The organism is Micromonospora sp. NPDC050795 (assembly GCF_044456785.1).
In the GTDB taxonomy this organism is placed as follows: domain Bacteria; phylum Actinomycetota; class Actinomycetes; order Mycobacteriales; family Micromonosporaceae; genus Micromonospora.
The window spans coordinates 1-54,243 of sequence record NZ_JBITGE010000036.1; the positions used below are offsets into that span (position 1 = coordinate 1).

At 72.7% G+C, this 54,243-nt stretch carries 55 protein-coding genes (1 of these 55 only partly in view); 29 read left to right on the forward strand and 26 right to left on the reverse strand.

Going from position 1 to position 54,243, the window contains the following annotated elements; all coding sequences use genetic code 11:
* Positions 1-8: 8 nt before the first annotated feature.
* Positions 9-1,862, reverse strand: coding sequence for a SpoIIE family protein phosphatase (locus tag ACIBEF_RS26420; RefSeq protein WP_396795835.1), 1,854 nt, complete (start codon positions 1,860-1,862; stop codon positions 9-11).
* Between the two features lie 198 nt (positions 1,863-2,060).
* Here ACIBEF_RS26420 and ACIBEF_RS26425 point away from each other — a divergent pair, with 198 nt between their 5' ends.
* On the forward strand, positions 2,061-2,870 hold the full coding sequence (locus ACIBEF_RS26425) for a hypothetical protein (RefSeq protein ID WP_396795837.1): 810 nt from the start codon (positions 2,061-2,063) through the stop codon (positions 2,868-2,870).
* Between the two features lie 67 nt (positions 2,871-2,937).
* Here the strand turns inward: ACIBEF_RS26425 and ACIBEF_RS26430 are convergent, their stop codons facing one another.
* Positions 2,938-3,291, reverse strand: coding sequence for a DUF6401 family natural product biosynthesis protein (locus ACIBEF_RS26430; RefSeq protein ID WP_396795838.1), 354 nt, complete (start codon positions 3,289-3,291; stop codon positions 2,938-2,940).
* Between the two features lie 162 nt (positions 3,292-3,453).
* Between ACIBEF_RS26430 and ACIBEF_RS26435 the strand changes: the two genes are divergently transcribed.
* Positions 3,454-3,903, forward strand: a complete 450-nt coding sequence (locus tag ACIBEF_RS26435; protein ID WP_396795840.1) for a hypothetical protein — start codon at positions 3,454-3,456, stop codon at positions 3,901-3,903.
* Here the strand turns inward: ACIBEF_RS26435 and ACIBEF_RS26440 are convergent.
* Positions 3,900-4,109 (reverse strand): hypothetical protein, encoded by a 210-nt coding sequence (locus ACIBEF_RS26440; protein WP_210787345.1) that lies wholly within the window; start codon positions 4,107-4,109, stop codon positions 3,900-3,902. The genes ACIBEF_RS26435 and ACIBEF_RS26440 overlap by 4 nt on opposite strands.
* Before the next feature lie 158 nt (positions 4,110-4,267).
* Here ACIBEF_RS26440 and ACIBEF_RS26445 point away from each other — a divergent pair, with 158 nt between their 5' ends.
* Complete coding sequence (locus tag ACIBEF_RS26445) at positions 4,268-5,572, forward strand: MFS transporter (protein WP_396795842.1); 1,305 nt, start codon at positions 4,268-4,270, stop codon at positions 5,570-5,572.
* On the opposite strand, the gene ACIBEF_RS26450 is transcribed toward ACIBEF_RS26445, so the two are convergent.
* The 4 genes from ACIBEF_RS26450 to ACIBEF_RS26465 form a co-directional block, all read right to left on the reverse strand.
* Positions 5,530-5,790: a hypothetical protein gene (locus tag ACIBEF_RS26450; protein WP_196927399.1), complete on the reverse strand. Its 261-nt coding sequence runs from the start codon at positions 5,788-5,790 to the stop codon at positions 5,530-5,532. The genes ACIBEF_RS26445 and ACIBEF_RS26450 overlap by 43 nt on opposite strands.
* Before the next feature lie 116 nt (positions 5,791-5,906).
* Positions 5,907-6,368 carry an SRPBCC family protein gene (locus tag ACIBEF_RS26455; protein WP_091401658.1) on the reverse strand — a complete coding sequence of 154 codons (462 nt, stop codon included), beginning with the start codon at positions 6,366-6,368 and terminating at the stop codon, positions 5,907-5,909.
* 52 nt (positions 6,369-6,420) lie between these two features.
* The gene (locus tag ACIBEF_RS26460) at positions 6,421-6,837 is read right to left on the reverse strand and encodes a DUF2795 domain-containing protein (protein ID WP_088947320.1); all 417 of its coding nucleotides are present in this window, start codon (positions 6,835-6,837) and stop codon (positions 6,421-6,423) included.
* Positions 6,838-6,927: 90 nt separating this feature from the next.
* Entirely contained in the window at positions 6,928-7,914 is a 987-nt protein-coding gene (locus ACIBEF_RS26465) for a YihY/virulence factor BrkB family protein (RefSeq protein WP_396795843.1), read from the reverse strand.
* Positions 7,915-8,090: 176 nt separating this feature from the next.
* Between ACIBEF_RS26465 and ACIBEF_RS26470 the strand changes: the two genes are divergently transcribed.
* Positions 8,091-8,492 (forward strand): ChaB family protein, encoded by a 402-nt coding sequence (locus ACIBEF_RS26470; RefSeq protein WP_396795844.1) that lies wholly within the window; start codon positions 8,091-8,093, stop codon positions 8,490-8,492.
* A gap of 72 nt (positions 8,493-8,564) precedes the next feature.
* Here ACIBEF_RS26470 and ACIBEF_RS26475 read toward each other — a convergent pair whose 3' ends face one another.
* Complete coding sequence (locus tag ACIBEF_RS26475) at positions 8,565-9,998, reverse strand: aldehyde dehydrogenase family protein (protein WP_396795845.1); 1,434 nt, start codon at positions 9,996-9,998, stop codon at positions 8,565-8,567.
* A gap of 72 nt (positions 9,999-10,070) precedes the next feature.
* Between ACIBEF_RS26475 and ACIBEF_RS26480 the strand changes: the two genes are divergently transcribed.
* The gene (locus ACIBEF_RS26480; protein ID WP_396795846.1) at positions 10,071-11,681 is read left to right on the forward strand and encodes a phytoene desaturase family protein; all 1,611 of its coding nucleotides are present in this window, start codon (positions 10,071-10,073) and stop codon (positions 11,679-11,681) included.
* Between the two features lie 116 nt (positions 11,682-11,797).
* Here ACIBEF_RS26480 and ACIBEF_RS26485 read toward each other — a convergent pair whose 3' ends face one another.
* From ACIBEF_RS26485 to ACIBEF_RS26495, 3 genes are all read right to left on the reverse strand, one after another.
* Positions 11,798-12,565 carry a polyprenol monophosphomannose synthase gene (locus ACIBEF_RS26485; RefSeq protein WP_396795847.1) on the reverse strand — a complete coding sequence of 256 codons (768 nt, stop codon included), beginning with the start codon at positions 12,563-12,565 and terminating at the stop codon, positions 11,798-11,800.
* A gap of 149 nt (positions 12,566-12,714) precedes the next feature.
* Positions 12,715-13,716 carry an SDR family oxidoreductase gene (locus tag ACIBEF_RS26490; RefSeq protein WP_396795848.1) on the reverse strand — a complete coding sequence of 334 codons (1,002 nt, stop codon included), beginning with the start codon at positions 13,714-13,716 and terminating at the stop codon, positions 12,715-12,717.
* A gap of 2 nt (positions 13,717-13,718) precedes the next feature.
* On the reverse strand, positions 13,719-14,159 hold the full coding sequence (locus tag ACIBEF_RS26495; RefSeq protein WP_355007227.1) for an SRPBCC family protein: 441 nt from the start codon (positions 14,157-14,159) through the stop codon (positions 13,719-13,721).
* Between the two features lie 155 nt (positions 14,160-14,314).
* Between ACIBEF_RS26495 and ACIBEF_RS26500 the strand changes: the two genes are divergently transcribed.
* The 8 genes from ACIBEF_RS26500 to ACIBEF_RS26535 are packed head-to-tail and all read left to right on the forward strand — an operon-like array spanning position 14,315 to position 22,993.
* Complete coding sequence (locus ACIBEF_RS26500) at positions 14,315-15,991, forward strand: HAD-IIIA family hydrolase (protein WP_396795849.1); 1,677 nt, start codon at positions 14,315-14,317, stop codon at positions 15,989-15,991.
* Complete coding sequence (locus tag ACIBEF_RS26505; RefSeq protein WP_396795851.1) at positions 15,988-16,962, forward strand: glycosyltransferase; 975 nt, start codon at positions 15,988-15,990, stop codon at positions 16,960-16,962. The genes ACIBEF_RS26500 and ACIBEF_RS26505 overlap by 4 nt, the downstream gene beginning before the upstream one ends.
* A complete protein-coding gene (locus tag ACIBEF_RS26510) occupies positions 16,947-18,164 on the forward strand; it encodes a glycosyltransferase (protein WP_396795852.1) in 1,218 nt (405 codons plus the stop codon). The genes ACIBEF_RS26505 and ACIBEF_RS26510 overlap by 16 nt, the downstream gene beginning before the upstream one ends.
* Positions 18,164-18,877, forward strand: coding sequence for an SIS domain-containing protein (locus tag ACIBEF_RS26515; RefSeq protein WP_396795853.1), 714 nt, complete (start codon positions 18,164-18,166; stop codon positions 18,875-18,877). Before ACIBEF_RS26510 ends, ACIBEF_RS26515 begins: the two co-directional genes overlap by 1 nt.
* A 40-nt stretch (positions 18,878-18,917) precedes the next feature.
* Positions 18,918-20,378 (forward strand): PfkB family carbohydrate kinase, encoded by a 1,461-nt coding sequence (locus ACIBEF_RS26520; protein WP_396795855.1) that lies wholly within the window; start codon positions 18,918-18,920, stop codon positions 20,376-20,378.
* Positions 20,375-21,076 (forward strand): SDR family oxidoreductase, encoded by a 702-nt coding sequence (locus ACIBEF_RS26525; RefSeq protein ID WP_357204372.1) that lies wholly within the window; start codon positions 20,375-20,377, stop codon positions 21,074-21,076. Before ACIBEF_RS26520 ends, ACIBEF_RS26525 begins: the two co-directional genes overlap by 4 nt.
* Complete coding sequence (locus ACIBEF_RS26530) at positions 21,073-22,026, forward strand: glycosyltransferase family 9 protein (protein ID WP_396795909.1); 954 nt, start codon at positions 21,073-21,075, stop codon at positions 22,024-22,026. The genes ACIBEF_RS26525 and ACIBEF_RS26530 overlap by 4 nt, the downstream gene beginning before the upstream one ends.
* A complete protein-coding gene (locus ACIBEF_RS26535; protein WP_396795857.1) occupies positions 22,010-22,993 on the forward strand; it encodes a DNA topoisomerase IB in 984 nt (327 codons plus the stop codon). Before ACIBEF_RS26530 ends, ACIBEF_RS26535 begins: the two co-directional genes overlap by 17 nt.
* Before the next feature lie 155 nt (positions 22,994-23,148).
* Here the strand turns inward: ACIBEF_RS26535 and ACIBEF_RS26540 are convergent, their stop codons facing one another.
* The gene (locus ACIBEF_RS26540; protein WP_396795858.1) at positions 23,149-24,183 is read right to left on the reverse strand and encodes a helix-turn-helix domain-containing protein; all 1,035 of its coding nucleotides are present in this window, start codon (positions 24,181-24,183) and stop codon (positions 23,149-23,151) included.
* Positions 24,184-24,192: 9 nt separating this feature from the next.
* On the reverse strand, positions 24,193-24,954 hold the full coding sequence (locus tag ACIBEF_RS26545; protein WP_396795860.1) for a TetR/AcrR family transcriptional regulator: 762 nt from the start codon (positions 24,952-24,954) through the stop codon (positions 24,193-24,195).
* Between the two features lie 82 nt (positions 24,955-25,036).
* Between ACIBEF_RS26545 and ACIBEF_RS26550 the strand changes: the two genes are divergently transcribed.
* The gene (locus ACIBEF_RS26550) at positions 25,037-26,626 is read left to right on the forward strand and encodes an MFS transporter (protein ID WP_396795861.1); all 1,590 of its coding nucleotides are present in this window, start codon (positions 25,037-25,039) and stop codon (positions 26,624-26,626) included.
* Here ACIBEF_RS26550 and ACIBEF_RS26555 read toward each other — a convergent pair.
* The 4 genes from ACIBEF_RS26555 to ACIBEF_RS26570 form a co-directional block, all read right to left on the reverse strand.
* The gene (locus ACIBEF_RS26555) at positions 26,616-27,119 is read right to left on the reverse strand and encodes a hypothetical protein (RefSeq protein WP_396795862.1); all 504 of its coding nucleotides are present in this window, start codon (positions 27,117-27,119) and stop codon (positions 26,616-26,618) included. The two genes, ACIBEF_RS26550 and ACIBEF_RS26555, sit on opposite strands and share 11 nt — an antisense overlap.
* A gap of 88 nt (positions 27,120-27,207) precedes the next feature.
* Entirely contained in the window at positions 27,208-28,839 is a 1,632-nt protein-coding gene (locus tag ACIBEF_RS26560; protein ID WP_396795863.1) for a RecQ family ATP-dependent DNA helicase, read from the reverse strand.
* A 73-nt stretch (positions 28,840-28,912) separates the two neighbouring features.
* Positions 28,913-29,863, reverse strand: a complete 951-nt coding sequence (locus ACIBEF_RS26565; RefSeq protein WP_396795865.1) for a TIGR03557 family F420-dependent LLM class oxidoreductase — start codon at positions 29,861-29,863, stop codon at positions 28,913-28,915.
* Positions 29,864-29,949: 86 nt separating this feature from the next.
* Complete coding sequence (locus ACIBEF_RS26570) at positions 29,950-30,075, reverse strand: hypothetical protein (RefSeq protein WP_255750123.1); 126 nt, start codon at positions 30,073-30,075, stop codon at positions 29,950-29,952.
* 216 nt (positions 30,076-30,291) lie between these two features.
* Between ACIBEF_RS26570 and ACIBEF_RS26575 the strand changes: the two genes are divergently transcribed.
* Positions 30,292-31,782, forward strand: coding sequence for a glycoside hydrolase family 3 protein (locus ACIBEF_RS26575; protein ID WP_396795866.1), 1,491 nt, complete (start codon positions 30,292-30,294; stop codon positions 31,780-31,782).
* A 9-nt stretch (positions 31,783-31,791) separates the two neighbouring features.
* Here the strand turns inward: ACIBEF_RS26575 and ACIBEF_RS26580 are convergent, their stop codons facing one another.
* On the reverse strand, positions 31,792-32,079 hold the full coding sequence (locus ACIBEF_RS26580; protein WP_396795868.1) for a GNAT family N-acetyltransferase: 288 nt from the start codon (positions 32,077-32,079) through the stop codon (positions 31,792-31,794).
* Complete coding sequence (locus ACIBEF_RS26585; protein WP_396795869.1) at positions 32,076-33,302, reverse strand: cysteine desulfurase-like protein; 1,227 nt, start codon at positions 33,300-33,302, stop codon at positions 32,076-32,078. The genes ACIBEF_RS26580 and ACIBEF_RS26585 overlap by 4 nt, the downstream gene beginning before the upstream one ends.
* A gap of 96 nt (positions 33,303-33,398) precedes the next feature.
* On the opposite strand from ACIBEF_RS26585, the gene ACIBEF_RS26590 reads away from it, so the two are divergent.
* The 7 genes from ACIBEF_RS26590 (at position 33,399) to ACIBEF_RS26620 (ending at position 38,077) form a co-directional block, all read left to right on the forward strand.
* Positions 33,399-33,764 carry a hypothetical protein gene (locus ACIBEF_RS26590; protein ID WP_396795870.1) on the forward strand — a complete coding sequence of 122 codons (366 nt, stop codon included), beginning with the start codon at positions 33,399-33,401 and terminating at the stop codon, positions 33,762-33,764.
* Positions 33,765-33,823: 59 nt separating this feature from the next.
* Positions 33,824-34,645 carry a DUF1206 domain-containing protein gene (locus ACIBEF_RS26595; RefSeq protein ID WP_396795871.1) on the forward strand — a complete coding sequence of 274 codons (822 nt, stop codon included), beginning with the start codon at positions 33,824-33,826 and terminating at the stop codon, positions 34,643-34,645.
* 83 nt (positions 34,646-34,728) lie between these two features.
* Positions 34,729-35,916, forward strand: a complete 1,188-nt coding sequence (locus tag ACIBEF_RS26600) for a mechanosensitive ion channel family protein (protein WP_396795873.1) — start codon at positions 34,729-34,731, stop codon at positions 35,914-35,916.
* A 595-nt stretch (positions 35,917-36,511) separates the two neighbouring features.
* Positions 36,512-36,946: a phage holin family protein gene (locus ACIBEF_RS26605; RefSeq protein ID WP_030338239.1), complete on the forward strand. Its 435-nt coding sequence runs from the start codon at positions 36,512-36,514 to the stop codon at positions 36,944-36,946.
* Positions 36,943-37,317, forward strand: a complete 375-nt coding sequence (locus ACIBEF_RS26610) for a DUF3618 domain-containing protein (protein ID WP_396795875.1) — start codon at positions 36,943-36,945, stop codon at positions 37,315-37,317. The genes ACIBEF_RS26605 and ACIBEF_RS26610 overlap by 4 nt, the downstream gene beginning before the upstream one ends.
* The gene (locus ACIBEF_RS26615; RefSeq protein ID WP_357202603.1) at positions 37,314-37,586 is read left to right on the forward strand and encodes a DUF4235 domain-containing protein; all 273 of its coding nucleotides are present in this window, start codon (positions 37,314-37,316) and stop codon (positions 37,584-37,586) included. Before ACIBEF_RS26610 ends, ACIBEF_RS26615 begins: the two co-directional genes overlap by 4 nt.
* 287 nt (positions 37,587-37,873) lie before the next feature.
* Positions 37,874-38,077, forward strand: coding sequence for a cold-shock protein (locus ACIBEF_RS26620; RefSeq protein ID WP_030338233.1), 204 nt, complete (start codon positions 37,874-37,876; stop codon positions 38,075-38,077).
* A 120-nt stretch (positions 38,078-38,197) separates the two neighbouring features.
* Here the strand turns inward: ACIBEF_RS26620 and ACIBEF_RS26625 are convergent, their stop codons facing one another.
* Positions 38,198-38,389, reverse strand: coding sequence for a hypothetical protein (locus tag ACIBEF_RS26625; RefSeq protein ID WP_357235836.1), 192 nt, complete (start codon positions 38,387-38,389; stop codon positions 38,198-38,200).
* 88 nt (positions 38,390-38,477) lie between these two features.
* Positions 38,478-39,461 carry an aldo/keto reductase gene (locus ACIBEF_RS26630; RefSeq protein WP_357202597.1) on the reverse strand — a complete coding sequence of 328 codons (984 nt, stop codon included), beginning with the start codon at positions 39,459-39,461 and terminating at the stop codon, positions 38,478-38,480.
* 83 nt (positions 39,462-39,544) lie between these two features.
* On the opposite strand from ACIBEF_RS26630, the gene ACIBEF_RS26635 reads away from it, so the two are divergent.
* Both ACIBEF_RS26635 and ACIBEF_RS26640 read left to right on the forward strand, forming a co-directional pair.
* Positions 39,545-40,339 (forward strand): trans-aconitate 2-methyltransferase, encoded by a 795-nt coding sequence (locus ACIBEF_RS26635; protein WP_396795878.1) that lies wholly within the window; start codon positions 39,545-39,547, stop codon positions 40,337-40,339.
* Positions 40,336-41,358, forward strand: coding sequence for an adenosine deaminase (locus ACIBEF_RS26640; protein ID WP_396795880.1), 1,023 nt, complete (start codon positions 40,336-40,338; stop codon positions 41,356-41,358). The genes ACIBEF_RS26635 and ACIBEF_RS26640 overlap by 4 nt, the downstream gene beginning before the upstream one ends.
* Before the next feature lie 239 nt (positions 41,359-41,597).
* On the opposite strand, the gene ACIBEF_RS26645 is transcribed toward ACIBEF_RS26640, so the two are convergent.
* A complete protein-coding gene (locus tag ACIBEF_RS26645; RefSeq protein ID WP_396795881.1) occupies positions 41,598-43,001 on the reverse strand; it encodes an ATP-binding protein in 1,404 nt (467 codons plus the stop codon).
* A gap of 29 nt (positions 43,002-43,030) precedes the next feature.
* Entirely contained in the window at positions 43,031-43,720 is a 690-nt protein-coding gene (locus tag ACIBEF_RS26650; RefSeq protein WP_091401712.1) for a response regulator transcription factor, read from the reverse strand.
* 73 nt (positions 43,721-43,793) lie between these two features.
* On the opposite strand from ACIBEF_RS26650, the gene ACIBEF_RS26655 reads away from it, so the two are divergent.
* Positions 43,794-44,714 carry an ADP-ribosylglycohydrolase family protein gene (locus ACIBEF_RS26655; protein WP_396795883.1) on the forward strand — a complete coding sequence of 307 codons (921 nt, stop codon included), beginning with the start codon at positions 43,794-43,796 and terminating at the stop codon, positions 44,712-44,714.
* Positions 44,715-44,801: 87 nt separating this feature from the next.
* Here ACIBEF_RS26655 and ACIBEF_RS26660 read toward each other — a convergent pair whose 3' ends face one another.
* The gene (locus ACIBEF_RS26660) at positions 44,802-45,752 is read right to left on the reverse strand and encodes a DUF1775 domain-containing protein (RefSeq protein ID WP_396795886.1); all 951 of its coding nucleotides are present in this window, start codon (positions 45,750-45,752) and stop codon (positions 44,802-44,804) included.
* 188 nt (positions 45,753-45,940) lie between these two features.
* Here ACIBEF_RS26660 and thrS point away from each other — a divergent pair, with 188 nt between their 5' ends.
* Positions 45,941-47,950: a threonine--tRNA ligase gene (gene thrS / locus ACIBEF_RS26665; protein WP_396795887.1), complete on the forward strand. Its 2,010-nt coding sequence runs from the start codon at positions 45,941-45,943 to the stop codon at positions 47,948-47,950.
* Between the two features lie 266 nt (positions 47,951-48,216).
* Here thrS and ACIBEF_RS26670 read toward each other — a convergent pair whose 3' ends face one another.
* Entirely contained in the window at positions 48,217-48,945 is a 729-nt protein-coding gene (locus ACIBEF_RS26670) for a D-Ala-D-Ala carboxypeptidase family metallohydrolase (protein ID WP_396795889.1), read from the reverse strand.
* A 176-nt stretch (positions 48,946-49,121) separates the two neighbouring features.
* Here ACIBEF_RS26670 and ACIBEF_RS26675 point away from each other — a divergent pair, with 176 nt between their 5' ends.
* On the forward strand, positions 49,122-49,634 hold the full coding sequence (locus ACIBEF_RS26675) for an HIT domain-containing protein (protein WP_357260432.1): 513 nt from the start codon (positions 49,122-49,124) through the stop codon (positions 49,632-49,634).
* Positions 49,635-49,795: 161 nt separating this feature from the next.
* Positions 49,796-50,854, forward strand: coding sequence for an aldo/keto reductase (locus ACIBEF_RS26680; RefSeq protein ID WP_396795890.1), 1,059 nt, complete (start codon positions 49,796-49,798; stop codon positions 50,852-50,854).
* A gap of 381 nt (positions 50,855-51,235) precedes the next feature.
* Here the strand turns inward: ACIBEF_RS26680 and ACIBEF_RS26685 are convergent, their stop codons facing one another.
* Positions 51,236-53,392 (reverse strand): elongation factor G-like protein EF-G2, encoded by a 2,157-nt coding sequence (locus tag ACIBEF_RS26685; protein WP_396795892.1) that lies wholly within the window; start codon positions 53,390-53,392, stop codon positions 51,236-51,238.
* 250 nt (positions 53,393-53,642) lie between these two features.
* Here ACIBEF_RS26685 and pgsA point away from each other — a divergent pair, with 250 nt between their 5' ends.
* A protein-coding gene (pgsA, locus tag ACIBEF_RS26690) for a phosphatidylinositol phosphate synthase (protein WP_357204363.1) crosses the window boundary here: on the forward strand, positions 53,643-54,243 show its 5' portion. It continues 29 nt past the right edge of the window; the window shows 601 of its 630 coding nt (coding positions 1-601); it begins with the start codon at positions 53,643-53,645; its stop codon lies beyond the right edge, outside the window.

Consider the following 54,243-nt stretch of genomic DNA (forward strand, 5'->3'; position numbering starts at 1 on the left):
CCCTCTTACTACGGTGTCCCTGCCCTGGCGAGGTGGTTGCGGTCCCCTCCGAACCCCCGCACCCCGCGCCCGGCTGGCACCCCGCCGCCACCCACCCCCCCCCCCCCCCCACGACTCGGTCTGAGCGCGTGCTCGACCGCCAGCACGGCCACGTCGTCCTCCGTGCCGCCCGGGACCGCCGCGGTGGCCACCGCGCAGAGCGCGCGGGGGTCGCCGCTGCCGGCCTTGGCAATGGCGTCGCTGAGGGTGGCCAGCCCGGCGCTCAGGCTCTGCCGGCGACGCTCCACCACCCCGTCGCTGAACAGCAGCAGGGTGTCACCGGGGCGGAACGGGACGGTCGTGGTGCCCGGCCGGCCGCCCAACCCCAGCGGCGGCCCGGCCGGGACGTCGACGTACTCGGCGTGGAACCGACCATCCGGGTCACCGCGGCGGATCAACGGTGCGGGGTGACCGGCGCTGGCCAGGGTCAGTTCCCGCCGCTCCGCGTCGATCACCCCGAACGCGACGGTGACGAACAGCTCGTGGGTGCCGGCCTCCGCGCCGAGGCTGGTCACCAGCCGATCCAGGCCGGCCAGGACCGTGTCGGGCGTCGGGTCGGCCAGGGCCAGAGCGCGCAGCGCGGCCCGGACCTGCCCCATCCGCGCGGCGGCCTGCACGTCGTGCCCGGCGACGTCGCCCAGCACCACGCCGAGCGAGCCGTTGGGCAGCAGGAACGCGTCGTAGAAGTCGCCGCCGGCGGCGTTGCCGTCCACGCCCGGGTCGTAGCGGGCCGCGATCCGCAACCGGGGAAGATCCGGGAGGTGCTCCGGCAACATGCTGCGCTGCAACAGTTGGGCAGTGCCGTGCTGGGTCTCGAAACGGCGGGCCCGCTCGGCGGCCTGGCCGATCAGCTCGGCGGACGCGGCCAGCAGCGCCCGCTCGGCGGGGGACCAGGTGTGCGGAACCTGGTAGCCGACCGCCAGCCCGCCGCGGACCACCGAGGTGCCCAGCGGCAGGGCCGCCATCGCGCGGATCTTCTGGTCGTGGCGGTCCACGGCGGTGTCCCGCAGCGGCTGTCCGTCGCGGGTGAACGACGGGGCGCCGGAGCGGGCCGCCTGCACCACCGGGGCCGACCAGTCTGCCGGCGCGCGCCGCCAGAGCGGGGGGAGCCGCTCGTCGGCCTCGTCCAACAACTCGCCACGGACCCGACGCACCATGCGCCAGCCGCCGCCACCCTCGTCGACGGCGAACGAGGCCTGGTCGGGGTCGAACGTGGTGATCGCGTACCGCAGCGCCACCCGGGCCACGTCGTCGAGGGTGAGGGTGCCGGCGAGCGCTGCGGCCACCTCGCTGAGGCTCTGCAACTGCTCGGTGACGTGGGTGGTCTCGGCCGCGACAGTCAACACGCCGACGATCTGCCCGGCGCTGTCGCGCACCGGTGAGTAGCCCCGGGTGAAGACCGCCTGCTCCACCGTCGCGGAGTGCCCACGGACCAGCGGGAGGGTGGACTCCTTCTCCAGGAAGGGTTCGCCCTGCCGGTAGCAGCGCTCGATCACCGCGCCGACGCCGGGCAGCGCCCAGATCTCCGCGAACACCTCGGAGGCCGGACGACCGAGGGCGCTCGGGTGTTTGGTGCCCAGCAGTTCGGCGTAGCCGGCGTTGTAGAGCAGGACGAGGTCGTCGCCGTACGCCAGGGCCATCGGCATCGGCGAGGCGAGGACCAGCTCCACCACCGTCTGGAGGGCGACGTCCCAGTCGTCGGCCGGGCCCAGCGGCGTGTTGGCCCAGTCGTGGGCGAGCACGCCGACGGCCGGGCGGGACCCGGTGGGTGCGCCCGGGCCCGGAGTTGCTGGCGTGGGGACCCGCCCGACCGTTCCTGGCATGTTCGCAGCCTAGTCGGCCGACCGGAAAAGGCATCCGACCACGGCGGCGGGCCGTCGCCGAGTCCGTCGCAGTGGCCGTTTGGGCAGTTCAGAGCCCCGGTCCGGAGGTCTGTCGGGAAAAACGCCGCGCGCTGCGCGGAGTGCGGGACCGGTTGCCGGGTATGCGCCCGGCGCAGTCCATGCGACAGGAGGGACATCATGCTGAAAACCCTCGCGGTCCGGCAGGCCGACATCGGCGATGCCATCGCCGACACCTGGAGGTCGGTGCTGCTCTTCATCCCGAAGGCAGTGGCCTTCATCGTCATCCTCGTGGTCGGCTGGCTCATCGCCAGAGCCGTCCTCAAGATCGTGGATACGGTGCTGGAACGGGTGCACTTCGACCAGGCGGTCGAACGTGGCGGCATCAAACGGGCCCTGGAGAGAACGAAGTACGACGCCAGCGACATCCTGGCCAGACTGGCGTACTACGCCGTACTGCTGTTCACGCTGCAGTTCGCCTTCGGAGTCTGGGGGCCCAACGCGATCAGTGACCTGATCAGCGGCGTGGTGTCCTGGCTGCCGCGCGCGTTCATCGCGATCGTCATCGTGGTGGTGGCGGCCGCGATCGCCAACGCCGTGCGGGATCTGGTCACCGGGGCGTTGGGAGGGCTCTCGTACGGCAAGGTGCTGGCCGACCTGACGGCGATCTTCATCATCGCGCTGGGTGTGATCGCCGCCCTGAACCAGGTGGGTATCGCCACCACGGTGACCACTCCGGTGCTGATCGCGGTGCTCGCCACGGTGGCCGGCATCCTGATCGTCGGCGTCGGTGGTGGTCTCGTGAAGCCGATGCAGAGACGCTGGGACGGCTGGCTGGACCGGGCGGCCCAGGAGGCTCGGGCGGTGCAGCAGCAACGTCAGGCCGCGTCGGCCGGGCGTAGCGACGTGGAGCGGCAGATGGCCGACCGCGGGGGTGACCGTACCCAGGCGATGCCTCGGGTGGACGAAGCCCAGCAGTACCGCTCGTAGCGGGCGGAACGGCACGACGGGTGGGAGGGTGTTCCGCGTACGACGCGGGGTGCCCTCCCCTCGCGTGTCAGTGCTGGTCGAGTGCGCGAGCCAGCGCGCAGACCGCGACCAGCCGGGTGAGCAGCCACTCCGGCTCGCTCCAGTCCACCGCCCCGCTGGGCGGCGTCCACCCGTGCTCCAGCGCGGCGGCGCGCACCCCCTCGGCGTAGCCGGCGAGCGCCGCGGAGGTCAGCGGCGTGCGGTCGCCGTCGAGGCTGTCGCGGACGGCCGCCGCATGCTGGTCGACGAGGGCCAGCAGCCCCGGGCGCGCGGCAGCGGCGGTGAGCCCGACAGTGCCCACGGAGACGGTGAGGGCGGCCAGGGTGGACCGCGCCGAGTCGACGGCGGTACGGGAGGCGACCCGGTTGAACGGCACACGCATGGTGACCGAGGCTAACCGACCAGTGACCGCGTCGACCTCGTCCGCTCGGCGGATGTCGGCTGCGCCACTGGGGCGCTCGCCGCTGACCTGGGGGATTGATCCGGTACAGACGGGGCAGCAGGAGAACACTCAGCTTTGACCGCACCCGGCACGGAGGCACGGATGGGACAGCAGGCGGACGGACCCGACGAGCGGCACCGGCGGCCGGACGGTGTCAGCGACGCGACCATCGCCGCGCTCGGCAAGCTCAGCGAGGCGCTGGAGTGTGTGGAGCGGGCCCGGGGGCATCTCTACTCGATGCACCAGTTGATCGGTCATGCCGACCTGATGCTCGACGACGCTGTGGAACAGTTCCAGGCCGCCGGGCATCCGCGCCTCGCCGACCGGATCGCCACCGAGCTGCGCGGCCGCAACGTCATCGCCGGACGGTGGACGTTTCAGATCGTCGAGGACTTCGACGACGGCTACCACGCGCTGTTCCGGGAGTTGGACCAGCAGGCCCGCGACGAGTTGGTGGGTGGGCGGCGCCATCTCTACGAGGCGGAGATGAAGGAACACCGCCGGAGCCGGGGCCGGCCGGGCCACGAGGCCCGGCCGGACGGCGGAGGCTAGTCGCTTGTCGCGTCGGCCGGACGACGCCGTGCCGCGTCGTCTGCGATGATCACGGTGGCCACCATCAGCGCGACGCAGAGGCTGAACAGCCACGACTCGTCGGCGACGAGCCAGGCGGACACGGGTGCCTGAAGCGCGGCCAGCAGAAAGCCGAGCCAGGCGAGCTTGCGCTGACGCGTGGAGAGGATTCCGGAGCCCTGATGCATCCCGAAATTCTTACGCGAACCGGCCGGCTTGCCGTCCTCCGATCGGCCGATTCTGGATGAGCTGTCCGTTTTCTCGACCGTACGGACACGACTTCTTTGCGTGGCGAGCGATCGGGTGCCGACGGCGCTAGGGTGCCCCTGCGGCAGGATGGTTTCTCGTGTCCACCACGCCCGCGCGTCCCCGCGCCGCACTGCTCCTGCTGTCCTACCTCGCGTTCGTCAGTCTCGGCCTGCCCGACGGCCTGCTCGGCGTCGCCTGGCCCTCGATCCGAGGCGACTTCGACGTGCCGACCGAGGCCGTCGGCTGGGTGCTCACCGCCGGCACCCTCGGCTACCTCACCTCCAGCGTGCTGGCCGGCTTCACGCTGGCCCGGGTCGGCGTGGGCGCCCTGCTCGCCGGTAGCACCCTGCTGGCCAGCCTGGCGTTGACCGGCTACTCGGTGAGCCCCGTGCTGGCGGTGCTGGTGGGCTGTGCGCTGCTGCTGGGGCTCGGCTCCGGCGCTGTCGACTCCGGGCTCAACGCGTACGCCGCCGGGGCCTTCGGGGCCCGCCACATGAACTGGTTGCACGCCTTCTTCGGCCTCGGCGTGGCCATCGGTCCCCTGATCATGACCGCGGTGCTGAGCGCCGGGCTCGCCTGGCGCTGGGGCTACGGCATCGTGGCCGCCGCCCAACTCGTCCTCGCCGTCGCGTTCGCGCTCACCGTGCGGGCCTGGCGTCGTGACGCCCCGGCCGTCGCCGAGGCGGATGCCTCGGCCGCAGGGCCCGCCGCCGCGGCTTCCGGGCCGGCGTCCATCGTCCAGGTCCCGGTGAGGGACACGCTGCGGCTGCCGGCGGTCTGGTCAGGGCTGCTCGCCTTCGCTCTGTACGTGGCCATCGAGGTGTCCGCCGGCCTGTGGGCGTTCCTGCTGCTGACCGAGGGGCGCGGGCTCAGCGCGGCGGTGGCCGGCGGCTGCGTCTCCGCGTACTGGGGAAGTCTCTTCGTGGGCCGGGTCGTGCAGGGTCTGGTGGCCGAGCGCCTGGGGGCGGGGTTGGTGTTGCGGGCCAGCCTGGCCGGAATGGCCGTCGGCGCGGCGCTGATCGCCGTTCCCGGACCGGCCGTCCTTGCGGTGCTCGGCCTGGTCGTTGTCGGTTTCGCGGCCGCGCCGGTGTTTCCGCTGCTCACCCTGACCACCGCCGACCGGGTTGGCGCGGCGCACGCGGACCGCGCCATCGGGATGCAGATCGGTGCCTCGGGCGTCGGCGCGGCGCTCGTCCCGGCCGGGCTGGGCGTGCTGATCGGCAACACCTCGGTACAGGTGCTGGGATCGGCCCTGCTGGTGCTCGCGTTGGCGCTGATCGCGCTCTACGAGTGGGGCGCGCGTCGACCGGCTGCGGGACGTCCCGTGCCGGTGGTGCCCGCCCAGCCCGGAAGCGATCCTCAGACGTCCGGCCCGGTACGGCCGGTGGTGGACGGGCGGTAGGCGCGCTGCGGGTCGGTGTCCTCCCGGCTGTTGCCCCGGACCGCACCGTCGCGGTCCGACGCGGCCGGCCCGTGCCCGAACGTGGCCTCCTCGCCGGCGTCGTTGCCCGTCACGTCGTCGGCCTGCCCGTCGAGGCTGGAGCCCGACACGGCGCGCTCCAATTCCTCCAACGGAAGCCGCTCCTCGTCCCGCCACACCCTGATGTTGTCGTCGGTCATACCTTCAGCCGTACCCGGGCACGATGATCGCAAACGGTGCCCGCCGAGCAGGCTCGGACACGGCGATGGCCGCCGGTGTCCCGACGGCCATCGCAGGTCACTGCTGCTGCCCGGGGTCACGGCTGCGGACGGTCCACCTGCCCGCGCCACGCGCCGGTCTCCTGACCACGGCGCTCGATGTAGGTCTTGAACCGCTCCAGGTCGCCCTTGGCCCGTCGGTCGACGATGCCGAGCTTGTCGCCGGCCTGCTCGACCACGCCGTGCGGCTCGAACTCGAGCTGCAGGGTGACCCTGGTCTTGTCCTGGTCCAGTCGGTGGAAGGTCACCACGCCGGCCTGCTGCGTGCCGTCGGTCGAGCGCCAGGCGACCCGCTCGTCGGGGAGCTGTTCGGTGATCTCCGCGTCGAACTCGCGCTTCACCCCGGCGATGTCCACGGTCCAGTGGGTCATCGTGTCGGAGAGCTGCCGGACCTCCTGCACGCCCTCCATGAACTGGGGGAACTCCTCGAACTGCGTCCACTGGTCGTACGCGGTGCGTACGGGTACGGACACGTCCACATGTTCGGTAACGCCACTCATCGGGGAACCTCCTTCAGTCGCTGGTGGATTGCCGGATCGGGGGCGATCCTGGTCACCAGCGAGTTGTCTCGTTCTTGTTGCCCAGCGCCGCCCACACCTCGGAGACCGTCTGGTAGACGGTGCCCTCGGGCAGCCGTTCCAGCGCCGCCACGATGTCGTCCGGCGCCTCGTTCTCGCGGGCGCTGGCAATGAGCACCAGACGGTCGCCCGGCAGCGCGCTCATCGAGATGAACCGGCCGAGCCGGCTGCGTTGCTCGACGTCCGTAGAGCTCATGCCCTGCGGGGTGCCGGTGCGCAGGTCGCCGGCCGGGGCGGTGGTCGTCTCCGGCTGGTCCTCGCCAGCCGGTTCCGGCACCCGCGACTCGTCGACTCGAGAGCCACCGGTCCCCGGCCCCTGTACGAGGCCGCTGACCTCCTGACTCATCTGTTCGTCGATCCTCGGTCCGTGCTTGCTGTTGCCACGCTCCATGCCTTCTGCGCTACCCGGCACCCGGGCCGATAAACCGGCACCGGCCCTCGGTCCGGCCGTGGGCCGGACATCCGGGCGGGAAACGGAGGCTCAGTCGTTGGCGGGCTTGCGGGGCGGCAGCACCGGCTCGTCCGGGTCCGGGTCGCCGGCCTGCAACTGCCGCCCGCGCTGCACCTCGGAGTTGATCTGCACGCCCAGCATCAGTGCCGAGTTGGACAGGTAGAGCCAGACCAGGAACGCGATGGCCGCTCCGAGGCTGCCGTAGGTGGTGTTGTACGAGCCGAAGTTGGCCACGTAGAGGCCGAAGCCGAAGGAGGCCGCCGCCCAGGAGATCAGGGCCACCGCGCCGCCCGGGGTGAGCCAGCGGAACCGGGGCTGGCGCACGTTCGGCGCGATCCAGAACAGCAGGGACAGCAGCGCCATCATGATCATGGCGAGGACCGGCCACTTCGCCACGCTCCACGTCGTGCGGGCCAGGCCGCCGGCGTTGACCAGGTCGCCGACCGCATCGGTGACCGGCCCACTGACGATCAGGGCGAGGGCGACCACCGCGAGCAGCACCAGCGTGATCGCCGCCAGGCCGATCTGTAGCGGCCGGAGCTTCCAGACCGGGCGGCCCTCGGTCACCCCGTAGACGGCATTGGAGGCGCGGGTGAACGCGCCGATGAAGCCGGACGCGGACCAGAGCGCGCCGAGCAGACCGAAGCTGAGCAGAAGCTTCGGGTTGCTCTGCTCCAGCACCACGGAACGGATCACCTTCAGCACGCCGCCCTCGTCGTCGCTGAGCACCGCCCCGGCACCGACCTGGTTGGCCAGGTCGACCACGGTGTCCAGGGTCCGCTCCCCGTCGGAGACCAGGCCGACCAGCGCCACCACCACGATGGCGGACGGGAAGAGCGCCAGGACCCCGTAGTAGGTCAGCGCGGCGGCCCAGTCGGAGCAGTTGTCGTTGACGAAGTTCTGCACGCTGCGTACCAGCACTCCGCGCCAGGTCCGCCAGCTCAGCTGCCGCATCCGTCGGGGCACCTGGGGGTGCGGTGTGCCGTCGAGCGTCGTACCCGGCTCCGTGGTCGTCATGCCCGCTCCCTGCGCCCCGGCCGCCGGATGACCGGTCGTCCGGTCTGGCCTGGCCCGCCGGTACCCGGATGGTGAAATCGACAAACCCGCCCGGTGTCCGACCGCCGCCGCTATGGTTTGCCGCCCGGTCACCGGGGAACGGTCACAGTGACCCTGTCGACACGGAGGAGGACGAGATGCCCGGGCGCGAAGACCTGCCCAGCACGCTGCGACGCTCCCCGGAGAAGGCGCAGCGCACCTGGGAGAAGACGCACGACTCGGCGGTCGAGACCTACGGCGAGGGGGAGCGGTCGCACCGCACCGCCTTCGCCGCGGTGAAGCATCAGTTCGAGAAGGTGGGCGACCACTGGGAGCCGAAGGGCCGCAAGGGCCCCAGCGACCAGCAGGCCGCCGGTGGCGGTCCGGAACGACGGGCACCCACCGCCGGTGGCGTCGACGCCAACGCCTCCAAGGACCACCTGATGTCGGTGGCCCGCAAACTCGACGTGCCCGGGCGGTCCAGCATGACCAAACCGGAGCTGGTCACGGCCATCGAGAAGGCCAACGACCGCGCCACCCGCAGGGCCCGCGGCGACTGAGCGCCGCCGCACCGGAGCACCACCGACGCGGTACGGGCGGACGCTCCACCCCTGCGTCCGCCCGTGCTGTTCTCACCAGTGCCCGCCTCCCGGCGCCTCGATGTGCACCGCCTTCGTCGCGGTGAACTCGTCCAGCAGCTCCGGGCCGTACCCGAAGCCCTGCCCGCTGGCCCGGCGCGGATGCGCGGCACCCCCCGGCGCACCCCCGAACACCGCGTTGACCTTGACCGTGCCCACCGGCAACTCCCGCCACGCCTGCTGCGCGTGACTCATCGACGGGGTCAACACCGTGGCGGCCAGCCCGTACGGCGAGTCCGCGGCGCAGCGCAGCGCCTCGTCGAACGAGTCGACCACCACCACCGGTGCGACCGGCCCGAAGGTCTCCTCCCGGACCAGCGGCATGTCGTGGCGACAGTCGGTGACGACGGTGGCCGGGTAGAACGCCCCCGGGCCGTCCGGCACCTCGCCGCCCACCCGCACCCGTGCGCCGTCCGCCAGCGCGGCGGCCACCTGACCGTGCACGTGGTCCCGGTGCCGTCGGTCGACCAGCGGCCCCAGCTCGGTGCCCGGGTCCCGGCCCGGCCCGACCCGCAGCGCTGCGGCGCGTCGGACCAGCGCTGCCACGAAATCGTCGGCCACCTCCCGGTGCACGTAGAGCCGCTCCACCGCCACGCAGATCTGCCCGGCGTTGGCGAACGCGCCGAGCGCGGCCTGCTCCGCCGCCCACTCCGGGTCGACGCCCGCGTCCACGATCAACGGGTCACTGCCGCCGTTCTCCAGGAGCACCTTCGCCCCGGTACGGGCCGCCGCAGCGGCGATCGCCCGCCCGGTCGCTGTGGAACCCACGTGGGCCACCACGTCGACGTCCTGCGCCGCCAGCGCCGCACCCACCTCCGGGCCGCCGGTGAGCAGCGACAACACCCCCGCCGGCAGTGCCGCGTCCAGTGCTCGGGCCACCAACCAACCCGTTGCCGGTGTGCGTTCGCTCGGCTTGTAGAGCACCACGTTCCCGGTCACCAGGGCCGCTCCGAGCAGTCCACAGGAGACCGCCACCGGGTCGTTCCAGGGGGTGATCGCCGCGACCACCCCGCGTGGCTGCGGGGTCAGGAAGTCCAGCGCTTCGGCTTCGCCGTTGAGCGTGCGCCCGCCGCGAAGGGGTGCCAGTTCCGCGTACTGTCGCAGGGTGCCGATCCCCGCCTCGACGCCGCCGCGGGCGTCGGCGAGGGGCTTGCCCATCTCGGCGGTGACCGCCGCCGCCAACTCATCGGTGACCGCCTTCACCGCGTCGGCGGCCCGGTGCAGCGCCGCCGCCCGTCCCGCCGGGGCGGTCGCCGCCCACTGGGCCGCCGCGTTGCGGGCCGCCTGGGTCGCCTTGCCCACCTCGTCGGCGGTGGCCACCGGCACCGTGCTCACCGGCGTGTCGTCCGCCGGATCACGCACCACCAGCTCGCCGCCGTCGCCGCCCGCACCCCACACCCCGCCCACCAGCTGCGCAACCGTGTACATGCGGCGCTGGATGCCCCGGCCTCGACGAGGCAAACGCGTTTCGCCCGGTTGCGCGCCGGGTAGGCGGATCCGATGACAACCACCACCGCGCCGAGCGCGGACGCCGTCATCATCGGGGCCGGGCACAACGGCCTGGTGGCGGCCAACCTGCTGGCCGACGCCGGCTGGGACGTGGTGGTGCTGGAGGCGACCGCGGTGCCCGGCGGCGCGGTCCGCTCGGCCGAGGTCACCGCGCCCGGCTACCTCAGCGACCTCTACAGCTCGTTCTACCCCCTCGGGTACGCCTCGCCGGTGCTGGGCGGCCTGGACCTGGGCCGACACGGGCTGTCCTGGCGTCACTCGCCGGACGTGCTGGCGCACCTGCTGCCCGACGGTCGAGCTGCGGTGATCAATCGGGATCCGGATGTCACCGCCGCGTCGCTGGAGCAGTTCGCCCCCGGGGACGGTAAGCGCTGGCTCAACGCGTACACCGACTGGCTCGACGTGGCCGAGCCGATGCTGGAGGCGATCACCTCGCCGTTCCCGCCGGTACGCGGCGGGCTGGGCCTCCTGCGTCGGCTGCGCGTCGCCGGCGCGCTGCGACTCGCGCGCCGGCTCGTCGTACCGGTCCGCAAACTTGGCAGCGAACTCTTCGACGGTCCCGGCGGGCCGGCCCTGCTGGCCGGCTGTGCCCTGCACACCGACCTGTCCCCGGAGGAGGCCGGCTCCGGGGTGTACGGCTGGCTGCTGGCCATGCTCGGCCAGCAGATTGGCTGGCCGGTGCCCGACGGCGGCGCGCAGCAGATCACCAACGCACTGGTGGATCGGCTACAGGCGCGCGGCGGGGCGATCCTCTACGGCGCTCCGGTCGACCGGGTGCTCACCGCCCGAGGCCGGGCGGTGGGGGTCCGCACCGTCGGCGGCGCGCTGTGGCGGGCCCGGCGGGCCGTGCTCGCCGATGTGCCGGCACCGGCGTTCTACCTCGACCTGGTCGGCGCCGCGGCGCTGCCGTCGCGGCTGGTGGAGGACCTGGCGCACTTCCGGTGGGACGGCTCCACGCTGAAGGTGGACTGGGCGCTCTCCGCGCCGATGCCGTGGACGAACCGGCAGTTGGCCGGCGCCGGCACCGTTCACCTCGGCGCGGACCTGAACGGGCTCACCCACTACGCCAGCGAGTTGGCCCGTGGCGAGCTGCCCCGCGACCCGTTCCTGCTGGTCGGGCAGATGTCGGTGGCGGACCCGAGCCGCTCCCCGCCCGGCACCGAGTCGCTGTGGTCGTACACCCACCTGCCGTTCCGGCGGAACTGGCGGGCCGAGGAGGTCGCCGGGCACGTGCAGCGGATGGAGGACGTGCTGGAGGCGGCGGCCCCGGGTTTCCGCAGCCTGATCGTGGGCCGACACGTGGCCGGGCCGGCCGATCTGGAGAAGGGCAATCCGAGCCTGGTCGGTGGAACGCTCGGCGGCGGGACCGCTGCCGCGTACCAGCAGCTCTTCCTGCGCCCGATCCCTGGCCTGGGCCGGGCGGACACCCCGGTGGACCGGCTCTTCCTGGCCAGCGCGTCGGCGCACCCCGGTGGCGGTGTACACGGCGCGCCCGGCGCGAACGCCGCCCGGGCGGCCCTGGCCCGCGACCGAGCGCTCACCGGCCGCGCGTACGCCGCAGCCATCGCCACCGCCCACCGCGCCATCTACCCCACCCCCTGAACCACCCACCCACCGCTGTCCCGCGGTGATCAAGAAGTTGGCGTCAGCTCTGCCGCCGTCGGTGACGCCAACCCCTTGATCAACAAGGCGGTCGGGGTCCGGGTGGGGCTGGGGCTTTAGCTGGTGATGTTGCGGTGTTTGCTGCGGAGGCGGAAGGGCATCAGGGCGCTCTCCACCTTGGTCGCGGTGGTCATCTTGGAGACGCCGTCGCGCCGCTCCTCGAAGCGGATCGGCACCTCCAGGATGGTGTGCCCCAGCTTGGTGGCGAGGTAGTGCATCTCCACCTGGAAGCTGTAGCCGTTGGACCGCACCCGCTCCAGGTCGATGTCGCGCAGGGCCTCGGCCCGCCAGATCTTGAACCCGGCGGTGAGGTCCCGGATGCGTACCCGCAGCAGGGTGTGCACGTAGAGATTGGCCCAGCCGCTGAGCGCCCTGCGGTAGAGCGGCCAGTTCTCGTCCAGCTCGCCGCCGGGCACGTAGCGGGAACCGATCACCACGCTGGCCTGGGTGGAGAGCAGGGCGCCGAGCATCCCTGGCAGCGCCTCGGGCGGGTGCGAGAGGTCGGCGTCCATCTGCGCCACGTACTCGGCGCCGCCCTCGATCGCCCGGGTCATCCCGTCCACGTACGCCCGGCCGAGGCCCTCCTTGCCGGCGCGGTGCACGACCTCGATCCGGTCGGGGTTCTCGATGGCCAACTTGTCGGCCACCTCCCCGGTGCCGTCGGGGGAGTTGTCGTCGGCGACGAGGATGCGCAGCCCTGGCAGCGGCAGCGCGAGCAGTCGCTCGACCAGCGTCGGAAGGTTGCCCGCCTCGTTGTAGGTGGGCACGACGACGGTCAGGCGTGCGTCCCGCCACGGCGACGGCAACTGCACCGGCTTGATCATGTCGGTCATCCTCGGTTTGCGGACAAGGGTCATGGAAAGGGTATCTAGTTCCCGCATTCGGTCGGAGGGAGGCACCCCTTCCGGGTGTTGCGGGCCCCCGCCGCCCACCGTGCGTGGGCGTCGAACCCCTGGTCAGAGGCTTGTGGTGGTCAGCGCCGACGGCGAGCGGCAACGCTGAGTGCGAGCGCCGCGACGGCGAGCGCGACACCGGAGAGCGCCGGTTTGTGCGTGCCGACCCAGAGCGCCGCGGAGCGGTCTCGCGCCTGTTCGCGGAAGACGCCCGCCGTGCCCCGGTCCGTGTCCGCATCGCCTGGGTGATCCAGATTGTCCCGCCAGGTCGCCGGATCGATCTTCTCACCGGTCTGCTGGCTGTCGTAGCCGTCGCGGGCCAGCTTCCGGTCCAGCAGGCCGGGGAACAGGGCGTCGGCCACCCGCGCCTGCCAGGTCGGGCCACCCACGTTCAGCTCCCTGGTGCCGCGGTCGGCGGCCCAGACGATGGCTCGGGCGGCCAGCTCCGGAGTGAAGATCGGCGGCACCGGCTGCGGATGCCGGGGCAGCCGGGTGCGGACCCAGGAGAACTGCGGCGTGTTGACCGCGGGTAGCTGCACCATCGACACCTTCACCCCGGGGCAGTCGTGCAGCAGCTCGGCGCGCAGCGAGTCGTTGAACCCCTGGACGGCGTGCTTGCTGGCGCAGTACGCCGCCTGCAGCGGGATCCCCCGGTAGGCCAACGCCGATCCGACCTGGACGATCGTGCCCCGCCCATGCGCCCGCATGTGCCGCAGCGCGGCGAGGGTGCCGTGGACGGTGCCCAGGTAGGTGACCTCGGTGACCCGACGGAACTCGCGCGCCGGAATCTCCCAGGCCGGCGCGAACACCGACGCCATCGCGTTGTTGACCCACACGTCGATGCCGCCCCAGTGGTGCACCACGTCGTCGGCGGCCTGCTGCACCGCGCCCGCGTCGGCCACGTCGACCCGGTACACGCGCACGTCTGTCGCGCCGCGCAGTCGGCACTCCCGCTCGGCGGCCACCAGACCCGCCTCGCCCCGAGCCAGCAGCGCCAGCCGGGCGCCGCGTGCCGCGTACGCGTGGGCCACGGCCCGGCCGACGCCGGCGCTCGCGCCGGTCACCACCACGGTCCGTGTCACTGTCACCCCTTCTGTCGGGTGGCGATGTCGGAGAGTCGGGCCAGGGTCTCCCGGTTACGTCTGTGCAGGACGAGATCGTTGATCTTGTTGTGGACCCAGCGGAGCGGTCCGGCCGCGAAATCCTCCCCGAGACGCACCCGGGTGGCGCCGTCGCCGACCGGTTCCAGGGTGAAGGCCACTATCGCCTCGCCCGCCGGCCAGAGACCGGCCTTGAGCACGAGCCGGTGCGGCGGTTCGCAGACCAGCACCGTCGACGCGTCCTGCAACGAGACCGGCCATGGCCCGGCCCGGTGATGCAGTTGGCTGCCCACCCGGGGCCAGGCGTCGTCCACGTCCCGCATGTGTGCGGTGCCCACCACCCAGTCGCTGTACGTCCACCCGTCGGCGAGCACGTCGAACACCTGCTGCGGGGGAGCGTCGATCACTTTCTCCACAATCGCCACTGGGCTTTCATACCCACGCCACGTACGGGCTAACGACCGGCGGGGTTAGCTTCTCGGGGGCGGCGGGTAAGGCCTTCCCGGGGCATCGCCGGCGGCGCTGGCCCACCCCCTCGACGGCGACGTTTACTCCTCGGGGCGCAGGGAACCCGCCGGCTGTGCGACAGGACCAGGAGAATCCGTATCAGCGCAGGTCAGCACAGGTGTACCCCGCCGCTGACCGCGCCGGTTCCGGATCTGTCGCAAGCCCCCGAGCGGTGCTCTACGACGCGGTGCTGCTGGACCGCGACGGCACCCTGATCGAGGACGTGCCGTACAACGGCGACCCGGAGAAGGTACGGCCGGTGCCGGGCGCGCGGGCGGCGCTGGACCGGCTGCGGGCGTCCGGGCTGCGGTTGGCGGTCGTCACGAACCAGTCGGGCCTGGCCCGGGGCTACTTCACCGCCGAGCAGATGCGGGCGGTGCACGCCCGCGTCGAGGAGCTGCTGGGCCGGTTCGACGCGTGGCTGGTCTGCCCACATGACGACGCCGACGGCTGTGACTGCCGCAAGCCGGCGCCGGGCCTGGTGTACGCCGCCGCCCGCGAGCTGGGCACGACGCCGTCCCGCTGCGTACTCGTGGGCGACATCGGCCGCGACATCGGTGCCGCCATGGCCGCCGGGGCCGCGGGGGTGCTCGTGCCGACCCCGGTGACCCGGCCCGAGGAGGTCGCCGCCGCCGGGTGGGTGGCCAACGACCTGCCTGCTGCGGTGGCGGAGATCCTGCGCCGCCAACAGGCCGTGCAGCCCGCGACTCCGCCCACCGAACCGGTACGGACGGCGCTGGTGGTCCGTTCGGACTCGGCCGGTGACGTGCTGGTCACCGGCCCGGCGATCCGCGCCGTCGCGGCCGGAGCGCACCGGGTGGTGCTGCTGTGCGGTCCGCGCGGTCGGGCCGCCGCCAACCTTCTGCCCGGCGTCGACGAGATCATCGAACATCCGCTGCCGTGGATCGACCCCACGCCGGGGCACGTCGACCCGGAGGCCATGCGGAGCCTGACCGCGCGGTTGGGCGCGGTCGGCGCGGACCAGGCCGTGGTGTTCACCTCGTTCCACCAGTCCGCCCTGCCGCTGGCGCTGCTGTTGCGGATGGCGGGGATCAACCGGATCGCGGCGATCAGCGACGACTATCCGGGCTCGCTGCTGGACATCCGGCACCGGGTGCCGGTGGGCGTCCCCGAACCCGAACGTGCCCTGTCCCTGGCCGCCGCCGCCGGTCATCGGCTGCCCGACGGCGACGAGCCGGTCCTGCGGCTGCGCCGGGACGCCGTTCCACCACGCCCGGCCGACCTGGGCGATCCGGGGTACGTGGTGCTGCACCCCGGCTCGGACGCGTCGAGCCGGGCCTGCCCGCCCGACGTGGCCACCCGGATCGCCGGGGCGCTGGCCGACGCCGGGCACCGGGTGCTGGTCACCGGCGGCCCGGACGAGCGGGCGGTCACCGCCCAGGTCGCCGCGGCCGGCGGGACCGACCTGGGCGGCCGCACCGACCTGGCCGGGTTGGCCGCGATCGTCGCGGACGCCAGCGCGGTCGTGGTCGGAAACACCGGGCCCGCGCACCTGGCGGCAGCCGCCGGTGTGCCGGTGGTGAGTCTCTTCGCGCCGACCGTCCCGTTCGGTCAGTGGGGGCCCTACCGGGTGCCCACCGTCCGGCTCGGCGACGCCGCCGCGCCCTGCCGGGATACCCGGGCGGCCAGTTGCCCGGTCCCCGGGCACCCCTGCCTCAGCGGCGTCGACCCGGGCGATGTGGTCGACGCGCTCCGGACCCTCACCGCCAGCGGTGGTGGCGGCCGATGAACATCCTGCTCTGGCACGTGCACGGCTCCTGGACAACGTCGTTCGTGCACGGCAGCCACCGCTACCTGATTCCCACCACACCCGACCGCGGCCCGTACGGCCTCGGCCGGGCCCGCACCTACCCGTGGCCGGACAGCGCGGTCGAGGTCAGCCCGGAGGAGCTGCCGAGCGCGGACGTCGACCTGGTCATCCTGCAACGCCCCGAGGAGGTCGACCGGGCCGAGCAGTGGCTCCGTCGCCGCCCCGGCCGAGACCTTCCGGCGATCTACGTCGAGCACAACACCCCCAAGGGCGACGTGCCGAACACCCGTCACCCGATGGCCGACCGCGACGACCTGCTCATCGCCCACGTCACCGGGTTCAACCAGATCTTCTGGGACACCGGCGACACCCGCACCACAGTGGTCGACCACGGCATCGTCGCCCCCTCCGCGTCCTACACGGGGGAGCTGGACCGGCTCGCCGTGGTGATCAACGAGCCGGTGCGGCGAGGCCGGGTCACCGGCACCGACCTGCTGCCCCAGTTCGCCGAGATCGCGCCGCTGGACGTGTTCGGCATGGGCGTCGCCGGCCTGGCCGACCACCTCGGGCTGCCCGCGGACCGGCTGACCAGCCACGACGACGTGCCCCAGGAGCGGATGCACACCGAACTGGCCCGGCGGCGGGCGTACCTGCACCTGTGCCGGTGGACCTCCCTCGGGCTCAGCCTCATCGAGGCGATGTCGATCGGCATGCCGGTCGTCGCGCTCGCCACCACCGAGGCGGTGATGGCGGTGCCCCCGGAGGCGGGGGCGCTCGCCACCCGGACCGACACCCTGCTCGACGCCGCCCGCCGGTTCATCGCCGAACCGGACACCGCGCGGCAGGCCGGAGCGGCGGCGAGAACCGCCGCGCGCGACAGATACGGCCTCGACCGTTTCCTCGCTGACTGGGACCGGCTGCTGGAGGAGGAAGTATGCGGATCGCGATGATCTCGGAGCACGCCAGCCCGCTCGCCGTCCTCGGAGGGGAGGATGCCGGCGGCCAGAACACGCACGTCGCGGAGCTGTCCGCCGCGCTCGCCGCCGCCGGGCACGAGGTGCGGGTCTACACCCGCCGCGACGCGCCCGACCTGCCGGTGACCGTCCGCAGCCCGGACGGGTACGACGTGGTGCACGTGCCGGCCGGCCCGGCCGAGCCGGTGGCCAAGGACGCGCTGCTGCCGCACATGCGGGAGTTCAGCCGCTGGCTGATCGAGCGGTGGCGCGGCGGCGACTGGGTGCCCGAGGTGATCCACGCGCACTTCTGGATGAGTGGCCTGGCGGCGCTGACCGCCGGCCGGCAGACCGGGGTGCCGGTGGTGCAGACGTACCACGCGTTGGGCACCGTGAAGCGCCGCTACCAGGGAGTGCAGGACACCAGCCCGGCCCGCCGGATCTCCTACGAGCGGGAGCTGGGCCGATCGGTGGACCGGATCGTCGCGCAGTGCCGCGACGAGGTGGGTGAGCTGGTCCGGATGGGTGTGCCCCGGTCCCGGATGACGGTGGTGCCCTCCGGGGTCAACCTCGCCACCTTCGCCCCACTCGGGCCGGCCGCCGACCGGGAACCGGGACGGGCCCGCATCCTCACCGTGGGTCGGCTGGTCGAGCGCAAGGGCTTCCAGACCGTGGTCCGCGCGATGGAGCTGGTGCCGGACGCCGAGTGCGTGGTTGTCGGCGGCCCACCCGAGGGGCTGTTGGAGACCGACCCGTACGCCCGCCGGCTGCGGGCGCTCGCGGAGTCGTGCGGGGTGGCCGACCGGGTGCACCTGGTCGGCGCGGTGCCCCGTGAGGAGATGGGCCGCTGGTACCGCTCGGCGGACCTGCTGGTCGCTGCGCCCTGGTACGAGCCGTTCGGGTTGACCCCGCTGGAGGCGATGGCCTGTGGGGTGCCGGTCGTCGGCACGGCCGTGGGCGGCATCCGGGACACCGTGGTCGACGGGACGACCGGTGACCTCGTGCCGGCTCGGGACCCGCACGCGCTGGCCAGCGCGATCCAGGCGTTGCTCGACGACCGGATCAGGCGCTTCGCGTACGCGACGGCGGCGCGTGAGCGGGCCCGGGAACGGTACTCGTGGGCGGCCACGGCCGAGCGGCTGGTCGAGGTCTACAGCGAGGTGGCCGCCGTGCGCCGGCCGACCCGGGTGGTGGCCTGATGCCGACGGGCAGCCTGCTCGACACGCACCTGACGAACCTCGCCGCGGCACTGGTGCCGTACCGACGGTGTGAGCGACAGCTCGCTCGCTGGGGCGCGGACCTGGCCCACCGGCTGGTCGCCGGGGGTCGCCTGCTGGTGGCCGGCAACGGCGGCAGTGCCGCCGAAGCCCAGCACCTCACCGCCGAGCTGGTCGGCAAGCTGCACGACGACCGTCAGCCGCTGTCCGCGATCGCGCTGCACGCCGAGACGAGCGCGCTCACCGCCATCGCCAACGACTACGGCTACACCGAGGTGTACGCCCGCCAGGTGCGCGCCCACGGCCGGCGGGGCGACATCCTGCTGTTGTTGAGCACCAGCGGAACCAGCCCCAACCTGGTCGCCGCCGCGCGGGCGGCCCGCGAGGTCGGGGTGACCACCTGGGCGCTCACCGGCGTCGCCCCCAATCCGCTCGCCGAGGCCTGCGACGACGTGCTGGCCGTCGCGTCCCCGGACACCCAGGTCGTCCAGGAGCTGCACCTGGTGACCAGTCATCTGCTCTGCGAGTACCTCGAGCAGGAGTTGCCCGCCGCGCTGGCGGCAGCCGCCGATCCGGCGGTCGTCCACCCCGTGCCCGGGGAGCCCGGACCGGCCGGTCGGCTGGATGCCGCGCCGGTACGCACCGGGGTCGAGGTGGTGCTCGACGGCGGGCCCGGACGGCAGGTCGACGCGTGAGCCGGACAGCGGGTCGACGCGTGAGGATGAGGAGGCAAGCGTGAGGGGACCGGTGGTGGTGCTCGGGGACACCCTGCTCGACCGGGACGTGGAAGGTGTGGTGAACCGGCTCTGCCCGGACTCCCCGGTGCCGGTGCTCGACGAGACGGTGGCCACCGACCGACCGGGGGGCGCCGGGTTGGCGGCGGTGTTCGCCGCCGCGCAGGGCGCCGAGGTGGTGCTGGTGACGGCGCTCGCCGACGACTCCGGAGGGGCCCGACTGAGCGCGCTGCTCGCCGCCGCCGGCGTGCAGGTGTACCCGCTGGCCCTTTCCGGCGCGACGCCGGAGAAGATCCGGCTGCGGGCCCGGGGGCGGGTGCTGCTGCGCCACGACCGGGGCGGCGTGTCCGGCGAGCCGGGTCAGCCCTCCGACGAGGTGCTCCGGGTGATCGCCGAGGCGTCCGCGGTGCTGGTCAGCGACTACGGCCGGGGGGTGGCGCGGGAGCCCGCGCTGCGTGCCGCGTTGGCCGCCACCCGCGCGCCGGTGGTGTGGGACCCGCATCCTCGTGGCCCGGCGGCCGTGCCCGGCGTACACCTGGCCACGCCGAACGAGTCCGAGGTGCGTGAGCTGGTCCCCGCGCTGCCCGGCGCGTCCCGACTGGCCACCGCGTCGAGGGGTGCCCAGGGACTACGGCGGCGGTGGCGGGCCGGCGCCGTCGCGGTGACGCTGGGCGGCGACGGCGCGCTGCTGTGCCACGCCGGGTCGACGCCGCTGGTGGTGCCGACGCCGGGTAGCGCGGAGGGGGACACCTGCGGTGCCGGCGACCGGTTCGCGGCGGCGGCCAGTGTCGCACTGGCCCAGGGCGCGCTGGTCTCCGAGGCGGTGCAGGTGGCGGTCGCCGAGGCGTCCGCGTACGTGGCCGGTGGGGGAGTGGCCGCGGCGCTGCCTCCGTCGACGCCCGCGGCGCGGGGCCGGAGTGCGCCGGAGCCGCGAGCACTCCAGCCGGGACCACGGGGTGGTGCGATGGCCGACCGGGTGGGAGTGGCCGCTGTCGCCACGCTCCTGAGTGAGGTACGCGCCGCGGGTGGCACGGTGGTGGCGACCGGCGGTTGCTTCGACCTGCTGCACGCCGGGCACGTGGCCACCCTGGAGGCGGCCCGGCAGCTCGGCGACTGTCTCATCGTCTGCCTGAACTCCGACGCCAGCGTGGCCGGGTTGAAGGGGCCGGACCGGCCGGTGCAGTCCGAAGGCGACCGCAGCCGACTGCTGGCCGCGTTGAGCTGCGTCGACGCGGTCCTCGTCTTCGACGAGCCGACCCCGCAGGCGGCGCTGTCCTGGGTACGCCCCGACGTCTGGGTCAAGGGCGGCGACTACGCCACCGGCGGTGGGGACGCCAGCGCCGCCCTGCCGGAGGCGGAGGTCCTGCGCCGCTGGGGTGGGAACACAGTCGTGGTGCCCTATCTGGACGGTCGTTCCACCACCGACCTGATCGTCCGCACGCTCGCGGAGCGGACCCGATGACCGCCACGCGGCCCGGTGCCGGGCCCACCGTCCTGATCACCGGGGGCGCCAGCGGCCTCGGCGCCGCTGTGGTCGCCGCGGTGGCCGCCTCCGGTGGCCGTCCGGTCGTGCTGGACCGGCAGCCGCCGGCCGACGGGGTGTCCTGGACCGAGTGCGACCTGGCCGACACGCGAGCCGCCGAGGTGGCCACCCGGCACCTCGCCGAGCAGGCCGGTGGCCTGGACGCCGTGGTGACCGCCGCCGGCACGGACGTGCCGGGCCGACTCGCCGACCTGCCGGGGGAGACCTGGGACCGGATCGTCGCCGTCGACCTGCTGGCCACCGCGGCGGTGATCCGGGCCGCGCTGCCGTTCCTGGTCACCTCCCGGGGCCGCATCGTCACCGTCGCCTCGACCCTGGGCGTCAAGGCGGTCAGCGACGCCACCGCGTACTGCGCGGCGAAGTTCGGCGTGGTGGGGTTCACCCGAGCTCTCGCCGCCGAGCTGGCCGGCCAGGTCGGCGTCACCCTGCTCATCCCGGGTGGGATGCGCACCGCGTTCTTCGACGAACGTGACCCGCAGTACAAGCCGGGGCCGGACGCGAACCTCAACGAGCCCGCCGACACCGCCGCCGCGATCATGTTCGCGCTCAATCAGCCGCCCGGTTGCGCGGTGCGCGAGATGGTGGTGTGCGCCGAGCAGGAGACGTCGTACCCGTGATCCTCGTGCTGCGCGCCCTCGGCGTCGGCGACCTGGTGACGGCGGTGCCCGCGCTGCGGGCGTTGCGGGCCGAGTACCCGTCGCGGGAGCTGGCGCTCGCCGCGCCCGGCTGGTTGGCCCCGCTGGTCGACCTGGTCGGTGGCGTCGACCGGCTGGTGGACACCGCGGGGCTGGATCGCCCTCTCCGGGCGGGGTCGGCCCCGTGGACCGCTGTCAACCTGCACGGGCGCGGCCCGCAGTCGCACCGGCTGCTCGCGGCTACCCGGCCCGGTCGGCTTCTCGCCTTCGCCAGCCCGGACGCCGGCTTCGCCGACGGCCCGCGCTGGGCCGCCGACGAGCACGAGGTGGACCGGTGGTGCCGGCTGCTGTCCTGGTACGACATTCCGGCCGACCGCGCCGACCTGAGCCTGCGTCGGCCCGCTGCGGCGGGGCTGCCCAGCGGTGTCACGGTGCTGCACCCGGGCAGCAAGATCCCGGCCAAGCGGTGGCCCGCCGAGCGGTTCGCCGGTCTGGCCCGGGCACTGACCGACCAGGGGCACCGGGTGCTGCTCACCGGCTCGGCCGACGAACGGGCGCTGGCGGCCCGGGTGGCCGAGGCGGCGGGCCTGAGCTCGGACGCCGTGCTGGCCGGCCGGACCGACCTCGGCGTGCTCGCCGCGCTGGTGGCCGACGCCCGACTGGTGGTCAGTGGGGACACCGGCGTCGCCCACCTGGCCACCGGGTACGGCACCCCGTCGGTCGTCCTCTTCGGGCCGGTGCCACCGGCGCTCTGGGGGCCTCCACCGGACCGGCCACGGCACCGGGTGCTCTGGGCCGGCGAAGGAGATTGGCCCAGGTGGGATGGGGTAGGAAGCCATCCGACGATGGCGGCTCTGCGCCTCGACGAGGTGCTGGCCGCCGTGGCCGAGGTGGAAAGAGTGGTGCGGGTCTCCGGTGCGGTTGCGGCGTAGCGACCCGGGTCGACCGGGGTACGGACGGCGTCGGCGCGGTCGGGGCTGGCTCTTCGTCGACCCGTCCGGTGCGCCGGTGCGGGATCCGGACGTCCTGGCCCGGCTGGGGGAGCTGGTCATCCCGCCGGCCTGGCAGGACGTGTGGATCGCCCCGCACCCGAACGGGCACATTCAGGCGATCGGGATCGACGCGGCCGGACGCAAGCAGTACGTCTACCACCCGCGGTGGCGGGAGAAGCAGGACGAGGCGAAGTTCGACCGCGTGCTGGAGGTGGCCCGGCGGCTGCCGGCGCTGCGTGAGCGGGTGGGGCGCGACCTGGACGGGCCTGGACTGGGCCGGGACCGGGTGCTGGCCACTGTGGCCCGACTGCTGGACATGGGGATGTTCCGGGTCGGCAGCGACCAGTACGCCGCCGGCGACGACCCGACCTACGGGGTCGCCACCCTGCGCCCCGAGCATGCGCGGTCCCGAGGCGGCTGCGTGGTGCTCGTGTTTCCCGCGAAAGGGGGCATCGAGCAGGTACGCCGGATCGAGGACCCGGAGCTGTGCCAGGTGCTGGCCAATCTGCGCCGTCGTCGGCGACGGGCGGAGCGGCTGTTCGGCTACTGGGACGGCAGGGAGTGGCGCGACGTGCGCAGCGACGAGGTCAACGGCTACCTGCGCGACGCCAGCGGTGGGGAGATGACCGCGAAGGACTTCCGCACCTGGCACGCCACGGTGCTCGCGGCCACCGAGTTGGCCACCGCCGGTCCGGCCCGCTCGGTGACCGCCCGGCGCAAGGCGGTGGTCGCTGTGATGCGTGCGGTGGCGGAGCTGCTGGGCAACACACCGACGGTGGCGCGCGCGTCCTACGTGGATCCGCGGGTGGTCGACCTCTACCACGACGGAGTGGTGGCGTCGGTGGACCCGCAGGCGCCTCGCGAGGAAGCGGAGCAGGTGGTCCTGAAGCTGCTGGAGGGGGCCTGACCGGCCCCGTCGGCGATTCTGGGGGGAAACGCGACGGAGCCGGAGCCTCGGGCTTCAGCGGGGTGCCACCGGGCGGCCGCCCGCCGCTCGCGCGGCGGGCGCCTCGCCACGGCCCCCGTTGGCGGCCCACCAGGTGATGACCGGCCGCGTTGGTGTCAGTCTGCCGGCAGCGAGTTGACCATGGACGCCCGGCGGTTGACGATCCGCGCCAAATCCGAGTGGCTGTCGCGGTGTTCCTGCGGGGTGGTGCCGTACGCGGCCCGGAAAGCCCGGCTGAAGTGGGCCTTGTCGGGAAAGCCCCACCGCGCCGCGACGGTCTGCACCGGCTGGTTGCGCAGCGCCGGGTCGGTCAGGTCGCGCCGGCACCGGGCCAGCCGCAGTTCCCGGATGTACGACGCCACTGTGGTGTCCTCGGCCTCGAACAACCGGTGCAGGGACCGCACCGAGATGTGATGGGCGTCGGCGACCACCTGCGGGCCGAGGGTCGCGTCGCCGAGGTGGCGGTGGATGTACGACTGCACCTGGGTGAGTAGCGTCCGGCGGCGGACCTCGGTCGGCACGGCGTCCTCGGCGACGAGGTGCCGGCCGAGCATGGTGGTGGCCAGGTCGAGCCCCACCGCGCCGAGCCGGCTGGCGTCGGCGGCATGGTACTGCTCGGGGTGCCCGGTCACCTGGATCAGGAACTGCGCGAGCAACGCCCCGATCCCCTCGCTGCCGGACATCCGGCCGCCGTAGAGCGCCGCCATCCGCTGCGGCGGCAGGGGTAGCGCGGCGTGCGGGATCAGCGTGATGATCGAGGTGGCCTGGTCCCGTTCGGGCTCGGTGGCGTGGTGGCAGACGTCGTGTGGCCGGGACCCGTCGTAGAAGGTGAACTCGCCGGCCAGGATCTCGCTGCGGCGACCGTCCTGGCTGGACGTGCCGACGCCGCCGGTGGTGAGGGCGAGGATGTACAGCTCCGGGTCGGACTGACGGACCAGTTTCCGGGTCCGGGTGGCGTCCAGGGACGGGTATTCGTACTGCACCAGCTGGATCGGGCCGAGGTCGACGAAGTCGGCGCGGGCGGCGAAGTCGTCGCTGTGCGCGGACTGGATGCGCAGCGGCGCGGAGGTGCGCGCGACCAGGTCCAGCCACATGCCGAACCGTTCGCCCGGTGGCAGGACTGTGGTGTCGATGGTGTCTCTCGGCAGCATGGAACTCCCTCAGCGCGTTCGGCGTTGGATCAGCGCCTCGACGCCGTCGAGGATCCGGTCCAGACCGAAGACGAACTCGTCGTCGGGGTCGTCGTCCTGGTAGAGCACGCCGGCGCTGAGCACCCGGTGCAGCGCGGGGAAGCGGGCCGGGTCGATGAGTCGGGCCACCAGCCGGCCGTACGCCGGCATCATCTCGCTGGGCTCGACGCCGGCCGCCCGGCTGCCCTCGGCGATCTGCGAGGTGAGGGTGGCCTCGTTGCGGACGTACCCGGTGATCAGCAGGAGCACCGACATCTTCTCGCTCTCGCCGAGGGTGGTGCCGTCGAGGCAGCGCAGCCCGTCCTCCATCCAGCCGAGCTGCTGTGGGGTGATCGGTGGGCCGCTGATCGGCACGTGCAGCAGCCAGGACCGTTGCCGCAGCACGTCGTGCTCGGCCCAGGCCCACCGGGTGAGGCTGGCGCGCCAGTCGTCCCCCGGCACGGGTGGGCCGGGGGACGGGCCGTACCCGGTGTCCACCATGAGCATGAGCAGCTCGTCCTTCGAACCGACATACCGGTAGAGGGCCATGGTCGCGGCGCCCAACTCCTTGGCCACCCGGCTCATCGAGACGGCCGCCAGACCGTCGGCGTCGGCCACGCGTACGGCGGCGTCCACGATGGTGGGCACGCTCATTCCCGGCCGGGGGCCCTTGGGTGGCCGCTCCCGCAGCCCCCACGCGCTCTCGATGGCCGGCGGGAGCACGGGCCCGCCGTTGTCTGTCTTCGCCGCCACATTTCCTCCTTGCCTCGCCATCCTAGTTCTGCGTATGGTCTACGCATAACAGCGTACGTCATACGCAGAAGGAGAACTGATCATGGCGATCACCACCACACCGGCACCGCGAGCGGGCCGACGGGAGTGGATCGGGCTCACCGTGCTGATGCTGCCGCTGCTCCTGGTCTCGATGGACGTGTCGGTTCTCTACTTCGCCGTCCCGTTCATCAGCGCGGAGTTGCGCCCCACCGCCACCGAGCAGCTCTGGATCTTCGACATCTACGGCTTCGTGCTGGCCGGGCTGCTCATCACCATGGGCGCTCTCGGAGATCGGATCGGCCGACGCCGGCTCCTGCTGATCGGTGCCGCCGCGTTCGGCGCGGCGTCGCTGCTGGCCGCGTACGCCGACAGCACCGCGACGCTCATCGCCGCGCGTGCCGTGCTCGGCGTCGGTGGGGCCACCCTGATGCCCTCGACGCTCGCCCTGGTCCGCAACATGTTCCACGACGCCAAGCAGCGCGGCACCGCTATCGCCGTCTGGACCGCCACTCTCACCGGCGGCATCGCGATCGGTCCGGTGCTCAGCGGCATCCTGCTGGAGCACTTCTGGTGGGGCTCGATCTTTCTGATCAACATCCCGGCGATGCTGATGTTGCTCCTGCTCGTGCCGCTCCTGGTGCCCGAGTTCCGCAACCCGGCGACCGGGCGGTTCGACCTGGTCAGCGCGGCACTGTCGCTCGGGGCGCTGCTGCCGGTGATCTACGGCATCAAGGAGATGGCCCGGGACGGGCTCAGCCCGGCGCGCGTCCTCGCCATCGTCGGCGGTCTGCTGGTGGGGGCGCTCTTCCTGCACCGCCAGCGGACCCGGGCGTACCCGATGGTCGACCTCGCCCTGTTCCGCCGCCGCGGCTTCGCCGGATCGCTCGCTGTCAACCTGCTGGCGATGTTCGCCATCGTCGGCTTCGCCATCTTCACCACCCAGCACCTCCAGCTGGTGCTCGGCCTGAGCCCGCTGCGGGCGGCACTGTGGAGCCTCGTGCCGTCCCTCGCCGTGGGGGGAGTCGCGCCGGCCGCCGCCGCCCTCGCCCAGCGCGTCGAACGGGCGTACCTGATCGCTACGGGGTTCGGGATCGCCGTGGTCGGCTTCGTGGTGTTGACCCGGGTCACCCCGGAGACGCCGCTGTGGCTGCTGCTCGTCGGCGCCAGTGTCTACGCCGCCGGCCTGGTGATGGTGATGTCTCTCGTCACCGAGCTGGTCATCGGCGCGGCGCCGCCCGAGCAGGCAGGTGTGGCCTCGGCGCTGACCGAGTCCAGCAGCGAGCTGGGCGGTGCGCTGGGGATGGCGATCCTGGGCAGCGTGGGCGCGGCGGTCTACCGCCGCGAGATCGTCGACGGCCTTCCGGCCGGGCTGCCCGCCGACGCCGGAACGGCGGCCCAGGAGACCCTGGGCGGTGCGCTCGCCGTCGCCCAGGGGTTGCCGGCGGAGCTGGCCGACGCGGTGCGGCACGCCGCCGGTGTGGCGTTCACCGACGGGCTGCACCTGGCCGCGTACGCCGCCATGGCGGTGATGCTGCTGGGCGCGCTCACCGCGCTCGTCGCGCTGCGTGGCGTCCGACCGGCCGACCCCGCGGCGCTGGCCGCCGAGCCGACCGGTCCGGCCGACACGTCGTTGTCGTCGGTCAGTCGGTGAGCACGTGCGCGAGCCGGTCGCGGAAACGCCGCTCGGAGTCGCTGACCGACTCGCCGCCGATGCCCAGCAGCCCGCCGCTGGACGCGGCGCCCACCACCTGCTCGGCGATCTTCACGAGCCAGTGCTTGTACGCGCCGGCCTCACCCTCGTCGACCCGCGCGGCCAGCAACGCGTTGGCCTCGCCGGCCCGCAGCAGCACGTCGTCGATGTACGCCCCGGGGTCGGCGGGCGCGATGACCGGCAGCTCCTCGCCGGCCTCCGGGTCACCGACCCGGGTGACGATCTCGCCGGCCACGGCGACCACCAGCGGGCTGGCCGACTCCCGGCCGGCGGCGATGGTCTCCAGCCCGGCCGCGTTCTCCGCCATGGTCCGGCGGGTGCCGTCGGACTCGGCGGCGCTCGCCGCGGTCAACACCGACTGTGGCAGGCCGACCAGCAGCCCCCACTCCTCGTCGGAGAAACCGAACCCGGTGTACGCCGGCTGCTCGATCACGACAACGCCCCTTCCGCCCTGCTCTTCTTGGTCAATCGGTGCTCTGCTTTGTCGATCCACCGGGGCCGCAACCGGCACCCGGGTCAGGCTAGTCCAGGGTCAGCAGGCCCTGTTCGGACACCACGCGCACCGACAACGTCTTGTACCCGACCTCCTCGAAGAGGACGGTCATCTTGTCCTCCTCGTACGAGAGCACCATGCCCTGCCCCCACTCCGGGTGACGCACCTGACTGTGCACCGGGAACGGCCCGACCGCACCCTGGTCGGCCACGCTGGTGCCGTTGTGGCAGTTGTCGCAGTGCCCGCAGACGTCGCTCATCTGCTCGCCGAAGTAGGCCAGCAGGGTCTGCCCCCGGCAGGCCCTGGTCTCGGCGAAGGCCCGCATCATGTCGGTCCGGGAGCGGGTCACCGTCTGCTGGCGTTCCGCCTCGGTGAGGGCCGCCGCGGCGGCGTCCACCGCAGCGGGGGAGTAGCGCGGGGCGCCGATGCGCTGCCGGGCGCGCGGCTCGGCCGCGCCGACCTGCTCCAGCAGGGACAGGTACTGGCCCAGCTTGCGCGGCCCCAGGCCGGTGGTCTCGCGCAGTTCGGTCTTGGTGGCTGCCTTCTTGCGCAGCAGAGCGGCCAGGTCGCGCAGCTCGTTCTCGTCGGGCAGGCCGCCGCTGAAGAACCGCTGCAGGCCCACGTCCTCGGCCCGCCACAGCAGCAGGACCCGGGCCGGTTGCCCGTCGCGCCCGGCCCGGCCGATCTCCTGGAAGTAGCTGTCCGGCGAGTCGGGCAGCGCCATGTGCACCACCCAGGCGATGTTCGGCTTGTCGATGCCCATGCCGAACGCCGAGGTCGCCACCATGATCGGGACCTGGTCGGCGAGGAACGCCTCGTGCAGCTCCGCGCGGGCACCCATCGGCATCCCGCCGTGGTAGAACTGCGCCGGGAAGCCGGCGTCGGTCAACCGGGTGGCCAGCTCCTCGGCGGCGCGCCGGGTCGGCACGTAGATGATCCCCGGCCGGCCCTCGTCGCGCAGCAGCGTCATCAGCCGTCGCCAGCGGTAGTCCTCGTCCGGGCAGTGGGCCACCTCGAGGAAGAGGTTGGGCCGGTCCAGCCCGGAGACCACCACGTCCGGATCGCGCAGCCGAAGCCGGGCGATGATGTCGTCGCGTACCGGCGGCGAGGCGGTGGCGGTCAGCGCCACCACCGGCGGCCGACCGATGCCCTCGATGAGGTGCCCGAGCGCCAGGTAGTCGGGGCGGAAGTCGTGCCCCCAGGCCGAGATGCAGTGCGCCTCGTCGATCGCCACCAGCGCCGGCTTCAGCGCGGCGACCTCGGCCATCCGGTCCGGGTTGCTGAGCTGCTCCGGCGTGATGAAGAGGAACTCCGCCCGGCCCTCGCGGACGTCGGCGAGCGCCTCGGCCTGCTGGCTGGCGGACTCGTTCGAGCTGATCCGCATCGCCCGCAGCTCCGGGCGTTGCCGCTCGTTGAGGGAGGCGATCTGGTCCTGCTGGAGGGCGAGGAGCGGAGAGATCACCACGGTGGGACCGGGGATCAGACTGGCCGGGATCTGGTAGATCGCCGACTTGCCGGCGCCGGTGGGCAGCACCACCAGGGCGTCGCGTCGCTTCATGACCGCGCGCATGGCGGCCAACTGGTTGGGCCGCAGTGCCTTCCAGCCGAACAGGCTGCGGGCGGCACGGCGCAACGTCATCGAATGCGTGGACAGTTTCATCGAGGGCCGGAGGTACCCGAGCCCAGGACAACCGAAACGCATTCGGAAGATCATGGGCTCGGGTGCCAGGGGCTCAGCGCAGCCCGGGCAGGACCTCGCGCTGGTACAGGTCGAACAGACCCTGGTAGTGCGGGCCGGTGTTGGCCACGTAGACCTCGTCGAAGCCGGCCTTGGCGTACTTGTCGATCATCTCCAGGTGCGCGTCGGCGCTGTTGCCGCAGACGAACGCCTTCTTGAGCATCTCCGGCTCGACCAGCTCGGAGGCCTGCTCGAAGTGCCGTGGCGAGGGGAGCACCTGGGACAGCTCACCGGGCACCCCCGCGTTGGGCCAGCGCTCGTACGCGATCCGCAACCCCTCGTCCTCGCTGTCCGCGTACGCCGCCTTGAATCCGGCCTGGCACGGCTTGTCGCCGCCGCCGTTCTCGCGGAAGCGGCGGACCATCTCGCCGTCGGGCATGGTGCTCACGTAGCCGTCGCCGATCCGGGCGGCCAGGTCGATGGCCTTCGGTCCGAAGCCGGAGACGTAGATCGGCGGGGGAGTGTCGGGCAGCGTGTAGATCCGGGCGTGCTCCACCGTGTAGTGCTTTCCGTGGTGGTTGACGAAACCGCCCTTCCACAGCTCGCGCAGCACCTCGACGGCCTCCTCCAGCATGTCCAGCCGGACGTCCGCCTGCGGCCACGCGTCGCCGAAGATGTGCTCGTTGAGGGCCTCGCCGGTGCCGACGCCGAGCACGAACCGTCCACCGTGCAGCACCGCGCTGGTCGCCGCCGCCTGCGCGATCACCGCCGGGTGGATCCGCACGGTCGGGCAGGTCACCGCCGTGGTCACCGGCAGCGACGAGACCTGGCTGAGCGCGCCGATCATCGACCAGACGAAGGGGCTCTGACCCTGTGCGTCCACCCACGGGTGGTAGTGATCCGAGATCCACAGCGCCTCGAAGCCGGCCCGTTCGGCACCGCGCGCCTGCTCCAGCAACTCGGCTGGCGTGAACTCCTCACTGGACAGAAAATATCCGATCTTCATGGCTTACCCCTTCGGCACGCGGACCTGCTGATGGGGAAGCCCTACCCCGGCGGCGCCCGGTCACACCGGTTCTCGCCGTGGGTGGGTCAGCGTCGCCCGAACATCGCCCGGATCGCGGCGAGGAGCAGCAGAGCGCCGACCACCAGGCCGAGCAGGCGTACGCCGGGGATGTCGGCCGGGCTCGTCGCGTCGGCCAGCAGGACGGGATCCATCCCCGCACTCTCCCCGGGAGCGGGCCGCCAGGCAACTGTAAGGTTTATTGACTATTGAATCGCTCAGTGTGACCATGGCAGAACCGCCTGCCGGTGGCGGTGCGCCAAGGGCGCGCGAGAGATGGGGTACGGGGGCCGCATGAGCGAGCGCAACCAGCGGATCGACGGGGGCGCACCGTCGCCGGTGATCGATCTCGATCGCTGCGAGGGAGTGGCGTGACCACTTCCAACGGGCACCTCTCGGCGCTCGCCGCCGCCGTCCTGCAACCCGGCTTCGTCGGCACCACCCCACCGCCCTGGGTGTGCCGCTGGCTCGGCGAGGGCCTCGGCTCGGTGGTGCTCTTCGCCCGCAACGTCGTCGACACCGAGCAGGTGACCGCCCTCACCGCGACGCTACGCGCGGAACGGCCGGACGTCATCGTGGCGATCGACGAGGAGGCCGGCGACGTCACCCGGCTGGAGTCGGTGCACGGCAGCTCCCGGCCCGGCAACTTCGCCCTCGGCGCGGTCGACGACCCGGGGCTGACCGAGGCCGTCGCCCGGGACCTCGGCGCCGAGCTGGCCGCGGCGGGGATCACCCTCAACTACGCCCCGGACGCCGACGTCAACTCCAACCCGGCGAACCCGGTGATCGGCGTCCGTTCCTTCGGCGCCGACCCGGTGCTCGTCGCGCGGCACACCGCCGCCTGGGTCCGCGGGCTCCAGGCCGGCGGCGTCGCGGCCTGCGCCAAACACTTCCCCGGCCACGGCGACACCCGGGTCGACTCACACCACGACCTGCCCCGGATCACCGCCGACCGGGACCGGCTGGACGCCTGCGAACTGGCCCCGTTCCGCGCCGCCGTGGCCGCCGGGGTGCAGGCGGTGATGACCGGTCACCTGCTGGTGCCCGCGCTCGACCCGCACCTGCCGGCGACGCTCAGTCAGCGCATCCTGGGTGGGTTGCTCCGCGACGAACTGGGCTTCTCCGGTGTGGTGGTCACCGACGCGATGGAGATGCGCGCGGTCGCCGACCGGTACGGCTTCGCCGGGGCTACGGTCCGCGCCCTCGCCGCCGGCGCCGACGCCATCTGCATCGGCGGTGAACGGGCTGACGAGCAGGCCGCCCGCGAGCTGCGCGACGCCATCGTGGCCGCCGTCGTCTCCGGTGAGCTGCCCGAGGAACGTCTCGCCGAGGCCGCCAAGCGCGTCGGTCAACTCGCCGCCTGGACGGTGGCCGTCCGCAACTCCGGCTCGGCCGGAGCGCGCGCCGCCGCCGACGTCGGGCTGGTCGCCGCCCGCCGGGCCGTCCGGGTCACCGCCGCCCCGGGTACGACGGTCGCGCTGCCCCTGACCCGCGCGGCACACGTCGTCGAATTCGAGCCGCCGCGCAACATCGCCATCGGCGCCGAGACCCCGTGGGGCATCGGCGGACCACTGACCGAGCTGCTGCCCGGCACCAGCACGGTCCGTTACTCCGAACCCGACGTGCCGGCGGACCCGGGCGCCGGGGCAGGCAGCCGCCCCCTGGTCCTGGTCGTCCGTGACCAGCACCGGCACGACTGGATGCGTGCCGCCGTGCACCGCGCGTTGGCCGCCCGGCCGGACGCCGTCGTGGTCGAGTTGGGCGTGCCCGAGCTGATCACCGGGGCGGTGCACCTGGCCACCCACGGCGCCACCCGGGCCAGTGGACGGGCCGCCGCCGAGGTGCTCACCGGCACCCGCTGACCGCCCGCGCTACACCAGGTCGGCGACCAGGTCGGCGTACTCGGGGTGCTTGTCGATGAACGCGGCCATGAAGGGGCACTGCGGCACCACTGTCGTGCCGCGTGCCCGGAGCTGGTCCAGGGTGCCGCGGATCAGCGTGCCGCCCACCCCCTTGCCCTGAAAGCCCCGGTCCACCTCGGTGTGGGTGAAGACCAGCACCTCCCCGCGCGGCAGGTACGCGGTGAAGCCGGCCAACGCGTCGTCGACAAGGATCTCGAAGCGGTGCTTCGCCGGGTTGTCCTCGACCAGGGTGCTCATCCGGCCATTCTCCCCGCCGGGTCGGCCAGCGCGTCGAGTTCGCCGAGCAAACGGTCCACCTCCTCGGAGGTGTTGTAGTGGTAGATGCTGGCCCGCACCGCGCCGCCGCTCTCGCGCAGACCCATCAGCTGGAAGTACTCGTAGGCGTAGTAGTCACCGACGGAGAGGCAGAACCCGGCGGCACCCAACGCCTCCTGGGTGGCCGCCGGGGACAATCCGGCGACCCGGAACGAGACCGTCGGGCAGCGCCGCGCCGGCGAGCCGTAGACGGTGATCGACGGCCGCTGCGCCAGCCCGGCGAGCAGCCGGTCCAGTAGCGCCTCCTCGTGCGCCTGGGCGGCGGCCAGCCCTGCGCGCAGCCGGTCCCGCCGGTCCCCGACCGCGTCCGGGTCCAGCCCCGCCAGGTGATCCACCGCCGCGGCCATGCCGGCCAGCAGCGGGAAGCTCGGCGTGCCGTACTCGAACCGGTCCGGCACCGCGTCGGAGGACGGCACCAGCTTCGCCGGGCGCAACGCCTCCCACCGGGCCGGGTCCGCCACCATCGCCGCCAGGTGCGGGCCGGACCACTTGTACGCGCTGCTGACCAGCACGTCGGCGCCGAGCGAGGCCAGGTCGGTCGGTCCGTGCGGCACCGAGTGCACCCCGTCGACGTGGACCAGCGCGCCGACCGCGTGCGCAATCTTGGCGATCGCCGACACGTCCGGCATGGTGCCGATGGCGTTGCTGCCGGCGGTCACCGCGACCAACCGGGTCCGCTCACCCACCAGGTCCGCGTACTGGGCCGCGGGCAGCTCACCGGTGTGCCGGTCGACCTCGGCCCAGCGCACCGTCGCGCCGGCCGCCTCCGCGGCCTGCACCCACGGCCGCACGTTCGCGTCGTGGTCGAGCCGGGACACCACCACCTCGTCGCCCGGGCGCCAGGTCGCGCCGAGCGTGCGGGCCAGGGTGTACGTCAGCGCGGTCGCGCTCGGGCCGAGCACCACCCCGGCCGGGTCGGCGCCGAGCAGATCGGCCACCGCCGAGCGGGCCTCGGCCACCAGCTCCAACGACCGGCGGCCCGCGATGTTGGCGGCGCTGCGGTTGCCGACCGCCGACCGCATGGCATCGGTGACCGCGTCGATCACACCGGCCGCGGTCTGGGTGCCGCCGGCACCGTCGAAGTGGACGAAACCCTCGGTCAGGGCGGGGTACGCGGCCCGGGTGCGGGCGATGTCGAACGGCATGTCCCGGACCCTAGCCGGTGCTCCCCGCGCCCTTCCCGGCCGCCAGGTGATCACCGTTCGGCGGCGACCTCGCGGATGTCTCGTACTCTTGGCAAGGTGACGAACCGACCCGCCACCTTGCCCATTTCCCCCGTCCGCCGCGCCGCCGGTCTCTTCGCCGGTCTGGCGCTCGGCCTTGCCGTGCTCGCCGGGTGCAGCTCCCAGGGCGCCTCCACCGACTGCGGGCTGGACGCCTGCACCGTCACCTTCGAGCGGGGTGTCGACGCGAGCGCCACCATCCTGGGCGTCGAGGCCAAGCTGGTCGGCGCCGAGGGTGACCAGGTGACCGTCGAGGTCGCCGGTGAGCAGCTCACCCTCACCACCGGCCAGCAGGCCGCCGAGGCCGGCGGCTTCGCGGTCACCCTGGACAGCGTGACCGACCAGCAGGTCAAGATTCGCGTATCACGCAACCCGGGCAGCTGACCTGGGCGGGCGGCGGTGGCTGACGTTTGGGAATCTTCAGAATCGGAGATTGTGACGCCATGTCACTCACCCGTAGCGCCGAAGCCACCGCCTCCCGTACGGCGGACAGCCGGTGGCTGGAACTCCTCGCCCGGGCCGGCTTCATCGGCTACGGCATCGTCCACCTCCTCTTCGCCTGGTTGGCGTTGCAGATCGCGTTCGGTACGTCGTCCGACGACGGCGACCAGTCCGGCGCGCTGCGTACCCTCTCCGCACAGCCGCTCGGCAAGTTCCTGGTCATCGCCGTCGCGGTCGGCCTGCTCGCGATGGCGATCTGGCAGGCGCTGGAGGCGGCGGTCGGGCACCGCGCCGAGCGCGGCAAGGAGCGGGTCATGGAACGGCTCGCCTCGGCCGGCCGGACCATCGTCTACCTCTACTTCGCCTGGACCGCCTTCAAGGTCTTCAAGGACGCGGGGTCCAACAGCGCCGACCAGCAGGAGGCGTTGACCGGCAAGCTGATGACCTCCAGCGGTGGCCGCTGGCTGGTCGGCCTGGCCGGGCTGGTCGTCGCCGCGATCGGCATCGGCCTGGCGATCTACGGTGCCCGGAAGAAGTTCGAGAAGCACCTCAAGACCGGTGAGATGAGCCCGAAGACCCGCCAGCTCGCCCGCCGGCTGGGCATGGCCGGATACATCGCCAAGGGCGTCGCCTACGGCATCGCCGGTCTGCTGGTCATCGTGGCGGCGGTGAAGTACGACCCGGAGAAGGCCCGTGGTCTGGACGCCGCGCTGCACACCCTGCGGGAGCAGTCGTACGGCACGTTCCTGCTGACCCTGGTCGCCCTCGGCATCGCCGCCTTCGGCGTCTACTGCTTCCTCCAGTCCCGGTACCGCAAGGTCTGAGCTGGTCGATTCTGAGGATGACGGGCACTCTTGGGCTTTTGCCCGGAGTGCCCGTCGTTTGATCGAAGGGAAGCACCGAAGCCGTGCAGAACTATCTCGAAACGGTCGTCGCCGCGCTCGTCGCGGCGGCGGTCGCCCTGTTCCTGGTCGAAGTCGTCCACCGGGTGACCCGGCGGTTCGGCCGCCGGTCACTGCTGTTGACCGAGTTGACCGACCACGCGCACCGCCCGTTCCAGGTCGCCGCGACGGTCCTGGCCGTGCAGTTCGCCGTCCGCTTCAGCACCGGGTACGCGGTCGGTGAGAGCTGGCGGCGGCTCCTGCTGCACCTGCTCATCCTCGGCGTCATCGCCACAGTGGCCTGGCTGGTCGCCTGCCTGCTGGTCGTCGTGGAGGACACCGCGCTGGCCCGGTTCCGGGTCGACGTACCGGACAACCGGCACGCCCGACGGGTACGGACCCAGGTGGTGATGCTGCGCCGACTGACCATCGCGGTCATCGTCATCCTGGCCGTCGGCGTGATGCTGATGACATTCCCCGGCGTGCGGGGCATCGGCGCCGGTGTGCTGACCTCGGCCGGTGTGGTCGGTGTCGTGGCCGCGCTCGCCGCACAGAGCCTGCTCGGCAACGTCTTAGCCGGCCTCCAGCTCGCCTTCAGCGATGCCGTCCGGCTCGACGACGTCGTCGTTGTCGAGGGCGAGTGGGGCCGCATCGAGGAGCTGACCCTCAGCTACGTCGTCGTGCAGATCTGGGACGACCGTCGGCTGATCCTGCCCACCTCGTACTTCACGAGCAAGCCGTTCCAGAACTGGACCCGGACGGAGGCGGCGGTGCTCGGCACCGCCGAGTTCGACGTCGACTGGGCGGTGCCCGTGCAGATCATGCGCGAGGAGCTGCGCCGCCTCGTCGAGGGCACCGAACTGTGGGACGGCCGGGTCTGCGTCCTGCAGGTCACCGACGCCACCGGCGGGACGGTCCGGCTGCGCGCGCTGGTCAGCGCCGCCGACGCCGGCAGCCTGTGGGACCTGCGCTGTCTCGTCCGGGAGCACCTGGTCGCCTGGATTCGGGACAACCGCCCGACGGCGATGCCGCGGCTCCGCACCGAGCTGGGCGACGCCAACAGCAACCTGTCCTGGCAGTGGGTGCAGCCGAGGCGGCCGGCCCGCCGCCTGTCCGACACCGAGGCGCCCGACGACGCCCGTGTCTTCGGTGGCAGCGACGACGGCGACGCCCGAAGCGAAGCCTTCGTAGGCCCCGAAGAAACCCGCCCCTGACACCCCACCCACCCCGCCCTCGCACCCCGCCCCGCCTCGCACCCCACGCCACCCGGCGCGGCCCGCCCCGCCTGCCTCGCCCGCCCCGCCCGGCCCCGCCCCGCCTGCCTCGCCCGGCCCCCCGCCCCGCCCGGCCCGGCCCGGCCCCGCCCTGCAAGATCGCGCAACTTCCTGGTTGTAGTGGCCTCCATCCCCGCCGAGGCCACTACAACCAGGATCGAGCGCGATCTTGCGCGACAGACCTCGACGATCATGGAGTTGACCGCTGGGGATGTCTGCTTTGTCCCCGCCAACCTCATGATCACCGCTGCGGGAGGGCGGGCGGCGCGGGGAGAGGCGGGCGGCGCGGGGAGAGGCGGGCGGCGCGGGGAGAGGGGAGCGGGGGAGGGGCGGGAGTGGGTGGTTGGTTTCGGAGGTTTGGTTGGGCTTGGGTGGGGGATGTGCTGCCTGACGTCTCTGGCGTGATCGTGGCGGCTGGCCGCGGATCAGCGGCGCGGCGTCCGGACAAGCGGGACGGTGAGCTGGCTGGCGCGCTTTAGGATTGACGAGCGGCGACTTCGGGCATACAGCGCGGTGATGAGGAAAGGAGGACAGCATGGCTGACGTGGCGAAAGCCCGCACATCCCAGAACGGGAGCGAGCCCTCCACCGCCGAGCTGGTGCAGCGGGCCACCGAGCAGATCTCCCGCCTCGTACGGGACGAACTGACGCTGGCCCGAGCGGAGTTGACCCAGAAGGGTAAGCACGCGGGTATCGGGATCGGCCTGTTCGGCGGCGGTGGCGCGCTCGCCTTCTTCGGTCTGGGTGCGCTGGTCGCCACGGCGATCCTGTTGCTCGACCTGGTGTTGCCTGCCTGGGCGGCGGCGCTGATCGTGGCGGTGGCGTGTTTCCTGGTGGCCGGCATCCTGGCCCTGGTGGGCAAGAAGCAGGTCAGCCGTGCTGTCCCGCCGGTGCCGGCGGCCACGGTCCGTAGCCTCCGGGCAGACATGGACACCGTCACCGCCGCGGTGAAGGACAGGGGGCGGCAATGACCGGTAACGGGACCGGCGACACGGAGGCCCTCCGCGAGGAGATCCGTCGCACCCGGGTCGAGTTGGGCGAGACGATGGAGGCGTTGGCCGCCAAGGCCGACGTCAAGGCGCGTCTCAAGGAGTCCGCCGAGCAGGCCAAGGAGCGGATGCGGGAGCAGGCGGCGCAGACCGTCGCCCGGGTCCGCGGGCAGGCCGCGCGTGGCGCCGGAGTGGCGCGGGCGCAGGCATACGAAAAGGGCGAGTTGGTACGCGCTCAGGCGTACGACAAGAGCGAGTTGGTGCGCCGCAACCCGGTGCCGTGGGCGGCCATCGCCGCCGGCGCGGTGGCCACCGTGGTGGTGCTGATGATCGTGCGGGGGAGGCGTCGGTGAGCAAGAAAATCGGCAGGGTCGCGTACCGGCCGGTCGGCGTGTTGTTGGGTATCGCCGCGGGCACGGTGGCCGGGGCGATCTTCCGGCAGGTCTGGAAGGTCACCGCGGGCGACGGTGAGGCGCCCAACGCGACCGACGAGGATCGCGGCTGGGGCGAGATCCTGGCCGCCGCGGCGTTGCAGGGGGCCATCTTCGCTGTCGTCCGGGCCGCAGTGGACCGGGGTGGCGCGGTCGGCGTACGCCGGATGACCGGCAGTTGGCCGGACTGACCAGCAGCGACTTCAGCCCCCTTCCCGCATCGATGGGAAGGGGGCTTTCGCATGGCATCGCACGCCGCCCAGCGCGCCTGAGGCATCCGTCAGGTCACATGTCGGAGAAATTCGTCGGAGAGGTCGTGACAGACTTTTTACCTCCGTGATTTGCTGGTCCCCGCTGTTGCGAGATGGCGTGGGTTGAGAGAAGTCTCCTTCGTGGGGCCGCCTCAGGCACCGCTGCTCAAAAACGGCCAATCGGCCGGACGGCGTGCACGGCCGCCAGTTTTTCGAGGGAGATACACATGGCTCAGGGAACCGTGAAGTGGTTCAACGCTGACAAGGGCTTCGGCTTCATCACCGTCGATGGTGGGGGTGCTGACGTGTTCGTCCACTTCTCGGCCATCCAGACCAGCGGCTACCGCTCGCTGGAGGAGAACCAGCGGGTGGAGTTCGAGATTGCTCAGGGTCAGAAGGGCCCGCAGGCTGAGCAGGTCCGTCCCATCTGAGTAGGACGGCCGGCCCCCGCCGGCCAGTGGGACGATCCGGCTCACGGGTCACGGTAAAGCCCCGCATCCCGGTTGGGTGCGGGGCTTTCGCCTGCTCAGGCTCGCCGCTGTGGCGAGCGGTCAGCGTCGACGCGAGCGCAGGCCGAGCCAGAGCACGACCAGCCCGGCCACCGTCACGATCGGGCCGATCACTGCCCAGATCTTCTCGTCGGTCATCACGCTGCCGCTGACGTAGCCGAGGCCCTGGACCGTCCACACCGCACCGATCACCACGGCCAGCAGGCCGAGGGTGAGTGGAAGCCAACCTCTCATCGCGTCCCCTCTCCGCCGCCCGGGGCGGCGCGTCGCCGTCCAGCGTCGCCGGCCGGGTGGCGTGACGCGAGCACCCCGGGCGCGCGGGTCACCACCGGTCGTGCACCTGCGGGCGGATCAGCTCGTCGTAGGTGTCGCGGACGGCTGCCAACTGCTCGTCGGTGAGCGGGGACAGGTCCGCCGCGGCGGCGTTGCGTCGGGCCTGGTCGGCGTCGCGGGCGCCGGGGATGACCACTGTGACGCCCGCCTGGTCCAACACCCAGCGCAGGGCGAACTGCGCCATCGTGCGGTCCGCGTCGACGAGCGGGGCCAGCCGGCGTACGGCGGCCAGACCTCGATCGAAGTCGACTCCGGAGAACGTCTCGCCGACGTCGAAGGCGGCGCCGTGCCGGTTGTAGTTGCGGTGGTCGTCGGCGGGGAACTCGGTGTGCTCGTCGTAGCGGCCGGAGAGCAGGCCACTGGCGAGCGGCACGCGGGCGATGATGCCGACGCCGGCTGCCGCTGCGGCCGGCAGCACCTGCTCCAGGGGCTTGTGGCGGACCGCGTTGAGGATGATCTGGACGCTCGCCACCCCCGGTCGGGCGATCGCGGTGAGGGCCTGGTCGCAGGTCTCGACGCTGACTCCGTACCCGGCGATGGCCTTCTCGGCGACGAGGGTGTCCAGACCGTCGAAGACCTCGTCGGAGGCGAAGACCTCGGTGGGCGGGCAGTGCAACTGGACCAGGTCCAGGGTGTCCATGCCCAGGTTGGCCCGGGAGCGGTCGGTCCACTGCCGGAAGTTGGCCAGGGTGTACGCCTCCGGCCGCTGCTCGACGCGGCGGCCCATCTTGGTGGCGACGGTCAGCCCGGCGTCGGGTCTGGTGCGCAGGAAGCGGCCGATCAGCTGTTCGCTGCGGCCGTCGCCGTACACGTCGGCGGTGTCGAGGAAGGTGACCCCGGCGTCCACGGCGGCGGCGAGCACCGCCATCGCGTCGTCCTCGCTGACGGTGCCCCAGTCGGCGCCGAGTTGCCACGCGCCCAGGCCGACCGCGCCAACGGTCCGGCCGAGCCGGTTGAAGCTGCGCTGTTCCATGCCCCGAGCCTAGTGACCGGGTTGCCACCCTGCCACGCGAGCCGTACCGTCAGCAGTACGGACGTACGGTTTAGGGGGCGGTCATGTGGGACCCGACGACCTACCTGCGCTTCGGCGACGAGCGATCCCGGCCGTTTCACGACCTTCTCGCCCGGATCCCGGCCGAGCGCCCCCGGGCGGTGGTCGACCTCGGCTGTGGCCCCGGCCAGCTCACCGCCCTCCTCGCGGAACGCTGGCCGACCAGCCGGGTGCGCGGCCTCGACTCCTCAGCCGAGATGATCGAGCGGGCCGAGACCCTCGGCGCGCCGGTCGACTTCGCGGTCGCCGACCTGCGCGACTGGCGGCCGACCGGCGACGACGACGTGGTGGTCAGCAACGCGGTCCTGCAGTGGGTTCCCGGCCACCAGGAGCTGCTGCGCCGCTGGGCCACCCATCTGCCCGCCGGCGCCTGGCTCGCCATGCAGGTCCCCGGCAACTTCGCCGCCGACTCGCACCGCGCCCTGCGGGAGGTCGCCGACCGGCCGACCTGGCGGGCCGAGGTCGCCCCGCTGCTGCGTGCGGACCCGGTCGACGACCCGGCCGACTACGCGGCGCTGCTGACCGCCGTCGGCTGCGCGGTGGACGCCTGGGAGACTACCTACGTGCACCTGCTGCCGGCTCGACCCGCCGCCGAGCACCCGGTGCTGGCCTGGATGGAGGGCACCGCGCTGCGCCCGGTCCGGGCCGCACTGGACGCAGCCGGCTGGTCCGCCTTCCGGGCCGAGCTGGGAGTACGGCTCACCGCGGCGTACCCGGTGCGGCAGGGCCAGGTGTACTTCCCGTTCCGCCGTGTCTTCGTCGTCGCCCGCACCGGCGACCATGCCCAGGAGAATCCGTGACCGACCTGTCCACCTTCATCGCCGGCCTGCCCAAGGTGGAGCTGCACGTGCACCACGTCGGCTCCGCCCTGCCCCGGACCGTCGCCGAGCTGGCGGCGCGCCACGAGGGGCGCACCCCCGTGCCGGCTGACCCGGACGCGCTCGCCAGCTACTTCGAGTTCCGCGACTTCGCGCACTTCATCGAGGTCTACCTGAGCGTCGTGGATCTCATCCGCGACCCGGAGGACGTCTGGATCCTCACCCACGAGGTGGCCCGCGAACTGGCCCGCCAACAGGTCCGGTACGCGGAGCTGACCATCACCCCGTACTCGCACGTCCGACGGGGCATTCCCGCGCCGGCGTTCTGCGAGGCCATCGAGGACGCCCGCAAGCGCGCCCTGACCGACTTCGGCATCGAGCTGCGCTGGTGCTTCGACATCCCCGGCGAGGCCGGCCTGCCGGCAGCCGAGGAGACGCTGCGCATCGCGCTGGACGAGCGCCCCGACGGGCTGGTCAGTTTCGGTCTGGGCGGCCCGGAGGTCGGCGTACCCCGACCGCAGTTCCGGCCCTACTTCGACCAGGCCCGCGCCGCCGGGCTGCGCTCGGTGCCGCACGCCGGGGAGACCACCGGGCCGCAGACCGTCTGGGACGCGCTGAACGAGTTGGGTGCCGAGCGGATCGGGCACGGCATCTCCGCCGCACAGGACCCGCAGCTGCTCGCGTACCTGGCCGAGCGGCAGATCGGGATGGAGGTCTGCCCGACGTCCAACGTGCGGACCCGGGCGGTCGCCACCATCGACGAGCACCCGCTGCGGCAGCTCGTCGACGCCGGGCTGCTGGTCACCATCAACTCCGACGACCCGCCGATGTTCGGCACCACCCTCAACGACGAGTACGCGGTGGCCGCCCGCCTGCTCGGTGTCGGTGTCGAGGGACTGGCCGGGCTGGCCCGCAACGCGGTGACCGCGTCCTTCCTGGACGCCGCCGGCCAGCAGCGGATCCTCGCCGAGATCGACGCGTACCTCGCCACCGCCGGTTGAGCTGGACGGCCGGCCGGGCCGGTTGGTTGAGCAGGGCGCGCGGCGGGAGCGTGGGTGTGGGGGGACCTGTGACTCCCGCCGCGCGCGCGGCTCCACCGGCCGTGGGTGCGTGGTGCGCTCGGCCGGTGGAACTGGTGGGTTCGTGCCCTGAATCCTGTCAGCCCACGGCCGATCCAACGCGGTCGTTAACCGCGATCTAAGGAAGACTTGCGCCGGCGCACAGCCCCGGGCCCGGCCGGTCAGTCGTCGGTGGGGCGCTGGCGGGGCCAGCGACGTTGGGTGGCCTTCGTGTCCCGGGCGTCGCGGGCCATCCGACCGACCAGACCGAAGCGGCTGACCTGCCGGGGCGTCGCCTCCGGATCGGCGAGCAGCATCACCACACTGGCCCCGCCCAGCCGGGCGCGGTCGATGCTCACCGAGCCGTTGGCCTGCAACGCGACCCGCTTGGCGATGTCCAGCCCGAGTCCGGTCGAGCCCTGGTCACTGGCGCCCCGGCGCAGCGCGCGGTCCGGGTTGGCGATGCCGGGGCCGGCGTCGTCGATCCGGATCGCCACGTAACCGTCGCGCCGGGACACCGCCACCTCGAACGCGGTGCCCTGCGGGGTGTAGCGGAAGACGTTGCCGATGACCGCGTCGAGCGCGGCGGCCAGTTCGGCCCGCGGCACCGGCGCCGGGATGCGCAGCTGGGCGCCGTTGACCCGGTGCGGCCGGTTCTGGTCGCCGGCCAACGCCGCCCAGAACACCATCCGGTCCCGGACCACCTCGCTGACGTCGCACATCGCCGGCCCGGCCTCGAGCGCCACCGTCTTGCGGGTGGTCTTGATCAGCACGTCGATCTCACCCTCCAGGGTGACGATCGCCTGCCGGATCCGCCGGATCCCACGCAGCCGGTCCAACTCCGCCGGGCTGAACGAACCCACGCTGGTGTCGTCGGACTCCAACGCCTCCGCGTCCAGCCGCAGCACCGTCAGCGGGGTACGCAGACGATGCGACAGGTCGGCCACCAACTCCCGCTCGTCGGTGCGGGCGGCGTCCAGGCGGTCCGCCATCCGGTTGAAGGCGTACCCGGCCTCGGCCAGCTCGCGCGGACCCGTCGGCTCGACGCGTACGCCGAGGTCGCCGTCGCCGATGGAGAGCGCGGCCTTGACCAGACCGCGGGTGGCGTCCACCGCGCGGGCAGCGACCCGGTCGACCACCAGCACCGCCGCGCCGGCCATCGCCGCGCCGACAGCGAACAGCAGCAACCAGGTGCCGCCGGCGCCCTCGCCCAGCGTCGACTCCGGAAGGAACACCTCGACCACGGCCGTCCGGTCACCGAGCACCACCGGGTCGAGCCGGGCGACACCCCCGTCGACGTCGACGACGAGCGACTGGCGTTCGGAGCGGGCCCGGTCCAGGTCACTGCCGCTGGCACGACCAGCGGATTCGTCCAACCCCAACCCGTGCACCACGGGCCGGGTGGGTGCGCCCTCGGCGCTGGCCACCAAGGCACGCTCGACGACCGCCGGGTCGGTGCTGACCGCCAGCGCGCCGGTCACCAGCGCGCTGCGCCGGGCCGCGTCGGCGATCGCCTCGTCCCGGCTCTGCTCCCGCAGGCTGAGCCCGAGCGGGATCAGGAACGCGAGCGCGACGAGACTGCACATGCCGGCCGTGAGCAGGGCCAGCGCCGTCCTCAGTCCGGTGCCACCAGCCGGAATCCGACCCCCCGCACGGTGCGCAGGTAGCGCGGCTTCGCCGCGGACTCGCCCATCTTTCTGCGGAGCCAGTACAGGTGAACGTCGATTGTCTGATCCTCGCCGACCGATGGCTGCCGCCATACCTCCTCCAAGAGTTCCCGGCGGGACACTACCCGCCCAGGTCGTGCGGCGAGATACGCCAACAGGTCGAATTCCTTGCGGGTCAGCGCCAGCGGCTCCCCGTCGAGCTGGGCGCTGCGCTCGCCCACGTCCACCCGCAGCCCGCCGACGCTGTGCACGGCGGGCTGCACGGACCGACTGGCCCGGCCGGCCCGGCGCAGCACTGTGGTGATCCGGGCATCCAGGTGTGCGCCCGTGAACGGCTTGACCATGTAGTCGTCGGCGCCGGCGCGCAGCAGCTTGACCACCGACTGCTCGTCGTCGCGGGCGGTGGCGATGATGATCGGAACGTCGGTGATGCCACGCAGCATCCGCAGCGCGTCCGAGCCGTCCAGGTCGGGTAGGCCGAGGTCGAGCACCACGAGGTCGGGTGTCTCCGCGGCCACCCGACGCAGGGCGTCCAACGCCGTACCCACGGCGTGCACGGCATGCCCCCGGTCGGTGAGGGACCGCAACATCGCGCCGCGTACGACGTGATCGTCTTCGACCAGGAGCACGGAGGCCACGACAAGACCGTACTTGGCCTGGCAAGTTGATCGCGTTGCGGCGTGCCTGGCGACCGGGCAAGCTGGTACGACGATGTCGTTCACCCTGTTCGCCGATGCCCGCCTGGCGCTCGCCCGGGACAGCCTCGCCGGTCTCTCCACCGGCGACGCGCTCGGTGCGCAGTACTTCCTGCCGGCGCCGGCGCCAGTGGATCTCGCCGCCGACGCGCTGCCGCCGGCGCCCTGGGAATGGACCGACGACACCGAGATGGCCTGCTCGGTCTTCGCCCAGTTGGCCGACTCCGCCGGCATCGACCGGGACCGGCTGGCACTCTCCTTCGCGCAGCGATGCACCGAGCGGCGAGGCTACGGCGCGGGCGCGATGCTCATCCTGGGGCTGATCCGCGCCGGCACCCCGTGGCCGCTGGCCGCCGCCTCCGCCTTCGACGGGCAGGGCTCCTGCGGCAACGGCGCGGCGATGCGGGTCGGCCCGCTGGGCGCGTACTTCGCCGACTCGACAGCGCGCGCCGCGGCACAGGCGCGCGCGTCCGCCGAGGTGACGCACGCGCACCCGGAGGGGATCGCCGGGGCGGTCGCCGTCGCCGTCGCCGCCGCGCTGGCCGCCCGGGCCCGCCTCGACGGACACCGGCCGGCCCCGGAGCGGCTCCTCGCCGGGATCGCCGCCGCGCTCGACCCGGGCACCGAGGTGCATCGGGGCGTACACCGGGCGGCCGGGCTGCTCGGCCGCCCGTTGCCCCGGGTGGTGGCGGAGCTCGGCAACGGCTCCCGGGTGACCGCCCAGGACACCGTCGGGTTCACCCTCTGGGTGGCCGCCACCCACCTCGACGACTATCCGGCGGCCATCGAGACGTGCGTACGGGCCGGTGGTGACGTGGACACGACGGCGGCCATCGCCGGAGCGGTGGTGGCGGCGCACACCGGCGTCGGCACCCCCGGCGGAGTGCCCGAAAAGTGGCTGGCCGCCCGCGAACCGCTACCTACCTGGCTCCCCTGAGCCCGGGCGGCCCGCGATCACCTCGGCTTCCTGCAAATCGGGTCGTCCGGGCCGCGGGGTGCCGCGGGTTCCTGAAACCCGAGTGGATCAACGCGATGCTGCGGGAACAGCCGGCTGCGGGTCGGCGGACTGCGGGTTGGCGGATTGCGGGTCGGTGGGCGTCGGGTCTGGCGTTGGGGTGTCGGTCCCGCGGCCGGTGATCTCGGCCAGCGTCGCGGCCTCGTCCGGGTCGCCGGTCACCTCGGCGAGTGCGGTGGCCTCTCCCGGGTCGCGTCGGCGCCACCGGCTGAGCAACCAGCCGATCGCCGCGCCGCCGCCCAGGCCGGCGAGCAGGCCGGCGGCCAGCAACCCGTCGGCACTGCCCTCGTCGGCACCGCCCGATCGGGCCGGCGGTGCCACGTCCGCACCGTTGTCCGGAGCACCAGGCACACCGGCAGTATCGGGCGCACCGGCCGCCGGGCCGCCGTGGCCCCCGCCGTGCGCGGCCGGTCCCGCCGCGCCGGGTGCCGCCGGCAGCAGGGTCAGCGCCGGGGCCCGGTGCGGACCGGTGGCGTCCGCCCACCGGACCACAGTGCCATCGGCGTACGTCTGGACGACCTCGAAGGTGAGCCGCTCGGCCTGCGGCATCGGCCCCATGGAGAGCGCCAACCGAGCCGGCCCCGCGTCGCTCGCACCGACCCGGACCCAGGTCACCGCGGTCGTCACAGTGCTCACCCCGGAGGAGTGGATGCCGGGCAGCGGCTTGTCCAGGGTGCGGGAGCTGAGCCGGGGCGCCCAGCCGTCCACCGACATGGGGTAGACCTCGGCGATCGGCGCGTCGGCCGGCAGCCGTACCTCGATCTGCTTGGTCTTCGTGCCGGCCCGCTCCTCCGGAACGCTGAACTCCAGCCGTACCGCCTCGCCGTGCCGGGCCTCGGTCGGGGTGGTCGTCACGTCCGCCGCGTACGCCGTGCCAGGCCAGAGCAGCAGCCCAGCGGCGGTCACCGCGGTCGCCGCCACGATCCGCCGCCGACGGCCACCGCCGTACGTGCTCGCCATGTCGTGCCCCCATCCGTGTCGGCGTGGCCGGTACCGGTTTCCGGCCACACCCTCTAGTTCGGCCGCGAGGCGCGAAAGGTTCAACGTCGGCGGTAAGGAGGTGCCCTTCCCGGTCGGGGGCGGGGCGACCGATAGCATCGGCAGGAGCCGAGGATCGGCACCGTTTCGTACCACTTGGAGGAGTCACCGTGTCCGCACCCCGTACCCCCGCCGTGGCCGACCCCGTCGTCGTCGCCGCCGGGACCACGGCGGCCGACGCGGTGGCCGCGGCCGGACTGCCCGCGAACGGTCCCAAGGCGATCGTCGTGGTCCGCGACCCGCAGGGCCAGCTGCGCGACCTGGACTGGGCGCCGGCCGAGGAGACCGTCGTCGAGCCGGTCACCCTGGATTCGCCCGACGGGCTCAACGTGCTGCGCCACTCCACCGCGCACGTCCTCGCCCAGGCCGTGCAGGACATCTTCCCCGAGGCCAAGCTGGGCATCGGCCCGCCCATCGAGAACGGCTTCTACTACGACTTCGACGTCGACAAGCCGTTCCAGCCCGATGACCTCAGCAAGCTCGAGAAGCGCATGCAGGAGATCATCAAGTCCGGGCAGCGGTTCCGTCGCCGCCGCTTCGGCAGCCTGGACGAGGCGCGCTCCGAGCTGGCCGACGAGCCGTTCAAGCTGGAGTTGATCGAGGTCAAGGGTGAGGGCCTGGACACCGACGAGGTGATGGAGGTGGGCGGCGGCGAGCTGACCATCTACGACAACCTCGACGCCAAGGAGGACAAGGTCTGCTGGTCGGACCTGTGCCGGGGCCCGCATCTGCCGACCACCCGACTGATCGGCGCGTTCAAGCTGATGCGCTCCGCCGCCGCGTACTGGCGGGGGTCGGAGAAGAACCCCCAACTGCAGCGGGTGTACGGCACCGCGTGGCCGACCCGCGACGAGCTCAAGGCGTACCTGAAGCTGTTGGAGGAGGCCGCCCGGCGCGACCACCGCAAGCTCGGCGCGGACCTCGACCTGTTCAGCTTCCCCGACGAGATCGGCTCCGGCCTGGCGGTCTTCCACCCCAAGGGCGGCATCATCCGTCGCGAGATGGAGCACTACTCACGGCGGCGGCACGAGGAGGCGGGGTACGAGTTCGTCAACACCCCGCACATCACCAAGGCGCAGCTGTTCCAGACCTCCGGTCACCTGCCGTACTACGCGGACACCATGTTCCCGCCCATGCAGCTGGAGGGCGCGGACTACTACCTCAAGGCGATGAACTGCCCGATGCACAACCTGATCTTCAGGGGGCGCGGGCGGTCGTACCGGGAGCTGCCGCTGCGGATGTTCGAGTTCGGCACCGTCTACCGGTACGAGAAGTCCGGTGTCGTGCACGGCCTCACCCGGGTCCGCGGCCTGACCCAGGACGACTCGCACATCTACTGCACCCGTGAGCAGATGGCCGGCGAGCTGTCCACGCTGCTCAGCTTCGTGCTCGACCTGCTACGCGACTACGGCCTGGACGACTTCTACCTGGAGCTGTCGACCCGGGACGACTCACCCAAGTTCATCGGGGCCGACGAGGACTGGGCCGAGGCCACCGAGGCGCTGCGGACCGCCGCCGCGACCTCCGGCCTGGACCTGGTTCCCGACCCGGGCGGGGCGGCGTTCTACGGGCCGAAGATCTCCGTGCAGGCCCGTGACGCCATCGGCCGGACCTGGCAGATGTCCACCATCCAGGTCGACTTCAACCAGCCGGAGCGGTTCGCGTTGGAGTACCAGGCCGCCGACGGTAGCCGGCAGCGACCCGTGATGATCCACCGTGCGCTGTTCGGGTCGATCGAGCGGTTCTTCGGGGTGCTCACCGAGCACTACGCCGGCGCTTTCCCGGCCTGGCTCGCGCCGGTGCAGGTGGTGGGCATCCCGATCCGCGAGGACCACACCGACTACCTGCACGGCTTTGTCGCGGCGCTGCGCGCCGAGGGCATCCGGGCCCAGGTGGACGCGGGTGACGACCGGATGCAGAAGAAGATCCGGACGGCGCAGCAGCAGAAGATCCCGTTCATGGTGATCGCCGGTGACGACGACGTGGCCGCCGGTACGGTCTCCTTCCGCTACCGCGACGGCTCCCAGCGCAACGGGGTGCCGGTCGCCGAGGCGGTGACCCACGTGCTGGACGTGGTCAGCTCACGGACCAACATCGGCCCCTCCGCCGTCGCCGAGTAACGGGACCACCGCCACGGCCCGCGTACACGGCCCGCCCGCGCGGCCCGCTTGCCGCCCGCGTGCTGCGGCCTGCTCGCCGCATGATCGTGCTCGATCCAGGAAGTAGTGGCCTCCCTGGTGCTGGAGGCCACTACTTCCATGTTCGAGCGTCATCTTCGCCGGTAGGCCCGCGCGGGAGGGACCGGCGCCGGTAGGCCCGCGCGGGAGGGACCGGCGCCGGTAGGCCCGCGCGGGAGGGACCGGCGCCCGGAGGCCGGCGCGGGGTGTCAGATGCCGCAGTTCGGCGCTGACCAGCCTCCGACCGCCGCCACGTGGGTGTGGTCGTTGTGATCGGGGTAGCCGGGGCCGAGGATCTGTCCGAAGCCGTGGTTGCGGGCCTGCTGCGCCAATCGGCAGAACGACGGGGAGCCGACCAGGTCCACCCCGTCGCCGTACAGGTGTCGGCTGTTCGACGCTCCGCCGACGGCGCTGTTGCAGGCGTAGCTGCGGAAGCTGCTGCTGATCGCGATGGCCACGTCGCCGAGGGCGTGCCGCATGGCCTGGAGCTTCCACATCGAGACGAGCGCGTTGAACCGGGCCGTGCTCGCCGAGACCGCACCGCCGGACCAGTCGCTGTTGCACTTGTTCAGCTCGGGGTAGCTGAAGTTGGCCGGGGTGCAGTCGTCGTCCTGGAGGGCATAGAGCCGGTTGAACGTCTGGGGGCCGGCGATGCCGTCGGCGGGCAGCCCGTACGCCTGCTGGAAGCGGATCACCGCCGATCGGGTGGCCGGGCCGTACGCGCCGTCGAGGGTGAGCACCGCGCCGTAGCCGGGGTAGCCGGCGACCCGGATCTGGAGTTGCCGGACATCCTCGCCGGACGCCCCCTGGGATAGGGTGCGTCCCCAGGTGTAGCAGCCGTCCGCCTGGGCCGCGCCGGCAGTGAGGGTGACGCCGGCCACTGTGGTGGCGGCGGTCATCGCCAGTGCCGCGAGGAACCTGCCGAGCCGTCGGTACATGGAGCCCTCCATCAATGCATGGAAGTACGTGGATGGATGGAAGTTTCATGCCTTCGCCTTGATCCGTCAAGAACTTGCAATGCCGGGTTTCCCGACGGCGGGTGTCGCGGCATGCCCGCGGGGCTCCGTAGGATCGGCTCGTGACAGGGGTGGAACGGCACACGGACAGTGACGGCATGGCGGACGGTCTGGAGCGGCTCTGGACGCCGCACCGCATGACCTACATCTCCGGCGAGGACCGCCCGGCCGAGGGCTACGAGAAGCCCACCGGCTGTCCCTTCTGCCGGGGGCCGAAGCTGCCGCCGGAGGAGAGCCTGGTGGTGGCCCGGGGTGAGCACGTGTTCGTGGTCCTCAACCTCTACCCGTACAACCCGGGGCACCTGCTGGTCTGCCCCTACCGTCACGTCGCCGACTACACCGACCTGGACGTGCCGGAGACCACCGAGCTGGCGTCGTACACCCAGACCGCGATGCGGGTGATCCGGAAGGTCAGCAACGCCCACGGCTTCAACCTGGGCATGAACCAGGGCGGGGTGGCCGGCGCCGGCATCGCCGCTCACCTGCACCAGCACGTGGTGCCGCGTTGGGGCGGCGACGCGAACTTCATGCCGGTTATCGGCCGCACCAAGGTCCTGCCGCAGCTGCTCGGCGACACCCGGGACCTGTTCGCCCGCGCCTGGCCGTCCTGACCGCCGCCGGCCGCGCCGCGCCGACCGGGCGACCTCTGCGCCGGTCCGACTAGTCGGCGCGCAGCAGCGGGTCATGCCGCACCGTGGCCGTGCCGGTGTGCCCGCGTGTCCGCCCGCCGATCTGCTACGCCCCGGTCCGCCGAAGGTGGCACGATCGGCCGATGGCAGTCACGACACGGGTGTTGGGGCGCAGCGGCATCGAGGTCAGCGCCCTCGGCATGGGGTGCTGGGCGATCGGCGGGCCCTGGGCGGAGGGCACCCAGCCGCTGGGCTGGGGCGCTGTCGACGACGACGAGTCGGTGCGGGCGGTACGCCGGGCACTCGATCTGGGCATCACCCTCTTCGACACCGCCGACACGTACGGGGCCGGGCACGGTGAGCGGGTGCTCGGCCGCGCGCTCGCCGGTCGCCGCGACGACGCCGTGATCGCCACCAAGTGGGGTTACACCTTCGACGAGGCCGGCCGGCAGGCCACCGGCGAAGACGCGTCGCCCGGGTACCTGCGCAGTGCCGTGACCGCCTCACTGCGCCGGCTGGGCACCGACCGGATCGACCTCTATCAGCTGCACCTGGCCGATCTGTCGGTGCCGAGGGCGCAGGCGTTGATCGGGACCTGCGAGGACCTGGTGGCCGAGGGCCTGATCCGCGCGTACGGGTGGAGCACCGACCGCACGGACCGGGCTGCCGCGTTCGGGCACGCCGCCGCCGGTGCCACCGCCGTGCAACACGCCCTGTCGGTGCTACGCGACGCTCCCGAGCTGCTCGCCGTCTGCGACAAGTACGACCTGGCCAGCGTCAACCGGGGCCCGCTCGGGATGGGGCTGCTCACCGGCAAGTACACGGCCGCGTCGACGCTGCCCCGCGACGACGTACGCGGACTGGCTCCGGGCTGGTTGGAGTGGTTCCGGGGTGGCCGGCCGGCACCGGAGTGGCTGCGGCGGGTCGGCGCGGTCCGAGCCGCGCTCACCGCCGACGGACGCACCCTCGCCCAGGGCGCGTTGGGCTGGATCTGGGCGCGCAGCGGCCGCACCATCCCGATCCCGGGCTGCCGTACGGTCGCCCAGGTCGAGGAGAACGCCGCCGCGCTGCACCGGGGCCCACTGCCGGCGGACCAGTTCGTCGAGGTGGAGCGTCAGCTCGCCGCCGTCCGCACCGCAGCCCTACGCGACGCCGACCGCCCCCACTGGCCCCGCCCGACCCACCCCACAGTCCACCCATAACCAGGTCCCACCGAAGCCACCCACGCCCTCACCCACGCCGCAGGGCGTGCTGCGCCGTGCTGTGCTTGCCCCGCGCCGTGCCGCCTCGCGCTGCCCCGCCCCGCGCTGCCCCGCCCCGCCCGCGTCGATCAAGGAGTTGTGGTGCCTCACAAACGGGGCACCAAGCAACCTTTCGCCCACCACAACTGCATCATCGACTCGATGGCCGCTTCAACTTCCGCCGATCTTGCACTTACTGCGGGTACTTATGCCGCAGTAGTGACATATCGGCAACCGGAAGTGCAAGATCGCTGGGGCAGGGCAGGGCAGGGCAGGGCAGGGCAGGGCAGGGCAGGGCAGGGCAGGGCAGGGCAGGGCAGGGCAGGGCAGGGCAGGGCAGGGTTAGGGGAGTTGTTCCTTGCGGGTCTGGTCGGCCAGGTGCGCGGGCATGGGGTCGTGGCGGACGAAGTGGCGGCGGAAGGTGCCGGTGCCAGCCGTCATGGAGCGCAGCTCGACGGCGTACCGCAGGAGTTCGGTGGCTGGCACTTCGGCGCGGACGAGAGTGCGGCCCTCGGTGTCCGGGTCCGGTTCGGTGCCGAGCACCCGGCCGCGTCGGCCGGACAGGTCGCCCATCACGGTGCCTACAGAGCCGTCCGGAACCCGGATGGTGACCTCGTCGATCGGCTCCAGCAGGGCCGGCTGGCCACGCTCGGCGGCGTCGCGCAGTGCCAGCGCGCCGGCGGTCTGGAAGGCCGCGTCGGAGGAGTCGACGCTGTGCGACTTGCCGTCGACCAGGGTCACCCGCAGGTCCACCACGGGGTGCCCGGCGACCAGCCCGCGCTCCAGTTGGGCGCGGACGCCCTTCTCCACGGATGGGATGTAGTTGTGCGGCACTGCCCCGCCGACCACCCGGTCGACGAACTCGAAGCCACTGCCGCGGGGTAGCGGCTCGACCTCGATGTCGCAGACCGCGTACTGGCCGTGGCCGCCGGACTGTTTGACGTGGCGGCCGTGCCCCTTCGCGGGGACGGTCAGTGTCTCGCGCAGCGACACCTTGACCGGTTCGGTGTCCAGCTCGACGCCGCCGGCGCGCAGCCGGTCGAGCACCACGTCCGCGTGTGCCTCGCCCATGCACCAGAGCACCAGTTGGTGGGTCTCCGGGTTGCGCTCCAGCCGCAGCGTGGGGTCGCCGGCGACCAGGCGGGCGAGGTTGCGGGCCAGGGCGTCCTCGTCGGCGCGGCTCCGGGCGGCGATCGCCACCGGCAGCAGCGGCTCCGGCATCTCCCAGGGGGCGATCAGCAGCGGGTCGTCCCTGGTCGAGATGGTGTCGCCGGTCTCGGCGCTGCCCGACTTGGTGATCGCGCAGATGTCACCGGCCACGCAGAGCGACACCTCCCGCAGGGTGGCGCCCAGCGGGGTGTAGATGTGCCCGACCCGCTCGTCGGCGTCGTGGTCGGGGTGCCCGCGTTCGGCCATGCCGTGCCCGGAGACGTGCACGGTCTGGTCGGGGCGCAGGGTGCCGGAGAAGACCCGGACCAGCGAGACCCGACCGACGTGGCGGTCGATGGTGGTCTTGACGACCTCGGCGACCAGCGGACCGGCCGGGTCGCAGCTCAGCGGCGGACGCGGCGAGCCGTCCACGCCGGTCACCGCGGGCAGTTCGTGCTCCAGCGGCGACGGGAACGCGGCGGTCAGCACCTCCAGCAGCACGTCGAGCCCGACGCCGGTGTGGGCGCAGACCGGCACCACCGGGTAGAAGTGGCCCCGGGCGACGGCCTTCTCCAGGTCGTCGATGAGCACCTCGTCGCCGATCTCCTCGCCGTCGAGGTAGCGGTCCATCAGGGTCTCGTCCTCGCTCTCGGCGATGATCCCCTCGATCAGCTCGTCGCGGGACTCGTCGATGGCCCGCTGGTGCTCCGGGTCGGGGTCGCGGACGTCGGCGGGCAGCCCGGCGCTGTAGTCGAAGACCCGACGGGTGATCAGGCCGAGCAGACCTTCGGTGGACACCCCGTCGTCGCCGAGCATCGGCAGGTAGAGCGGCATCACGTTGTCACCGAAGAGGCGCTGGCAGAGCGCCACCGTCTCGTCGACGTCGGCGCGGGGTTGGTCCAGTCGGGCCACCGCGACAGCGCGGGGCATGTCGACGGCGGCGCACTCCTCCCACAGGGCGACGGTGGCCGCGTCCATGCCGCCCGCGGCGGAGACCACGAAGAGCGCGGCGTCGGCGGCCCGCAGCCCGGCGCGCAGTTCACCGACGAAGTCGGCGTACCCGGGGGTGTCCAGCAGGTTGACCTTGATGCCGTTGTGCAGCAGCGGCGCGCAGGACAGGCTGACCGAGCGCTGCTGGCGTACGGCGGCGGGGTCGTGGTCGCCGACGGTGGTGCCGTCGACCACGGTGCCGGCGCGGCCGATCGTGCCGGTCGCCGCGAGCAGGGCCTCGACCAGTGTGGTCTTGCCCGCCCCGGAGTGCCCGACGAGCACCACGTTGCGAACGCGCTCGGGCTCGGTCACCACCGGCGTGCCGCCGGTGGGACCCTTCTCGTGACTCTTCTGCGCCATGGGGCGCACCTCCCTCAGCCGGTGGTGGTGGCGACCGCCGCGCGAGGTGGAAGCGGCCCGGGGCGAGTGCGCGCCGATATCCTCCGGTGGTCTGCTGCATAGCGGGAACGGGACGGGCGGACGGGTGAGCTGGCTCACCTCCCGGCTCGATCTCACACCCGTTGCCGGGTAGGCACAAGCCTCCCCCGGGCGGGTCGGCGGTACCGTCCGTATCGGCGGAGCTGGGCGGACCGTTATCGTGGGGACCGCCATGGCGAAGATCTTCCAAGTGTCGGCCCGCGCGGGGATGACCCGCGTCGTCGAGCCGATTGCCCGCGCCCTGCTGCGCGCGGGCGTCACCCCCAATGCCGTCACCGTCGCGGGCACCGTTGGTGTGCTCGTCGGCGCGCTCGGCTTCGGTGCTCGCGGCCATCTGGTCGCGGGCGCGTTGATCGTCACCCTGTTCGCGCTCACCGACCTGCTCGACGGGACGATGGCCCGGATGAGCGGCGGCTCCACCAGGTTCGGCGCGTTCCTCGACTCAAGCATGGACCGGGTCGCCGACAGCGCCGTCTTCGGCGCGGTCGCGTACTGGCTGGCCACCGAGGGCGACCACTCCGGTGTGGCCGCCGCGTTGGTCTGCCTGGCCGCCGGCAGCCTCGTCTCGTACGTCAAGGCCCGCGCCGAGGGCCTCGGCATGACCTGCAACGTGGGCATCGCCGAACGCACCGAGCGACTGCTCATCGTCGGGGTCGGCGGGATTCTCACCGGTGTCGGTGTCGATCCGGCCCTGGAGATCGCGCTCTGGCTGCTCGCCGCGGTGTCGATCTTCACGGTGGGGCAGCGGATGACGCACGTCTACCGCCAGGCCC

Excerpts from the sequence above, each read along its gene's own strand:
- ACIBEF_RS26420 (WP_396795835.1), bottom strand. The coding sequence starts at position 1,862 with ATGCCAGGAACGGTCGGGCGGGTCCCCACGCCAGCAACTCCGGGCCCG.
- ACIBEF_RS26425 (WP_396795837.1), top strand. The coding sequence starts at position 2,061 with ATGCTGAAAACCCTCGCGGTCCGGCAGGCCGACATCGGCGATGCCATC.
- ACIBEF_RS26430 (WP_396795838.1), bottom strand. The coding sequence starts at position 3,291 with ATGCGTGTGCCGTTCAACCGGGTCGCCTCCCGTACCGCCGTCGACTCG.
- ACIBEF_RS26435 (WP_396795840.1), top strand. The coding sequence starts at position 3,454 with ATGGGACAGCAGGCGGACGGACCCGACGAGCGGCACCGGCGGCCGGAC.
- ACIBEF_RS26440 (WP_210787345.1), bottom strand. The coding sequence starts at position 4,109 with ATGCATCAGGGCTCCGGAATCCTCTCCACGCGTCAGCGCAAGCTCGCC.
- ACIBEF_RS26450 (WP_196927399.1), bottom strand. The coding sequence starts at position 5,790 with ATGACCGACGACAACATCAGGGTGTGGCGGGACGAGGAGCGGCTTCCG.
- ACIBEF_RS26455 (WP_091401658.1), bottom strand. The coding sequence starts at position 6,368 with ATGAGTGGCGTTACCGAACATGTGGACGTGTCCGTACCCGTACGCACC.
- ACIBEF_RS26460 (WP_088947320.1), bottom strand. The coding sequence starts at position 6,837 with ATGGAGCGTGGCAACAGCAAGCACGGACCGAGGATCGACGAACAGATG.
- ACIBEF_RS26465 (WP_396795843.1), bottom strand. The coding sequence starts at position 7,914 with ATGACGACCACGGAGCCGGGTACGACGCTCGACGGCACACCGCACCCC.
- ACIBEF_RS26470 (WP_396795844.1), top strand. The coding sequence starts at position 8,091 with ATGCCCGGGCGCGAAGACCTGCCCAGCACGCTGCGACGCTCCCCGGAG.
- ACIBEF_RS26475 (WP_396795845.1), bottom strand. The coding sequence starts at position 9,998 with ATGTACACGGTTGCGCAGCTGGTGGGCGGGGTGTGGGGTGCGGGCGGC.
- ACIBEF_RS26480 (WP_396795846.1), top strand. The coding sequence starts at position 10,071 with ATGACAACCACCACCGCGCCGAGCGCGGACGCCGTCATCATCGGGGCC.
- ACIBEF_RS26485 (WP_396795847.1), bottom strand. The coding sequence starts at position 12,565 with ATGATCAAGCCGGTGCAGTTGCCGTCGCCGTGGCGGGACGCACGCCTG.
- ACIBEF_RS26505 (WP_396795851.1), top strand. The coding sequence starts at position 15,988 with ATGAACATCCTGCTCTGGCACGTGCACGGCTCCTGGACAACGTCGTTC.
- ACIBEF_RS26510 (WP_396795852.1), top strand. The coding sequence starts at position 16,947 with ATGCGGATCGCGATGATCTCGGAGCACGCCAGCCCGCTCGCCGTCCTC.
- ACIBEF_RS26515 (WP_396795853.1), top strand. The coding sequence starts at position 18,164 with ATGCCGACGGGCAGCCTGCTCGACACGCACCTGACGAACCTCGCCGCG.
- ACIBEF_RS26525 (WP_357204372.1), top strand. The coding sequence starts at position 20,375 with ATGACCGCCACGCGGCCCGGTGCCGGGCCCACCGTCCTGATCACCGGG.
- ACIBEF_RS26540 (WP_396795858.1), bottom strand. The coding sequence starts at position 24,183 with ATGCTGCCGAGAGACACCATCGACACCACAGTCCTGCCACCGGGCGAA.
- ACIBEF_RS26550 (WP_396795861.1), top strand. The coding sequence starts at position 25,037 with ATGGCGATCACCACCACACCGGCACCGCGAGCGGGCCGACGGGAGTGG.
- ACIBEF_RS26560 (WP_396795863.1), bottom strand. The coding sequence starts at position 28,839 with ATGAAACTGTCCACGCATTCGATGACGTTGCGCCGTGCCGCCCGCAGC.
- ACIBEF_RS26565 (WP_396795865.1), bottom strand. The coding sequence starts at position 29,863 with ATGAAGATCGGATATTTTCTGTCCAGTGAGGAGTTCACGCCAGCCGAG.
- ACIBEF_RS26570 (WP_255750123.1), bottom strand. The coding sequence starts at position 30,075 with ATGGATCCCGTCCTGCTGGCCGACGCGACGAGCCCGGCCGACATCCCC.
- ACIBEF_RS26580 (WP_396795868.1), bottom strand. The coding sequence starts at position 32,079 with ATGAGCACCCTGGTCGAGGACAACCCGGCGAAGCACCGCTTCGAGATC.
- ACIBEF_RS26585 (WP_396795869.1), bottom strand. The coding sequence starts at position 33,302 with ATGCCGTTCGACATCGCCCGCACCCGGGCCGCGTACCCCGCCCTGACC.
- ACIBEF_RS26595 (WP_396795871.1), top strand. The coding sequence starts at position 33,824 with ATGTCACTCACCCGTAGCGCCGAAGCCACCGCCTCCCGTACGGCGGAC.
- ACIBEF_RS26605 (WP_030338239.1), top strand. The coding sequence starts at position 36,512 with ATGGCTGACGTGGCGAAAGCCCGCACATCCCAGAACGGGAGCGAGCCC.
- ACIBEF_RS26610 (WP_396795875.1), top strand. The coding sequence starts at position 36,943 with ATGACCGGTAACGGGACCGGCGACACGGAGGCCCTCCGCGAGGAGATC.
- ACIBEF_RS26620 (WP_030338233.1), top strand. The coding sequence starts at position 37,874 with ATGGCTCAGGGAACCGTGAAGTGGTTCAACGCTGACAAGGGCTTCGGC.
- ACIBEF_RS26625 (WP_357235836.1), bottom strand. The coding sequence starts at position 38,389 with ATGAGAGGTTGGCTTCCACTCACCCTCGGCCTGCTGGCCGTGGTGATC.
- ACIBEF_RS26630 (WP_357202597.1), bottom strand. The coding sequence starts at position 39,461 with ATGGAACAGCGCAGCTTCAACCGGCTCGGCCGGACCGTTGGCGCGGTC.
- ACIBEF_RS26635 (WP_396795878.1), top strand. The coding sequence starts at position 39,545 with ATGTGGGACCCGACGACCTACCTGCGCTTCGGCGACGAGCGATCCCGG.
- ACIBEF_RS26645 (WP_396795881.1), bottom strand. The coding sequence starts at position 43,001 with ATGTGCAGTCTCGTCGCGCTCGCGTTCCTGATCCCGCTCGGGCTCAGC.
- ACIBEF_RS26655 (WP_396795883.1), top strand. The coding sequence starts at position 43,794 with ATGTCGTTCACCCTGTTCGCCGATGCCCGCCTGGCGCTCGCCCGGGAC.
- ACIBEF_RS26660 (WP_396795886.1), bottom strand. The coding sequence starts at position 45,752 with ATGGCGAGCACGTACGGCGGTGGCCGTCGGCGGCGGATCGTGGCGGCG.
- ACIBEF_RS26670 (WP_396795889.1), bottom strand. The coding sequence starts at position 48,945 with ATGTACCGACGGCTCGGCAGGTTCCTCGCGGCACTGGCGATGACCGCC.
- ACIBEF_RS26675 (WP_357260432.1), top strand. The coding sequence starts at position 49,122 with ATGGCGGACGGTCTGGAGCGGCTCTGGACGCCGCACCGCATGACCTAC.
- ACIBEF_RS26680 (WP_396795890.1), top strand. The coding sequence starts at position 49,796 with ATGGCAGTCACGACACGGGTGTTGGGGCGCAGCGGCATCGAGGTCAGC.
- ACIBEF_RS26685 (WP_396795892.1), bottom strand. The coding sequence starts at position 53,392 with ATGGCGCAGAAGAGTCACGAGAAGGGTCCCACCGGCGGCACGCCGGTG.